Annotated in this window: 53 protein-coding genes and 1 tRNA gene; 33 read left to right on the top strand and 21 right to left on the bottom strand. The window is 69.0% G+C overall.

Annotation, left to right across the window (positions count from 1 at the left end; all coding sequences use genetic code 11):
• Window positions 1-54: 54 nt before the first annotated feature.
• The 5 genes from B2K11_RS20750 to B2K11_RS09375 all read right to left on the bottom strand — a co-directional run bounded on the left by B2K11_RS20750 (window position 55) and on the right by B2K11_RS09375 (window position 4928).
• Entirely contained in the window at window positions 55-180 is a 126-nt protein-coding gene (locus tag B2K11_RS20750) for a hypothetical protein (protein ID WP_275576763.1), read from the bottom strand.
• A 975-nt stretch (window positions 181-1155) separates the two neighbouring features.
• Window positions 1156-1317 carry a hypothetical protein gene (locus B2K11_RS09390; RefSeq protein ID WP_163618017.1) on the bottom strand — a complete coding sequence of 54 codons (162 nt, stop codon included), beginning with the start codon at window positions 1315-1317 and terminating at the stop codon, window positions 1156-1158.
• A gap of 60 nt (window positions 1318-1377) precedes the next feature.
• On the bottom strand, window positions 1378-2142 hold the full coding sequence (locus tag B2K11_RS09385; RefSeq protein ID WP_163618016.1) for a GAF domain-containing protein: 765 nt from the start codon (window positions 2140-2142) through the stop codon (window positions 1378-1380).
• A gap of 843 nt (window positions 2143-2985) precedes the next feature.
• Complete coding sequence (locus tag B2K11_RS09380) at window positions 2986-4149, bottom strand: XRE family transcriptional regulator (protein WP_204260070.1); 1164 nt, start codon at window positions 4147-4149, stop codon at window positions 2986-2988.
• Window positions 4146-4928, bottom strand: coding sequence for a hypothetical protein (locus B2K11_RS09375; RefSeq protein ID WP_163618015.1), 783 nt, complete (start codon window positions 4926-4928; stop codon window positions 4146-4148). Before B2K11_RS09375 ends, B2K11_RS09380 begins: the two co-directional genes overlap by 4 nt.
• A gap of 259 nt (window positions 4929-5187) precedes the next feature.
• Here B2K11_RS09375 and B2K11_RS20745 point away from each other — a divergent pair, with 259 nt between their 5' ends.
• The 4 genes from B2K11_RS20745 to B2K11_RS20610 all read left to right on the top strand — a co-directional run bounded on the left by B2K11_RS20745 (window position 5188) and on the right by B2K11_RS20610 (window position 7582).
• Entirely contained in the window at window positions 5188-5319 is a 132-nt protein-coding gene (locus B2K11_RS20745; RefSeq protein ID WP_268932567.1) for a hypothetical protein, read from the top strand.
• Between the two features lie 347 nt (window positions 5320-5666).
• A complete protein-coding gene (locus tag B2K11_RS09370) occupies window positions 5667-6068 on the top strand; it encodes a hypothetical protein (protein WP_163618014.1) in 402 nt (133 codons plus the stop codon).
• Between the two features lie 477 nt (window positions 6069-6545).
• Window positions 6546-7355 (top strand): site-specific integrase, encoded by an 810-nt coding sequence (locus B2K11_RS09365; protein ID WP_239525889.1) that lies wholly within the window; start codon window positions 6546-6548, stop codon window positions 7353-7355.
• Entirely contained in the window at window positions 7319-7582 is a 264-nt protein-coding gene (locus tag B2K11_RS20610; RefSeq protein ID WP_163618012.1) for a tyrosine-type recombinase/integrase, read from the top strand. The genes B2K11_RS09365 and B2K11_RS20610 overlap by 37 nt, the downstream gene beginning before the upstream one ends.
• A 46-nt stretch (window positions 7583-7628) precedes the next feature.
• Here the strand turns inward: B2K11_RS20610 and B2K11_RS09355 are convergent.
• The 5 genes from B2K11_RS09355 to B2K11_RS09335 all read right to left on the bottom strand — a co-directional run bounded on the left by B2K11_RS09355 (window position 7629) and on the right by B2K11_RS09335 (window position 11451).
• Window positions 7629-7704 (bottom strand) — tRNA-Met (locus tag B2K11_RS09355).
• A gap of 114 nt (window positions 7705-7818) precedes the next feature.
• Complete coding sequence (locus tag B2K11_RS09350; protein WP_163618011.1) at window positions 7819-8754, bottom strand: dihydrodipicolinate synthase family protein; 936 nt, start codon at window positions 8752-8754, stop codon at window positions 7819-7821.
• Entirely contained in the window at window positions 8751-9563 is an 813-nt protein-coding gene (locus tag B2K11_RS09345; RefSeq protein ID WP_163618010.1) for an SDR family NAD(P)-dependent oxidoreductase, read from the bottom strand. The genes B2K11_RS09350 and B2K11_RS09345 overlap by 4 nt, the downstream gene beginning before the upstream one ends.
• Window positions 9560-10723 (bottom strand): enolase C-terminal domain-like protein, encoded by a 1164-nt coding sequence (locus B2K11_RS09340; protein WP_204260069.1) that lies wholly within the window; start codon window positions 10721-10723, stop codon window positions 9560-9562. The genes B2K11_RS09345 and B2K11_RS09340 overlap by 4 nt, the downstream gene beginning before the upstream one ends.
• On the bottom strand, window positions 10723-11451 hold the full coding sequence (locus tag B2K11_RS09335; RefSeq protein WP_163618009.1) for a GntR family transcriptional regulator: 729 nt from the start codon (window positions 11449-11451) through the stop codon (window positions 10723-10725). Before B2K11_RS09335 ends, B2K11_RS09340 begins: the two co-directional genes overlap by 1 nt.
• Before the next feature lie 247 nt (window positions 11452-11698).
• Here B2K11_RS09335 and B2K11_RS09330 point away from each other — a divergent pair, with 247 nt between their 5' ends.
• The 5 genes from B2K11_RS09330 to B2K11_RS09310 all read left to right on the top strand — a co-directional run bounded on the left by B2K11_RS09330 (window position 11699) and on the right by B2K11_RS09310 (window position 18825).
• The gene (locus tag B2K11_RS09330) at window positions 11699-13012 is read left to right on the top strand and encodes an extracellular solute-binding protein (protein ID WP_163618008.1); all 1314 of its coding nucleotides are present in this window, start codon (window positions 11699-11701) and stop codon (window positions 13010-13012) included.
• Window positions 13013-13102: 90 nt separating this feature from the next.
• Window positions 13103-15832 (top strand): hypothetical protein, encoded by a 2730-nt coding sequence (locus B2K11_RS09325; RefSeq protein ID WP_163618007.1) that lies wholly within the window; start codon window positions 13103-13105, stop codon window positions 15830-15832.
• Window positions 15829-16773: a sugar ABC transporter permease gene (locus tag B2K11_RS09320; RefSeq protein ID WP_163618006.1), complete on the top strand. Its 945-nt coding sequence runs from the start codon at window positions 15829-15831 to the stop codon at window positions 16771-16773. Before B2K11_RS09325 ends, B2K11_RS09320 begins: the two co-directional genes overlap by 4 nt.
• A gap of 88 nt (window positions 16774-16861) precedes the next feature.
• Complete coding sequence (locus B2K11_RS09315) at window positions 16862-17686, top strand: carbohydrate ABC transporter permease (RefSeq protein WP_239525925.1); 825 nt, start codon at window positions 16862-16864, stop codon at window positions 17684-17686.
• On the top strand, window positions 17683-18825 hold the full coding sequence (locus B2K11_RS09310; protein WP_239525888.1) for a mandelate racemase/muconate lactonizing enzyme family protein: 1143 nt from the start codon (window positions 17683-17685) through the stop codon (window positions 18823-18825). The genes B2K11_RS09315 and B2K11_RS09310 overlap by 4 nt, the downstream gene beginning before the upstream one ends.
• Before the next feature lie 47 nt (window positions 18826-18872).
• Here the strand turns inward: B2K11_RS09310 and B2K11_RS09305 are convergent, their stop codons facing one another.
• The 3 genes from B2K11_RS09305 to B2K11_RS09295 all read right to left on the bottom strand — a co-directional run bounded on the left by B2K11_RS09305 (window position 18873) and on the right by B2K11_RS09295 (window position 21645).
• Complete coding sequence (locus B2K11_RS09305; protein WP_163618004.1) at window positions 18873-19403, bottom strand: hypothetical protein; 531 nt, start codon at window positions 19401-19403, stop codon at window positions 18873-18875.
• A 2-nt stretch (window positions 19404-19405) separates the two neighbouring features.
• Window positions 19406-19813, bottom strand: coding sequence for a DUF4383 domain-containing protein (locus tag B2K11_RS09300; protein ID WP_163618003.1), 408 nt, complete (start codon window positions 19811-19813; stop codon window positions 19406-19408).
• A 275-nt stretch (window positions 19814-20088) separates the two neighbouring features.
• Window positions 20089-21645 (bottom strand): FAD-dependent oxidoreductase, encoded by a 1557-nt coding sequence (locus B2K11_RS09295; RefSeq protein ID WP_239525887.1) that lies wholly within the window; start codon window positions 21643-21645, stop codon window positions 20089-20091.
• Between the two features lie 355 nt (window positions 21646-22000).
• On the opposite strand from B2K11_RS09295, the gene B2K11_RS09290 reads away from it, so the two are divergent.
• The 6 genes from B2K11_RS09290 to B2K11_RS09265 all read left to right on the top strand — a co-directional run bounded on the left by B2K11_RS09290 (window position 22001) and on the right by B2K11_RS09265 (window position 30563).
• On the top strand, window positions 22001-22639 hold the full coding sequence (locus B2K11_RS09290; protein WP_163618002.1) for a Rid family hydrolase: 639 nt from the start codon (window positions 22001-22003) through the stop codon (window positions 22637-22639).
• A 92-nt stretch (window positions 22640-22731) separates the two neighbouring features.
• Window positions 22732-23478, top strand: a complete 747-nt coding sequence (locus tag B2K11_RS09285; protein WP_163618001.1) for an EAL domain-containing protein — start codon at window positions 22732-22734, stop codon at window positions 23476-23478.
• Window positions 23479-23677: 199 nt separating this feature from the next.
• Window positions 23678-24667, top strand: a complete 990-nt coding sequence (locus B2K11_RS09280) for an NADP-dependent oxidoreductase (protein ID WP_163618000.1) — start codon at window positions 23678-23680, stop codon at window positions 24665-24667.
• Window positions 24668-24760: 93 nt separating this feature from the next.
• Window positions 24761-25654 (top strand): aldo/keto reductase, encoded by an 894-nt coding sequence (locus tag B2K11_RS09275; protein ID WP_163617999.1) that lies wholly within the window; start codon window positions 24761-24763, stop codon window positions 25652-25654.
• A gap of 222 nt (window positions 25655-25876) precedes the next feature.
• Window positions 25877-26221 (top strand): CU044_2847 family protein, encoded by a 345-nt coding sequence (locus B2K11_RS09270; protein WP_163617973.1) that lies wholly within the window; start codon window positions 25877-25879, stop codon window positions 26219-26221.
• A complete protein-coding gene (locus B2K11_RS09265; protein ID WP_163617998.1) occupies window positions 26208-30563 on the top strand; it encodes a trypsin-like peptidase domain-containing protein in 4356 nt (1451 codons plus the stop codon). The genes B2K11_RS09270 and B2K11_RS09265 overlap by 14 nt, the downstream gene beginning before the upstream one ends.
• A gap of 9 nt (window positions 30564-30572) precedes the next feature.
• On the opposite strand, the gene B2K11_RS20605 is transcribed toward B2K11_RS09265, so the two are convergent.
• The gene (locus tag B2K11_RS20605; protein WP_239525886.1) at window positions 30573-30953 is read right to left on the bottom strand and encodes a heme-binding protein; all 381 of its coding nucleotides are present in this window, start codon (window positions 30951-30953) and stop codon (window positions 30573-30575) included.
• Window positions 30954-31019: 66 nt separating this feature from the next.
• On the opposite strand from B2K11_RS20605, the gene B2K11_RS20600 reads away from it, so the two are divergent.
• Both B2K11_RS20600 and B2K11_RS09255 read left to right on the top strand, forming a co-directional pair.
• On the top strand, window positions 31020-31424 hold the full coding sequence (locus B2K11_RS20600) for a hypothetical protein (protein WP_239525885.1): 405 nt from the start codon (window positions 31020-31022) through the stop codon (window positions 31422-31424).
• Complete coding sequence (locus B2K11_RS09255) at window positions 31421-32446, top strand: HNH endonuclease signature motif containing protein (RefSeq protein WP_239525924.1); 1026 nt, start codon at window positions 31421-31423, stop codon at window positions 32444-32446. The genes B2K11_RS20600 and B2K11_RS09255 overlap by 4 nt, the downstream gene beginning before the upstream one ends.
• A 290-nt stretch (window positions 32447-32736) precedes the next feature.
• On the opposite strand, the gene B2K11_RS09250 is transcribed toward B2K11_RS09255, so the two are convergent.
• Window positions 32737-33759, bottom strand: coding sequence for a YafY family protein (locus B2K11_RS09250; RefSeq protein ID WP_163617996.1), 1023 nt, complete (start codon window positions 33757-33759; stop codon window positions 32737-32739).
• 61 nt (window positions 33760-33820) lie between these two features.
• Here B2K11_RS09250 and B2K11_RS09245 point away from each other — a divergent pair, with 61 nt between their 5' ends.
• The 6 genes from B2K11_RS09245 to B2K11_RS09220 all read left to right on the top strand — a co-directional run bounded on the left by B2K11_RS09245 (window position 33821) and on the right by B2K11_RS09220 (window position 40793).
• Entirely contained in the window at window positions 33821-34918 is a 1098-nt protein-coding gene (locus tag B2K11_RS09245) for an ATP-binding cassette domain-containing protein (RefSeq protein ID WP_163617995.1), read from the top strand.
• The gene (locus tag B2K11_RS09240; protein ID WP_163617994.1) at window positions 34915-35709 is read left to right on the top strand and encodes an ABC transporter permease; all 795 of its coding nucleotides are present in this window, start codon (window positions 34915-34917) and stop codon (window positions 35707-35709) included. Before B2K11_RS09245 ends, B2K11_RS09240 begins: the two co-directional genes overlap by 4 nt.
• Before the next feature lie 284 nt (window positions 35710-35993).
• The gene (locus B2K11_RS09235; RefSeq protein WP_163617993.1) at window positions 35994-39038 is read left to right on the top strand and encodes a hypothetical protein; all 3045 of its coding nucleotides are present in this window, start codon (window positions 35994-35996) and stop codon (window positions 39036-39038) included.
• 90 nt (window positions 39039-39128) lie between these two features.
• On the top strand, window positions 39129-39647 hold the full coding sequence (locus B2K11_RS09230; RefSeq protein WP_163617992.1) for a hypothetical protein: 519 nt from the start codon (window positions 39129-39131) through the stop codon (window positions 39645-39647).
• Window positions 39648-39822: 175 nt separating this feature from the next.
• Window positions 39823-40281 (top strand): MarR family transcriptional regulator, encoded by a 459-nt coding sequence (locus B2K11_RS09225; protein WP_163617991.1) that lies wholly within the window; start codon window positions 39823-39825, stop codon window positions 40279-40281.
• A gap of 23 nt (window positions 40282-40304) precedes the next feature.
• Window positions 40305-40793: a glutathione peroxidase gene (locus B2K11_RS09220; RefSeq protein WP_163617990.1), complete on the top strand. Its 489-nt coding sequence runs from the start codon at window positions 40305-40307 to the stop codon at window positions 40791-40793.
• Between the two features lie 9 nt (window positions 40794-40802).
• Here B2K11_RS09220 and B2K11_RS09215 read toward each other — a convergent pair whose 3' ends face one another.
• From B2K11_RS09215 to B2K11_RS09205, 3 genes are all read right to left on the bottom strand, one after another.
• Window positions 40803-41192 (bottom strand): YccF domain-containing protein, encoded by a 390-nt coding sequence (locus B2K11_RS09215; RefSeq protein ID WP_163617989.1) that lies wholly within the window; start codon window positions 41190-41192, stop codon window positions 40803-40805.
• Window positions 41193-41340: 148 nt separating this feature from the next.
• Window positions 41341-41919 carry a hypothetical protein gene (locus B2K11_RS20595; protein ID WP_239525884.1) on the bottom strand — a complete coding sequence of 193 codons (579 nt, stop codon included), beginning with the start codon at window positions 41917-41919 and terminating at the stop codon, window positions 41341-41343.
• Between the two features lie 8 nt (window positions 41920-41927).
• Window positions 41928-43499: a PspC domain-containing protein gene (locus B2K11_RS09205; protein ID WP_163617988.1), complete on the bottom strand. Its 1572-nt coding sequence runs from the start codon at window positions 43497-43499 to the stop codon at window positions 41928-41930.
• Window positions 43500-43613: 114 nt separating this feature from the next.
• Here B2K11_RS09205 and B2K11_RS09200 point away from each other — a divergent pair, with 114 nt between their 5' ends.
• The 4 genes from B2K11_RS09200 (at window position 43614) to B2K11_RS09185 (ending at window position 49310) form a co-directional block, all read left to right on the top strand.
• On the top strand, window positions 43614-45095 hold the full coding sequence (locus tag B2K11_RS09200) for an ATP-binding protein (protein WP_163617987.1): 1482 nt from the start codon (window positions 43614-43616) through the stop codon (window positions 45093-45095).
• A complete protein-coding gene (locus tag B2K11_RS09195; protein ID WP_163617986.1) occupies window positions 45088-45771 on the top strand; it encodes a response regulator transcription factor in 684 nt (227 codons plus the stop codon). Before B2K11_RS09200 ends, B2K11_RS09195 begins: the two co-directional genes overlap by 8 nt.
• A gap of 85 nt (window positions 45772-45856) precedes the next feature.
• Window positions 45857-46738, top strand: a complete 882-nt coding sequence (locus B2K11_RS09190; RefSeq protein ID WP_163617985.1) for a CHAD domain-containing protein — start codon at window positions 45857-45859, stop codon at window positions 46736-46738.
• Window positions 46739-46820: 82 nt separating this feature from the next.
• Entirely contained in the window at window positions 46821-49310 is a 2490-nt protein-coding gene (locus B2K11_RS09185; RefSeq protein WP_163617984.1) for a UvrD-helicase domain-containing protein, read from the top strand.
• Window positions 49311-49501: 191 nt separating this feature from the next.
• Here the strand turns inward: B2K11_RS09185 and B2K11_RS09180 are convergent, their stop codons facing one another.
• Window positions 49502-50122 (bottom strand): MerR family transcriptional regulator, encoded by a 621-nt coding sequence (locus tag B2K11_RS09180; protein ID WP_163617983.1) that lies wholly within the window; start codon window positions 50120-50122, stop codon window positions 49502-49504.
• A 77-nt stretch (window positions 50123-50199) separates the two neighbouring features.
• Here B2K11_RS09180 and B2K11_RS09175 point away from each other — a divergent pair, with 77 nt between their 5' ends.
• The 6 genes from B2K11_RS09175 to ligD all read left to right on the top strand — a co-directional run bounded on the left by B2K11_RS09175 (window position 50200) and on the right by ligD (window position 54839).
• Window positions 50200-50616: a hypothetical protein gene (locus B2K11_RS09175; RefSeq protein WP_163617982.1), complete on the top strand. Its 417-nt coding sequence runs from the start codon at window positions 50200-50202 to the stop codon at window positions 50614-50616.
• Between the two features lie 162 nt (window positions 50617-50778).
• Window positions 50779-51939: an SseB family protein gene (locus B2K11_RS09170; RefSeq protein ID WP_163617981.1), complete on the top strand. Its 1161-nt coding sequence runs from the start codon at window positions 50779-50781 to the stop codon at window positions 51937-51939.
• Between the two features lie 218 nt (window positions 51940-52157).
• On the top strand, window positions 52158-52541 hold the full coding sequence (locus tag B2K11_RS09165) for a metalloregulator ArsR/SmtB family transcription factor (protein WP_204260067.1): 384 nt from the start codon (window positions 52158-52160) through the stop codon (window positions 52539-52541).
• Between the two features lie 37 nt (window positions 52542-52578).
• On the top strand, window positions 52579-53055 hold the full coding sequence (locus B2K11_RS09160) for an SRPBCC family protein (RefSeq protein WP_163617979.1): 477 nt from the start codon (window positions 52579-52581) through the stop codon (window positions 53053-53055).
• Between the two features lie 3 nt (window positions 53056-53058).
• Window positions 53059-53655 carry a dihydrofolate reductase family protein gene (locus B2K11_RS09155; RefSeq protein WP_163617978.1) on the top strand — a complete coding sequence of 199 codons (597 nt, stop codon included), beginning with the start codon at window positions 53059-53061 and terminating at the stop codon, window positions 53653-53655.
• Between the two features lie 140 nt (window positions 53656-53795).
• Complete coding sequence (gene ligD, locus B2K11_RS09150) at window positions 53796-54839, top strand: non-homologous end-joining DNA ligase (RefSeq protein ID WP_163617977.1); 1044 nt, start codon at window positions 53796-53798, stop codon at window positions 54837-54839.
• 11 nt (window positions 54840-54850) lie between these two features.
• On the opposite strand, the gene B2K11_RS09145 is transcribed toward ligD, so the two are convergent.
• Complete coding sequence (locus B2K11_RS09145; RefSeq protein ID WP_163617976.1) at window positions 54851-55990, bottom strand: serine hydrolase; 1140 nt, start codon at window positions 55988-55990, stop codon at window positions 54851-54853.
• 136 nt (window positions 55991-56126) lie between these two features.
• Window positions 56127-57173 (bottom strand): ATP-dependent DNA ligase, encoded by a 1047-nt coding sequence (locus tag B2K11_RS09140; RefSeq protein ID WP_163617975.1) that lies wholly within the window; start codon window positions 57171-57173, stop codon window positions 56127-56129.
• Window positions 57174-57262: the final 89 nt, after the last annotated feature.

Below are 57262 nucleotides of genomic sequence, written 5' to 3'. Positions count from 1 at the left end.
ATTCTCCGGTCCCACGTCGAGCTTCAGCTCGAGATGAGGAGTGCAGGTACCTCGCTACCCGCCGGCGTTCAGTTCGGCCTCGTACTCCGCGGCGGACTCCATGATCTCCCACTGCTCGACGAAGCTGTCCCATTCCCGTAGGTAGGGACGATGCGACTCGGTGCCGTTGCTACAAAGCACATCGTCGTGCCAATCAGCGTTATACGTCGCGGAGTGCGTGCACGACCAGGAGCCGAGGCCGAGCTCTTCACGCACTCGCGCCTCAGACTCTCGCCTACATCTGGACGCAAGAAATGTGGTACCCGCTGCCGATCTGGGCCCCGAAGGTCCCGTCCTTGCTCTTCTACCAGCCCCAACGGGTGCGCTCGCCGTGACTTCGTCCGGGAGTACCTGGACTTGGAACGGCGCTCGCCGCCGATGGACAGAGGTGCAAGACCTGGGTCCACGATCGTCCGACATCTGCGGCGTATGGCACCGCCAAGACAACGCTGGCGTGATCTTTGATGCGCTCACGGGATCGACGTGGAAGTTGACCCCACCAGACTGAGTAGTGGCGCACAACGAAGCTGAAACAGCGCGGCTTCGACTCACTCGCCAGAGGCCGACACCGATCGGGTCAAGACCGGCCTCGCCGTCGCCCAAAGTGCCACCGCCACCGACGCCGTCGCGAGAGCGGACTGACTCTAGACAAGGCGGCGATCCTGCTGGAGTTCGACGGCGACACCGACACCGTGATGGAGCTGACCAAGGTCGCCACCACGGATCCGGGATACCTCGCGGTCGCGGTCGAGCGGGCACGGCAGGACCGGGTCGCGCGAGACGCGAAGGAGACGGTCGAGCAGGACGAAGCCGCCAAAGGACACCGAATCCTCGACGAACGGCCCAGCGACTACACCACGCCCCCGTACCCGGGTACGGACGCTCCGGTTGGCTCGCCTGGAAGCCCTCGGGCTGTGGAACCGCGGAGCGGCCGTAGAGGACTGGGAAGGCCCGACGCAGCGGCACACGCGACGCGACGATAAGCGGTTCGAGCGTTGGACGGACCTCGACGTCGAGACCCATCCCGAAGCCTGAGGAGCGCGTCGCTCGGCGGGAGCACGCAGAGGGCCCGTGGCGATCGCCACGGGCCCTCTGGATGTTGGTGGGGGAGCTGGGTCACTCCGGATTCGGCTGGAACCCGATGCGCTGAGGCTCGGAGGTGCTACCCCAGGTACGCTCCTGTGCGCGCTTCGATTCTTCACGGTGAACCGTGTTGTATTCATTGATCAGTTCGAGGAAGCGTGCTTCATCGTTTTCGTTATAACGGTGAGATTTCATGGCGATACCTCCTTCGTAGTTCCATCATGCACTGTTTTCGGAAACGAGAGGGTGATTGCTTCACGGATTCACGGCGTGGACTGCGGCGATGAGCTTCGCGACCGATTCCAAGAACGTAGCGTGAACCGACGACAGTCCGTTCTTCTCGCTGCTGTTCAGCGAGAGCATCCCGATGACGGTTCCGTTGTTCGAGATCACGGGCACCGAGACGAACGACCGGTACGTTCGGTCGCCTTCTTCCAAGCACAGCAGCCGACGTTGCTTGCGTTTGCGGATGTTGCCACACACGACGCTCTGCCCGGCTTTGATGCGATCGACGACGGCCCTCTCCTCAAGCGCGCGGGGGTTGGTGCGCCGGCTGCTGACGAACTGTTCGCGGGCTGACCCGGCGGCACGGTTCACCCGGGTCAGAGTATTGCCGGACAGGGCGTAGAAGTTCGCGTCGGCCATTGTGCCGGGATCCCGAGGTGCGAACAGCCGGCAGTGCATCGTCAGCTCCGTCATCGCGTCGACGTACTTGTCCTGTTCCAGAGGCCGCGGGAGCATGATGAGCCGAGCGCAGAGGGGCACGAGCGATGCTCTGACGTCGGTGAGCATGTCGGTCTGTATGGCCCGCACGCCACGGTCGTATCGGACGGCGGCGATGACCGCGCCGGCGGCGGACACCAACGCGGCGATGATGATGAGCCCGACGGTGAGTTCGTCGCCGATGACGTCACCGGACTCCTGCCACACGGTGCCGAACAGGGCAAGCGCGACAGTGCCGATCGCAGTGATGAGGTGAGGCCAGAATCGGTCTAGCAATGACCCCAGGACTGCAAACATGCGCCCCACCCTAGCGGGCACGCCGCCCCTGCCCCCGGCGGCCCGCAAGGTTGAAGCCGCCCGGGACCAATCGTGCTTCAGTTCGCCGAGCAGCAGTCGGCCACACGCAGCGTCCAGTGCTCGGATCGCTAATGGCGTAGGCGACCGTTCAGGTCCCACCGACAGGAGCGCAGTGTCCGCGTGGCGCCGGGGGCAGGATGGTGCGAGACCGCGCGCGCCAGCTCGTCGTCGAGCAGGGCGGCGGTGGCAGGACGGCGTCACTAAGACAACCAGCACCCTTGTAACCGGCGACTTCGATGAACACACGTTTCGCCCCGGCGCCGCCTTCTGATCGAAGCTGACGAAGGCGTTCGCGCAGGGGGACGCCGGGGCGAACGCTGGAGATCATCACCGAGGAAGCGTTCATCACCGCCCGACCATCGGTGAGCAGGAACTGCGCACGACTCGGGGCTCGAAACGCACGGACGAAAGTGCCCGACTGGGTGGTCACACAGGCTCGGAACGGACCGGGTTAGGACTTCTGGGGGTGGTACCGCAGGGCACTCGCCCATCCGTGCGGTCGAGCCTCGGGCGGCGAACCGTGCATCTGGTGCGAGGTCCCAGTCCCGGCGAAGACGCACTGGATCCACCGCGACCGACATGTCTGCGGCGCCTACTGCAACGAACGGCTCGAGCGTGGCGCACGGCGTGCGTGGGATCGTGAGGGCATCCCCGTCCGCTCGGTGGACGGGGAGTACTGAGAGGCTCTCTGCCCCTGCTCCGTCACGGGGTTTGCGGTCACCTGGACGCTGGCGATGGAGCCCAGATCACAACGAAGGTGAGCACTCCTGCCGAGGCTCACCTCTAGTCGCTGCTGACCGCGCGGCCCGTGAGAAGTGGAATGACGTTGGACGTTCTGCTCTGGACCTCTACGTCATCGTCACGGCCATCGAAGCGAGGGACCCGTGCAATGGCGATGTCGAAGAGGTCGCGGGGCGCGCGCGCCTGATCCACGAGTGACTCGCGCGAGATGCCCGACGCCTCCAGCAGCTCCGTCGACCGTGGCAACATGGACGGCTGCTCGACCGCTGTCACCAGGCCGGGCTCGTTCCTGCGCCAACCGCGCTGGCTCAGGGTGATGATGGCGTTGCGGTAGGTCACGTCGCTGATGGTGCCCAACCGGCGCGCGCGGAAGAGGAGCGCCTGGATGCTGACGCCCCACTGCTCCTTGAGCGTCCCGAGGGCGTCCCACGCGCGAGCGTTCATCGCCATCGGCAACACGTCCCGAATCTCCGCCGCCGGCATCAGCAACTCCGACGCGAATCGGTTGGCCTGCTCCTCGACGACGCGACCGCCGGGCTCGGCGTCACGATGCATCACGAGATGGCCGAGTTCGTGGGCGACGTCGAACCGCTGTCGGTAGTAGTCGCTCTTGACGGGGTTGAGGACGACCACGGGTCGGCTCGCGGACTCGAAGGAGTACGCGTCCACCGAGGATGTCTGCGTCGGGCTGAACACGACGAGCACACCGTGGTTCTCGAGCAGGCGCACCATGTGCTTCATCGGTCCCGAGTCGATGCCCCATGCACGCCGGAGCTCGCGGGCTGCCTCCTCTGGGCCCTCTCCCACGTCTTCGACTGACACCTCGAAAGAAGGAACGTCGACCTCGGGGAACTCGACATGCTTCTCGATGGCGTCCGCGATGTCGACGGCAAGCAGTCCATACGCGAACGCCTGGTCACGAGCCCGCTGGCTCGTCGACCGCAGGGAGCGGAAGTGAGGGACAGCGTCCTCGGTTGTCGCTGCTGTGCCTCGGGGTGCGAAGAACGCCGGTGTGACTCCCAGACCCAACGCCAACTGGGCCACGTTGGCAGCGGTGGGACGCTTTGTTCCTGCCTCCCACGCAGCGACGGTCGTCGCGCTCTTCTCGATGCGAGCGGCCAGGTCGCTCTTGCGCAGACCCTCGAGCTGACGTGCGAGTGTTAGCCGGTCGCCGGCGAAGAGGGTGGGCACCTGTGGGGTGCTCAACCTGCGTCCTCCGCTTCATCCTTCTTGCGCAGGCGCACGGTGACGTCCGGTTCCTGCTGCGTCGGCGCGGGAGCGTCGGGGACCACACGGCCGGCCTGGTCGGGCTCCGGTCCGCTCAACAGATGCTCATGCCAGTGCCACGGTCCCCCGAGGTCGTCGTTGTAGCGGGCGTGACCGATGGCGAGTTCGCGTTCGGCTGTCTCGCGGTCCAAGGCATGCACCAGGACGAGCGTGGGCATGGGCACCGTCGGAAGGTCATCCTGAGAAGCGAGATCGTTGCGCTGCTCGATGTCGAGCATCACGTCGAGCAGCGTCAGAAGTTCCGTCTCGTCGGGCCTCTGGCGGGCAACCGCCTGAAGCGTCGGGCTAGCCTTCGTCCAGTCGATCCCTGCGATCTGACCTCGCGAGAACGAGTGAGTGATGAATCGGAACCCGCCAACCGTCCAGCCGTTGCTGCCGCGGAAGTTCGAGCGGGTCACCGTTCCGGCGGGCATCACGGGCATCGTGAGACGCGCCCGCTCGCTCAGTCCCTCGTAGAGGACATCGAGGCCGACCGACTCCATGCCTTCGGCGACTTCATACTCTCCACAGGAGAAGACACGGTCGAGGCGGTCGGCGATGAGTTCATACCTACCGACCCCGGCGGTGAGTGCTCCGTACCCGTTGCCGCGGGTGAGGTCGTCGAGCGCCTGCTCACAGGCGGAGTTGAAGGCCCATGCGATGCCGCGTGCGACATCGTTAGCCTGGAGGACATCGAGGGCGCGTTGGCGGGTGATCACGGGATCAGAGTACACCCACAGCCAGTATTCGTGTTCGTGGAATCACCCGCGTGTCTACTTTTTCGTCGCAGGCGCGCTGTAGAGTGTGGATCGCACGAAGGAGCCCCGACCGGCAGTTCAGAGACGGGCTCTAGGCGCAGCAGGTCGGGGCTGAGGTGTCTGGTCGACTCCTTGACTCTAGAGGCTCCGTGGTCTCTGCACGAGTGGGCTCAAGTCCGGTCGGGTGATCTGCTTCTCGGCAACAGAGAAGGAGTGCATCATGGCGAAGTCATCGTCACGGTCGTCCAAGCCCTCGAAGGCCTCGCTGAGCAAGGCGGGACGGACGCTCGCGTCCAACTCGTCGAGCAAGCCGGCCAAGTCGAAGGCGGGCTCGACGCTCGGCAAGGGCTAAGCATCGAGGGGGTCGACGGCGTTGCCGTCGGCCTCCTCCGCTGTGACCACCCCCGTCAACTGCCCCAACCTGGTCGCTCAGCGGTCGGGCACCGAGCGCAATCGGGTCGATCATCGCACGTAGATTGCGAAGCTATTAGCAAGCGTCTCGCTCGCGGGGTGCGCAACGATCGCATGTCCTTCATGTCGGCGCTGGGAGTGAGGATCGTTCGGACGCCCGAGCGCAGCGCGTTGTGCAAGATTGTGGTGCGGCGCTGACTTACGAAGGGTCCCGGTTGCGCTCGCGGGCGATCGTCGTGACGGCGGCAGAGAGCGGTGCGGGCTGGTATTCGCGAGAGGTTGAACGTAGTGGACATCGACGAGATCAGCAGAGCGGCGGAAGCGTGGGTCGCGGCCGGCCGCGATGAGGACGTGCTCCGGTACAAACGGTGTCGAATCGTCTATGAAGCAATTGGTGACGCATCCGGCGAGGTGATGGTTGGACTGGCAACGGAATTCGGCTCACGGGCAGGGATCAGTGTTGTAAGCGTTAGACAGCAACGCGACGCCTGGCTCCTTGCCCTCCGTGGGTCCACGCCGACCGTGGAGACCATCAAGGCCGCGAGTCGACTGACGACGCAGGGAGCGAAAGGTCTCGCCGAAGCACGCGACCGGCTTGCGAGTGTGAAGCGTTCGGAGGTCGACTTCATCGCTGAAGCCGAGCGAATCTGGGCAGTCTTCGAGGCCGCCAAAAAGGCGCGTGACGCGTAGCCGAGAATGCGCGACACCCCTGGCGCCGCCCGGCAGCCGGTCACTCATCGTGCGTGCGTTGGGCGGCAGGCCCGCCTGCGTTGGGCGCCGATTCGAACCCGGACGTCGAGGTCGCCCTTGCTCGAATAGCCCGCCCGGTGGGTGGCGCGGTCATCGCACGCCAATCGAGCGCGGCGACCAGGCCCCGTCTCCGCTTCGGGTCAATGTCATTCCAGAGTTCTCTACTCGACGAGGATCCACCATCGGCGCCACCGATCCGTATATGTTGAATGGCAGAATGGATCTGCAAGTAGTGCGAGAGATCTAGCCTGAAATCAACCATCGGGGTGGACCGTGGGAAGCATAGAGCCGTACGACACAGCGTCCGGTCGTCGCTATCGCGTGCGATATCGGCGGCCTGATCATCGTCAGGCTGCGAAGCGCGGCTTCCGAACGAAACGCGAGGCCGAGCGCTACCTGATCTCTGTCGAATCGCAGATGCTGACGGGCGACTTCATTGATCCGGCGAGCTCTCGTGTGACTGTGGGCGAGCTGGCGCCGGACTGGCTGGAAGTAAAGCGGATGAAGCTGAAGCCGTCGAGCTACAAGCTGCTGGACGACGCGTGGCGTGTCTACGTGGAGCCTCGATGGGGTGCAGTGCAGCTGGGCGCGATCGCGCATTCCGACGTGCAGAAGTGGATCACGGAAGTGAGCAGGGGGACGGCGCACACCGTACGTCGGTACCACGCCAGGACGGCCGAACAGGGCAACCGCCCGAAGAGCGCAACCGTCGTGATTCGTGCCTACGGCGTTCTCGCGGCCGTCCTCGATGTGGCAGTGAAGGACCGGCGCATCCCGCGCAATCCGGCTCGCGGTGTCGACCTTCCGCGGAAGGGCAAGAAGCGCCACGTGTACCTAAGTCACGAAGAGGTCGGCAGGCTCGCCCGCGCAGCCGGCTCGACCTACGCGAGCGTCGTCTACGTCGCTGCCTACACGGGCCTGCGCTGGGGAGAACTCTCCGCGCTCCGCGTTCGTGATCTCGATCTAGAACGTCGCCGCCTCTCAGTCAATGAGAATGCCGTGCGGGTCGGATCCGAGCTGCACGTCGGGTCACCGAAGACCCACGAACTGCGCTCCGTCGGGTTCCCGAACTTCCTGGCGGAGCCCCTCAAGAGCCTTGCCGCGGGCAGGGGCCCGGTGATCTCCTCTTCGGCGACGGACAGGTCTACATCCAACGCCCTCGATCGTCCGGTGCATCACGATCCTGGTTCATGCGCGCACTCACCGACGCCGGTCTACCCCGGATGACGGTGCACGATCTGCGACACACCGCGGCGTCCCTCGCGATCGCGTCGGGAGCGAACGCCAAGGCGGTCCAGCGAATGCTCGGACACGCTTCGGCAGCGATGACGCTCGACGTCTACGCCGACCTCTTCGACGACGATGTGGACGCCGTCTCGGCCGCCCTCGACCAAGCCCGTACGGCGGCCATTGTGTCCAAACCGCGTCCACAACCCCAATTAGACGAAGATTGAAGGGTCCCGATCCCGTGAAAACACTGGGATCAGGACCCTTCAGGAGTGGACGCGACGGCGGGAGTCGAACCCGCAACGCTGCCGGGTATGAACCGGAGCCCGGGACCGCCCGGATCGCCGCGATGACACCACGCTATCCCGACGCGCATTGCTTGCGGATGAGCGTGAACGATGGTTTCGCTATGCGTCGTGATGTGACGCACGCGGCGGCCGCGGCATCCGTCCCATCGAAGTCATCATTGCAGCAGCGCCGCACGGACGGGTGACGTCTCGGGCCAGGACAGGATCGCGGAACGCAGGTCCGCCGCGGCTTCGGCGGAGAGCGGGGAGTGCGGCGGGCGCACCTCTCCCACGTTGGTGCCCTGGGCGCGGAACAGCTCCTTGAGCACAGCGACGTTGAACTTGCCGTTGCCGGCGGCCCGGATCCGCTCGACGGGAGCCACGAGCCGCACCGCATCGTCCAGCGCGGCGCGGTCACCGTCGACCAGCGCGCGATGCACCGCGAGCGCGAGATCCGGCCGGACGTTCGCGATGCCCGAGGTGAAGCCGGTCAGGCCGAGGTCGAAGAAGTCTCCGGCGCGCAGCTCTGCAGCGCCGTTGACCCATGTGCACGCGTCGGCGGACTCCGTGTGCAGGACACGGGCGAGCGTGTCGATGTCAGCGCGGGCGTATTTGACGCCGATGATCGTCGGCTCGGCGGCCACCGCGCGCAGGGACTCGAATTCCAGACGCGGGGAGCGCAGATAGAGGACGACCGGCAGGGCGGCGCGGGACGCGATCGATAGGTAGTAGGTCAGCACTCCCTCACTGTCGCCGAAAGGGTCAGCGGGCTCGTGAAGCATGGCTGCGTCGTAGCCGAGGCTCGCGGCGTAGTCGATCTCGTCGAGCACCGAGCGCGCGGCACCCGCGAAGCCGGCGATGCGAAGGGCCGGCCCGTGCGCGCGGGAGACCGCGCGCAGGTAGGCGCGCTGCTCGTTGCGGGTGAGCTGGAAGACCTCAGCCGTGTTGCCGAGCGCGGCGATGGCGTGCACGCCGGAGCTCGCCACATCGCCCGCGAGTCTCTCGGTGAACTGTTCGTCCACGCGTCCGTCGCGGTAGGGCGTCACCAGCACGGCGGTGACGCCGGTGAGGCGCTCGCGCGCGTGCGCAGTGGGGGCTTCTGGTGAGGTCATTGTTCGGCTCCGCCCGCGTCGATGATGATCTCGGATGACGCCTGTCGCGCCTGGGCGGTGAGGCCGCCGTCGATCGTCAGCACGTGACCGGTGATGTAAGACGCCTGGTCGGAGGCGAGGAACGACACGGCGGCGGCGATCTCGGCGCCGGTGCCGGCGCGCCCGAGGGGGATCGACTTCACCTCCGTCTGCTGGACGTCCTGCGGCAGGTTCTCGTAGCGGTCGTTCGAGATCGCACCCGGTGCGACGGCGTTCACGCGGACGCCATCGGGTGCGCATTCCAGCGCCAGCGCGCGGGTGAACGATTCGATCGCCCCCTTCGTCGCGTCGTAGGGAACGGCTGATCGGTGCGCCTTCGAGGCGCCGATCGACGAGATGTTGACGATCGACCCGCCATGCGCCCGCAGCAGCGGCGCGGCCGCCGCGGAGCAGAGGAAGGTGCCTCGCGCATTCACGGCGAAGATCCGGTCCCAGTCGTCGATGGTCAGCCGTTCGAACGGCACGCGTCCCTGCATCGTGACCGCAGCGTTGTTCACGAGCACGTCGAGGCGGCCGAACCGTTCTGCCACGTCGGCGAACATGGCGTCGACGGCAGCCGGGTCCGACACGTCGGCGTCCCACCCGACGGCGTCGAGTCCGGCATCCACCATCTCCGCGGCCGCCTGCTCGGCCTCACCGGCAACCACGCCGTTGACCACGACGCGGGCGCCGTCCGCGGCGAACCGCCGCGAGATCGCGCGGCCGATGTTGCGGCTTCCTCCTGTCACCAGAACGACGCGCCCGCTCCAGTACTCGCTGCCGGCGGTCATTTCGTGAGGCTCCCTGCTCGGTCGACCACGGAGGTCGTGTCGGCGGCACCCCAGCGGAGCGGATCGGTGGCCGCCTTCAGCAGCTCGGGGGAGACGGCCATACCCAGCCCAGGTCCCGTCGGTGCGATCAGCGCGGAGTCGCGGAACTCGAGCGGTGTCGCGACCACGTCGCGCTGATACAGCAGCGGACCGACCGGGTCGCTCGCCAGCACATCAGCGGCGGTCGACACACCCACGAGCGCACCCGCCGACGTGCCGATGGACAGTTCCTGCGTCGTGCCGATCACCACTGGCAGGCCGGCGGCCTGGGCGATCGCGAGCACGCGGAGTGCCGGCGTGATGCCCCCCAGGACGAACAGCCCGACGTTGAGGACGTCGACGGCGCCGTCCGAGGCGAGCTGCAACGCTGCGCGCGGGCTGGTGGCGTGCTCGCTCACCGGAACGAGCGTGCGCTCACGCACGAAGCGGAGACCGTCATGGTCGCCCGCACGTGCCGGCGCCTCGACGAACTCGTAGGCGACATCGCGCGTGGACTCGATGAACCGCGCCGCCTCGCGGGCGTCGAGCAGATTGGAGAAATCGAGGGATTTGATCGCGATCGCGTCGCCGAACTCCTCCCGGGCGGAACGCAGGAACTCTCGATCGAGGTCGGCGTTGCGCCCGACGTACACGCGGAAGCGGTGGAACCCGCGCTCCAGCATCCGTCGCACTACGGCGAGGTTCGCCGCGACATCTGCGACGGACTGCTGGCGGAAGATCGGATAGGCGATGGGGAGGGAGTCCCGCACACGCCCACCCATCATCTCCGCGAGGTTCACGTCGAGCAGCTTCGCACGCAGATCCCACAGGGCGACATCCACGCCGCACCGGATCACCCCGGCCTTGTCGTACAGCGAGTCGGAGGAGGGGAATGCCTCTTCGAGCCGACGCGTCAGGGTGTTGGCGTCCCGGACGTCGCGCCCGAGGAGCAGCTCCCGCAGCGTGCGCTCGAGCTCCGGCACGTCGACGTGGTACATCGGCAGATGCTGGAAGTCTGACATCTCTCCGACTGCCTCGATGCCGTCGTCGGACGTCAGCTGCACGATCACATGCCCGCAGACGATCCCCGCCCGCGATGCCGACACCGGCGTGAGCCGGACATCGGCGATCCTGCCGCCCACTATGAACCGGCGCCCGGGGCCACCGGCGCCGAGGCCTCGCCATCTTGCTCCAACGAGGAGATCAGAGCACGGGACGCGCCGCGGATGTGCGAGCGCAGGAGCGTCGTCGCGCGCTCGGCGTCGCCCGCCTCGACGGCATCGAGGATCGAGGAGTGCTCCATCGCCTCGCCGGCGAACTTCGGGTCGACCTGCCAGCCCGCCGTCGCGATGAACGTCGCGAGGACCTGGAGCTTGTCGAGGAAGCTGATCAGCCACTCGTTGCCGCAGAGCGCATACAACTCCCGGTGGAAGCGGCGATTGGCGAGGCTGAGCTGCGCCGGCTGACCGCCGTCGAGGAGCGCCTCCGCAGCCTCGAGTGCGCGTCGTGCGGCGGGCTGCTCGCCGGCACCGTGGAGCGCGATCCCGAGTTGCACGGCCTGAGGCTCGACCGCAAACCGCGCTTCGTTGACCGCGCGCACCGTTGCCTCGTCGAGTCGGCGCACGCTCACCCGCTGATACGAGCTGGCCACGACGAGACCGCTCGACTGGAGCTGCTTGAGCGCCTCGCGCACGGGCGTCTTGGACACCCCGAGCATCTCGGCCAGATCCCGCTCCACGAGGGAGGCGCCTTGGGGGAGGATGCCGTCCAGAATCGCCTGCTGCAGGGTGTCGCGTACGCGGTCGCCGCGAGACGCCGGCTCCTGCAAGGTGAGCGTTCGGAACGCGCCGGTGGATGCATCGGTGGACATGATGCCATATTAGTATGCTGGTATACCAACTCGCAAGAGCGAACGTCCTGCTGCTGTCCGCGGCGTCAAGCCGGCGGGATCAAAGATACTGGTGCATTGGTATACCAGTATGCTAGCGTGCTGACCGCCCCGGATTCCGCGCCGACACCTCGCCATAGAGATGAAACGTGTCAACCTCGCACGGGTCCGGGTGAGGCACCCGACGGTGGGTGCCCGGACACAGCGGAACTGTGAAGGGAAACGTTCAATGACGACTTCTTCTCGCCGGACGAGAGCCGCGGTCGGCGCCACGGGCGCCCTCGCGCTGGTGCTCGGACTGACGGCATGCAGCACGAGCTCCGGCGATGCCGGCAGTGAGGATGTGACGCTCCGAGTGGCGTGGTGGGGCTCGCAGGAGCGACACGACAACTTCCTCTCCCTTATCGACGAGTATGAGGCGGAGAATCCCGGCGTCACGATCGAGGCGGAGTACTCGGATTCCGGCGGACACTGGGACCGTCTCGCGACGACCACCGCTGGCGGTGACGCCCCCGACGTCATCGCCTTCGACAAGGAGCACCTGTTCCAATACGGCGGGCGCGGTGCGCTGGCGGACCTGAACACGCTCGATACGATCGACACCTCCGACTTCCCGGAGGCGTCCATCGATCAGGGCAGCCTCGACGGCGAACTGTTCGGACTGCCGTTCTCGCAGAATGCGTACACCGTGGTGGCCAACGAGGACCTCTTCTCCCAGGCGGGCGTAGAGCTGCCCGACGATTCGACATGGACGTGGGACGACTTCTATGAGGTCTCGAACGCGGTCGCCACCAAGCTCGGCGGCGACGTGCGCGGCAGCGACTACGGCGAGGCCGGCAACGCGACGCTGGAGATGTGGCTCGGCCAGCACGGCGAGTCGCTGTTCGCCGCGGACGGCTCGGCCGAGATCGGCTATGACGTCGACACCGCCGCCGCGTGGTTCGAGCACCTCGAGCACATCCGCGACGCGGCGAGCGGGCCGAGCCCGGATGAGTTCATCGAAGAGATGTCGGGGGTGTTCGAAGAGGGACGCTTCCTGACGAACCGCTCTGCTCTCGCGTTCTACTACGCGAGCCAGCTCCCCGCCCTTGAGACGGCGTCGGGAAGCACCATGGCGCTGCTGCGTCCGCCGTCGCAGGACGGCTCGGCCGAGGAGAACGGACTCGCCCACATCCCTTCCTGGTTCTGGGGCATCTCCAGCCGGACGGAGCACCCCGAGGCGGCCGCTGACCTCGTGGACTTCCTGAGCAACGACCCGCGCGTCGCGAAGACGATGCTGGTCAGCCTGGGCGTCCCCGCCAGCACCGCCAACCAGGAGGTCATCCTGCCCGAGCTGGACGCCACCGGACAGGAGGTCGTCGAGTTCATCAGCGAGACCGGCCCCGAGGTGACGTTCGTGCCGCCGTCCTCACCGCCCGGATCGGGATCGGTCGGCGACAGTGTCATCCGCTACATGGAGGAAGTCCTGTTCGACCGTCTCGAGCCCGCCGACGCGGCCGCTCAGTTGACGGCCGAGATCGAAGACCAGCTCGCTCGAGGCTGAGTCGGCCTGGCGGCCGAGCGCTCCCCGCGCTCGGCCGCTGTCACCTCGCCCCGGCCCCTCTCGACACCTACGCATGCAAGGACGCGAACCATGCCCGACGCTCTCGTCATCCACCCGGCCGAACCCTCCGCCCGCGTGCAGTTCGGAATCGACACGCTCGCCCGAGCACTGGCGGATGCCGGATACTCGGTCGCACGATCGACCGACCCGCTCGCGGCGCGGCCTGAGGGGGTTCGCATCCTCTTGGGGATCCACGGCGCCTCAGCCGACTTAGTCGCTCTCGAGCACCGCGACATCCTGCTGTACAACACGAGCACCCCGGAGGGTGAGGGATTCGTCCTGTCGTCGCTCCCGGGAACGCTGACTGTCGTCGCGGGCGGAAGCGATTCGGGCCTGCTGTACGGGTGCCAGGAACTCGCGCTCCAGATCGACGGCTACGGCGACATCCCGCGTGACCTGGATCTGGGCGAGACCCCGGACCTCGTCCTGCGCGGCCCTGCGATCGGTCTGCAGAAGACGACGGTCGAGGCGCCCCGGCAGGTGTACGAGTATCCGATCAACGAGGAACGGTTCCCGTGGTTCTACGACCGCGAAACCTGGATCGACCTGCTCGACCTGCTGTTCTCGGAGCGGGCGAACGTGGTGTACCTGTGGAGCGGGCATCCCTTCGCGTCCTTCGTACGCCTCGACGACTATCCCGAAGCGCAGGAGGTCACCGACGAAGAGCTGGAGCAGAACCGGGCGCTGCTCACGTGGCTGGCTGCCGAGGCCGATCGGCGCGGGATCTGGATCGTCGTCAAGTTCTACAACATCCACATTCCCCTGCCGTTCGCCGAGCACCATGGCATCCCGCTCCACCAACCCGCGCCTACCCCGCTCACGAGCGACTACACGCGCAAGTCGATCGCGGCGTTCGTGGGTGACTTCCCGAACGTGGGCCTCTACGTCTGCCTCGGCGAAGTGCTTCAGGGTGACATCTACGGCACGGAGTGGTTCGTCGACACGATCCTCGCTGGCGTCCAGGACGGGATCGCCGCATCCGGGCGGGAGGAGATCCCGCCGGTCATCGTGCGCGCCCACGCCATCGACCTGCAGCCGGTGCTCGCCAAGGCGCTGGAGGTATACCCGCGACTGTTCACCGAGGCGAAGTTCAACGGCGAATCGCTCACGACGTGGAACCCCCGCGGCAAGTGGCAGGGCATCCACCGCGACATCGCAGCGCAGGGAAGCCTTCACATCGTCAACATCCACATCCTCGCGAATCTCGAGCCCTTCCGGTTCGGCGCGGTCTCATTCATCCAGAAGAGCGTGCGGGCGATCCGTCACCGTCTGGAGTCGCATGGCCTGCACCTCTATCCGCTCTTCTACTGGGAATGGCCGCTCTCGCCCGACAACGTGAGCCCGCGCCTGCGCCAGATCGATCGCGACTGGATCTGGTACGCGGCGTGGCTGCGCTACGCGTGGCGTGCCGACCGCGATCCCGCGACCGAGCGGGAGTACTGGATCGGCGTGCTCGCTGCCCGCTTCGGCGACCGGGATGCTGCGACCGCCGCTCTCGACGCCTACGAGGCGATGGGGCAAATCGCGCCGCGCCTGGTGCGGCGTCTCGGAATCACCGAGGGCAATCGGCAGACGCTCAGCCTGGGCATGACGATGAGCCAGCTGACCAACGCCGCGCGTCATCGCCCCTGGGCGGACCTGTGGGATTCGCACGCTCCCGCAGGGGAGCGCCTCGAGGAGTACGCCCGGCGAGAGCTGCTCGGCCAGCCGCATGAGGGCGAGACCCCGGTGTCCGTCGTCGACGACACGCAGTTCTTCGCCGACCGCGCCCTCGCGGCGATCGACCGCGGGCGCGGCGCGGTGAAGGCCGCTCACGCCGAATATGACCGGCTGGCTCAGGATGCCGAGGCGATCGCCCTGCTCGAGGAGTTCTATCGCCTCCGGGTCAGGGCGGCCGTCGACATCGTCGCCTACCGCGAGGATCGCCTCGTCGACGATGCCGCGCCGACCGCTCGCCTGCACCGCGCCGCGGAGCTGATCGACCGGAGCGTCGTCACGTACACGCGGCTCACCGAACTCGCCGCGCGCACGTACCTTCATGCGAACAGCATGCAGACGCCGCAGCGCAAGGTTCCGTTCCCCGACGGCGCGGCATTCTCGCACTGGCGCGACTGCCTGCCGTTGTATGCCGAAGAGGCACGCAACTTCCGCGCCAATCTGGCGCGGCTCGAGTCGGGGGCGTCGTCCGCGATGTCGACCGACTCGACGCCGTCGCCGTTCGAATCGGTCCCGTATGCGCTGTTGTCGGACAACGGCGAGACGTTCACCGTGCGGCCGGGTGCGTCGGTGTTCGCGGATGCCGACAGCAACCTGCGTGAACTCGCGCCGGAGCTCGACGGGCTCACCGGGGTGCGGGTCGGTCGCGGGGAGGCCTTCGAAGGACAGGTCGCGCTGCGGCTGCGCCTCGACGAGCCCGGGCACATCCTGGTCGGATACTTTCAGAGCACTGACCCCGTCTGGCTGCGTGTGCCCGACCTCGAAGTCGACACACACGCCGACGCGCGGGGCGGCCTCGAGCCGATTCTGCGGTCGGCGGCAGCCGTCGACTTCCTGCCGCCGGTGAATGTGCACGCGTTCGCGTTCGAGGCAGGCGAACACACGCTCGCGCTGGGCACCGGGGCGTATGTCGTCCTAGGCGCGGTGCGCGCGGGGCAGGAGTTCACCGGTCGGACCGCTCTCGGCGAGTCCGACGATGCCCTCACACTCGACTGGCTCTACGAGAGCCCGTCCGTCGAAGCGCGAGAGGCGGTGCGGACGTGAGCGCGATGACCGAACTCGTCAGCATCCGCAAGACGAGGGTGCGGCGCGTAGGCAAGCCGAGCAAGGCCGAGCGCCGCGAGGGACGTGCGGCGTACCTGTTCCTGCTTCCCTGGATGATCGGGATGCTGGCGCTCACGGTCGGACCGATGCTCGTCTCGCTGTACCTGTCGTTCACGGACTACAACCTGCTGCAGACGCCGGAATGGATCGGGCTGGACAACTTCACCCGCATGCTGGACGACGCGCGACTTCACAATTCGTTCGGCGTCACGTTCCGCTTCGTGTTCATCTCGGTGCCGCTGCAGCTGATCGCGGCCCTGCTCCTCGCGGTCGTCCTGGACCGGGGACTCCGAGGACTCGTGATCTACCGGTCGATCTTCTACTTGCCGTCGCTGCTCGGCGGATCGGTCGCCATCGCGGTGCTGTGGCGTCAGATCTTCGGCATCGAAGGACTGGTCAATCAGATCCTGGCGCTCGTCGGCATCGAAGGACAGGGATGGGTGTCATCGCCCGACACCGCCCTCGACACGCTGGTCATCCTGAGCGTCTGGACCTTCGGGGCGCCGATGATCATCTTCCTGGCCGGCCTGCGTCAGATCCCGACGATGTACTACGAAGCGGCATCCGTCGACGGAGCCGGCCGCGTCCGGCAGTTCTTCCGGATCACGCTGCCGCTGCTCACGCCGATCATCTTCTTCAACTTCGTGCTTCAGATCATCGGCGCGTTCCAGTCGTTCACGCAGGCGTTCGTCGTCTCGAACGGCTCCGGCGGGCCCGCCGACTCGACCATGTTCTACACGCTGTACCTCTACCAGATGGGCTTCACCAACTTCGACATGGGCTACGCATCGGCGATGGCGTGGGTCCTGCTCGTGATCATCGCGATGTTCACGGTCGTCAATTTCATCGCCTCGAAGTTCTGGGTGTTCTATGACGACTGAGCTCGCGCCCCCGAAGGCATCCGCTCCGATGACGGCACCGAGCGCGCCGGAGCCGGATTCGACCGCCCGCAGGCGGCTGCTGCGGTCCATGGCGACCCGGCGGTTCGTCAAGCACGCGATCCTGATCGCGTGCGGCCTGGTGATGATGTATCCGCTGCTCTGGATGATCGTCAGCTCACTGCGACCCAACGAGGAGATCTTCCGCACTCCGGGTCTCTGGCTCGACACGTTCGAGGTCGGGAACTATATCGACGGCTGGAATGCGCTCTCGGAGCCGTTCGGGCACTACCTGGTCAACTCGTCGATCATCGTCCTCGGATCGATCGTCGGAAACCTGCTGTCGTGCTCGATGGCCGCCTACGCATTCGCGCGGCTGCGGTTCCGCGGTCGGGGCATCATGTTCGCCGCGATGCTCGCGACGATCATGCTTCCGGTGCACGTCGTCATCGTGCCGCAGTACATCATCTTCTCCCAGCTGGGATGGGTGAACACGTTCCTGCCGCTCATCGTCCCGAAGTTCCTGGCGACCGAGGCATTCTTCATCTTCCTGATGGTGCAGTTCATCCGGGGCATACCGCGTGAGCTCGACGAGGCCGCCCGCATCGACGGCTGCGGGCACTTCCGGATCTACTTCCGGATCATCCTGCCGCTGATGGTGCCCGCCCTCGCCACCACCGCGATCTTCACCTTCATCTGGACATGGAACGACTTCTTCGGCCAGCTGATCTATCTCACCCGCCCCGACATGTACACCGTGCCCGTGGCGCTGCGCGCGTTCGTGGACGCGAGCTCGGACTCGTCGTGGGGTTCGCTGTTCGCGATGTCGATCGTCTCGCTCCTCCCCGTGTTCGTTATCTTCCTGTTCGGTCAGCGCTACCTCCTCAAGGGCATCGCGACCACGGGGGGCAAGTGACGAGCGCGTCGGGCAGGCAGGGAGCGGATGCCGTCGAGTCGATCGAGTTGGCAATCCTGTCGGTGCCGCTCGCCCGGCCCATGAGTGACGCGAAGGTCCTGACCGGGCGCCAGCGACCCATGGCCGAGATCAGCGTGCTCCTCGCGGAGGTGCGCACCGCACACGGCCTCTACGGACTCGGGTTCAGCTACTCCACAAGAGCCGGCGGCCCGGCGCAGTACGCGCATGCGGTCGAGATCGCTCACGCGGCGCTCGGCCTGGATCCCAGCGACATCGGACGCATCGGCGACAGGCTGCGGTGGGCAGGTGCGGCGGCCGGGCGTGCGGGAATCGCGCTGCAGGCGATCGCCGCGATCGACATCGCACTGTTCGACGTGAAGGCGCGTCGCGCCGGCCTCCCGCTCGCGAAGCTGCTCGGAGCGCATCGGGATTCCGTGCGGGTGTACAACACGTCGGGCGGCTATCTGAACACGCCGCTGGGGGAGGTGCTCGACAACGTCGACCGTTCCATCGAGGCGGGACTGGGCGGCATCAAGCTCAAGGTCGGGCAGCCCGACGTGCGCGCCGATCTCGATCGGGTGCATGCCGTCCACGAACGGATCGCCGGTCGCGTGCCCCTCATGGTCGACGCGAACCAGCAGTGGGATCGCTCGACGGCCCTGACGTGCGGCCGTCTGCTCGAGGAGTTCGGCCTGGCGTGGATAGAGGAGCCGATCGACGCGCACGACTTCGTGGGGTTGTCCGATCTCGCGGCACGACTGGACACGCCCATCGCCTCCGGCGAGATGCTGTCGGGCGTCGCCGATGTCGCGCGTCTCATCGAGCAGCGTGGAGCCGACATCGTGCAGGCGGACGCGCCTCGTCTCGGCGGCGTCTCACCGTATCTGCGGGTCGCCGAACTCGCCGATCAGGCGCATCTCGACATGGCTCCGCACTTCGTGATGGAGTTGCACGTGCACCTCGCGGCGGCGTATTCGCGCGAGCCGTGGGTCGAGCACTTCGATTGGCTGAAACCGCTGTTCGACGAACGCTGCGAGATCCGAGACGGGCGGATGCTGCTGCCCACAGCCGCCGGCATTGGGCTCACCGTGAGCCTGGCGGCGCGGCGGTGGGTCACCGAGAGGGTCGTCGTGCGCTGATCTTCCACGACGCATGACGGATGCCGCAGCCTCGGCTGCGGCATCCGTCAATGTCCGTCGTGGGTGACGACCGGGAGCACGGTGCCGTCGGCGTCGAGGAGTGCGGCCCCCTGGCACGCGCCGAGCGCGGGAACGACGAGCACTGTCACGACAGCGGCCGCAGCGATCATGCCCCAGAGGCTCGTTCGCCTCGAAGGACGCCGGCGGCCGCGCAGGATCCCGCAGGCCACGACAACTCCGAGCGCGATCACCAAAGCGATCGCGAGGACGCTCGCTCGGCCCGGCGCGGTTGCGAGCAACGCCAGCGCCACGAGCGCCCCCACGGACACGCCGGCAACCGCCCCCCGCGGTGCCGGCGTGCGCTCGAGGGCGAGGCTCGCAGCCCCCCACGCCAGGGCGCCGAGGCCCAGGACGACGGAGAGCACGCCGAGCACTCGCGAGAAGGTGTCGGCCTGGATCGCCACGATGGCGGTGGCGCCGAGCGCCGCACTGACCAGGCCGAAACCCCACGCGGCAACGGGCACCCACGACGGCGCGCGGTCGATGCCGCGCTCCGTCGTGGGTGCCTCGCGCCGCACGATCACGCGGTCGCGACCCGCGACGACCGCTCGGCGCCCAGGCCGACACCGAGCAGGACGAGAGCGCTGGCGAGGTGCAGGAAGTGGTCGGGGGTGTTCAGCGCGAGGATGTTCGCCGCGGTTCCGACGAGGAAGAAGCCCACCACGCCGAGGAGCAGGTACGCCGCGCCGACGGTGATGTTCACGATCTTCGCGGGGCGGACTCCGCGCAGACCGGCGATGAGCAGCGCTCCACCGATCAGGAGGTGCGCGATGTTGTGCAGCGGGTTCACCTCGAAGATGCCCAGCAGCAGTCCGCCCTCGGTGGCGATGAAGCTGACACCACCCGTGAACGCGAACCCGAGCAGGCCGACGAGCAGATAGACGGCGCCGAAGACCGTGGCGACGATGCGGTTCGGTGACGAGCCCATGGGAGACCTCTCTTTCTCAGCGGCGATCTGCCGCGCTGTGAAAGGTCTTCGGTGTGGGTGGCAAATCGGATGGGATGCTGCGGCTGAGGGTTGTGGGCTCGGGGCGTTTCGTCTCGCTCGCTGGCGCTCGCTCGCTCAACGACCGCGGCAGAAGCGCCTCAGCATCGGAACCCCGTTGCGCGGGTTGCTACCGCCGCTCAGTCCTCCGGCTGAGGACGCTCAGCGGGGACTCGGATGATCGAACGTCGAGTCCCCACTGGCGCACTCGGGTGCTCTCAGCCCGCCATAACCCGGGCGTGGAGGGCCTGCACGGCGTAACGCGCCGACCAGAACGCTCCGTGCTGCCACGCGGAGATCTCCGACATCCAGTCGCCGGCGAAGTACACGTTGCCGGAGCCGGTCTGGAGCTTCTTGAACCCCGCTGAGGCGGTGTTCGGGAACGCCCACGCGCCCTCGATGTAGGGCACCCGGTGCCACGCGATGGAGAACGACTGCTCGAGCTCAGTGCGGTACTTCTCGCCGTGGATCTTCACACCCTGTGCCACTGCGCGGGCCTCGCGGTCGCGCGGGCTCAGCGCTGCGTAGGTGCGAGCGGCGTTGCCGGTGTTGTAGTAGCCGACGACGAGGCCCTTCTTCTCGCCGTACCCGGACGACGGGTACCAGATGTGCTGCAGGTCCATGTCGGTCTCGGTGATCCCGCCGTAGATGCGGTGATCGTTCTCCCACCACCGCGAGCGGTACTGCAGGCCGATCTTGCCCGCCGGCGACGCCGCCGAGAACTCGCCGAGCGCAGCGTCGATCTCGGTTCCCCAGTTCGTGCTCCACTTGCGCATGAGATGCGCCGGCGCGGTGACGATCGCGAAGTCGGCATCGATGACGCGTGCAGGCCCGTTGGGCGGGCTGTACGTCACGGACACGCCCGACGGCGTGTTCTCGATGCCGGTGACCGGAGACTGCAGGTGCACGTTCTGCCGGCCTATCGCCTTCACGAAGTAGTCGTAGATCGTGTCCATGCCTCCCTTGGGCTGGAACATCAGCATCGCCTGCTCCCAGTTGATCTCGAACGGGAAGTAGTTGCCCATCCTCGTTCCGAGAACCTCGGATATCGTGCCGGGGCCGGGAAGTGGAGTCCCGTGCTCGTTCCAGGCGGACGGGTAGACGGAATAGCCGCGGTTGGAGCCGCCCTTGTACGTGCCGTCGGCCTGCAGCGAGCCCCACCGGCTGAGGAAGTCGCGCAGCCGCTCTTTGTCGGTCGCCGTGAGCTTCTGGTCGAGCGCACCCTGATCCGTGGCATGCCTGAGGAGCTCGGAGGTATAGCCGAACCAGTCGGCTTTGGCGGTGCGGTAGCGGGTCGGATTTCCCGGCGTCGAACCGGAGTTCTCGTTGTAGAGGTAGGCGTCGGCGTTCGCGTTGGTGAAGACCTCGTACGGCACACCGAGCTCGCGGAGGTAGTCCATGGTGACCATCCACTGCGCGATGCGTCCGGCGCCGGCATTCATGTAGACGCCGTTGTCCCACTTCGCGGTCTGGGTGTGGCCGTCGAGGTCGGTCTCCTTGTCACCCGGCCGGATGGTGAGGGTTCGGCCGCCGGCACGGTGGCGCGCCTCGAGAACCGTGACGTGGTAGCCCGCCTTCTGCAGTTCGTACGCGGATGCAAGGCCTGCGGGGCCGCCGCCGACGATGACGACCTTCTTCGAAGAGCGTCCCGTGAGGGAGAAATCGCTGCCGCTGGGCGGCGTCCACGACAGTGAGGCGGCGTCCGCCTCGGTCGGCGCGAGGCCGAGTGCTCCCATCGTCGCGAAGAGCACGCCGGCGGTGGAGCCTGCGCCCACAGCATGAAGGAAGCTGCGGCGCGAAACGCTCGCGGGTGTTTGAGTTGCCACGTATTAACCCTCTCGATCTCAACGCATCACCCTGCGAGACGACCGCCGCCCGCGAGGCATGATCAGTGCGTCACGCGCACATATGGGCAATATGCCAGTGCGGGAAATCGACCATATTTCCTCCGCTTTGCGGGGATGTAAACCCGTTTGAGTCCGGAATGTCACCACGCAGCCCGGAGAGCTCAGTTCGCGTCACAGCCGGGACTCAGCGATGACCTCAACGGGAAACATTCGAATGGGAGGCTTCATGCGCCATGACGCATGCACCAGCACGGCTGGTGTCTCGCCCGGAACGAGGAGACCCATGAAGACCCGCTACAAGATCGCGCTCGCCGTCGCCATCACCGCTGGAATCGCCGTCCCGAGCACCGCGGTTGCCGCTGACGCGCTGTTCCGCCCGAAGCCCACGGAGGCCGTCCCCTTCGTCACCGGTGACACCCCGTCGATCGCCGATGGGGTGGCCCTCGGCAAGAACGTCGCCTGGTACAAGTCCTCGGGCCTCGGGCCCTCCGCTCTCAACACCACGCCGGGTATCTCGGCCGAGGCTCGCTACATTCCTACCGACGTTTTCCCCGGCGGCGCACTGCCTGCGGGTGTCACGATCACCGAGGCGCAGTCGATCAACGCTCTGATGAGGATCGGTGAGAACCTGAAGAAGGCGGGCCTGTCCTACGAGGACGTGACCTCGATGCGAGTGTTCCTGCAGAACCCCGCCGGCGACCAGGCGGCGGATTTCGCCGGCTGGAACCGCGGCTACCGGCAGTTCTTCGCGAACACGAACCTGGCCACCGGCGAGACCATGCAGGTGCAGCTGGGATCCGTGGCCGGCGCGCCGGAGGTTGTGAACCCCGCGCGTCCGTCCCGGTTCACGATCGAGGTCGAGAACCTGCCCGTGAACGGATGGCTGGTCGAGGTGGAGGTCGACGCCGTCTACCCCGAGTAGGCAGACGGCGCTGCGGGGGCGGACTGCAGCCGATAGCCGACCCTCGCATCGCCGGTTTGCAACGGCATGGCCGGACGGGGTGAACTTGACCAATGCCCACGACCGACGACCTCGCCGACGAGCTGGCGATCGCCGTCGGCGGGGCCGACATCTTCGCCGTCTATCAACCGCAGGTGTCTCTGGAGAGCGGGTCGATCGTCGCCGCCGAGGCACTATGCCGCTGGCGGCATCCACGGCTCGGCGACATCGATCCCTCGACGATGATCGGTGTCGCGGAACGCAGCGGCGTGATCCACGCGCTCGGCCGAAGGATGCTCGATGAGTGCCTCGACGCGCTCGCCGGGTGGCGCGAGACAGGCCGCGACTGGGCCGTCGCCGTCAACGTCTCGCCGCTGCAGTTCGAGGACGAATCCTTCGCCCATGATGTCGCCACCGAGTTCGAGCAACGCGCGTTCCCGCCTGGGTCGCTCGTTCTCGAACTGACGCAGGACGTCGAGTCGGTCGGTGAGCCCGTCGTGCTGCCGCAACTGCACATGCTCCGCGAGGTCGGAGTGGAGGTCTCGCTGGCGGGATATGGCGTCAACGCGTCCTCGCTGGATGGACTTGAGGGTGTGCCGCTCGCCGAAGTGAAGCTTCCAGGGGACCTGGTGCGGTCGACAGGGGGACCCGCGTTGGTCTCACTGCGCGACAAAGTGGAGATCGCGCACGCACACGGGCTGCGAGTGGTCGCCGAAGGGGTCGAGACTCTCACCCATCTCGACATCGCGGTGCAGCTGGGCTGCGATCGTGCGCAGGGCTTTCTCATCCGGCATCCGGATTCGGACATCGTGTTCCCGTAGACCGTCGCGAGCTCGAGCGCGACGAGTGCAGCAACCGGAATCGGATGGGATGCCGCGGGTCGGCGTTGCGCTTCGGCTCGGCGCGTTTCGTCTCGCTTCGCTCGCTCAGCGACCGGGGGTGCATCCGTGCCGGCTGTTCCGACGGAATAGTTCTTCGAGGCCAGCGCCGGCTTCGAGGGGAACTGGAGGAGGAATCGCCATGCGAGCACCGATTGAGGCATTCGCCTACCGCTACGCCGATTACGGCGACGCCGACGTCCTCCACCGCCATCAATACCCGCTGCCTGCTCCAGGGCCGGGCGAGGTGCTGGTCGAAGTGATCTCGACGGCGATCAACCACATGGACGCCTTCCTGCGCAACGGCAAAGAAAACACCTGGCACGACGACCCGTGGCCGCGGTTCTCCGGCAGCGACTTCGCGGGCATCGTCCGGGGCTGTGGCCCGGGCGTGACCAGGCTGCGGGTCGGCGCGAGCGTCGTCGGGCACACCAGGACCGGCGCCCACGCGAGCCACATCATCGTGCCGGCCGACCAGCTCGTGGGCAAGCACCGGAGCATCGAATGGGAGGTCGCCGGCGGTCTCTTCCTGGCCGGAGCCACCGCGTTGGAGACCCTCGATGACCTTCGCATCGGCTCCTCCGACACGGTGGTCGTCTCCGCGGCGGCGGGCGGCGTCGGCAGCATCGAGGCGCAGGTGGCGAAGCACCGCGGCGCCCGCGTAATCGGCACGTGCGGCGAGCGCAACTTCGACTACCTGCGGCAGTTGCACATCACCCCCGTGAAGTACGGCGAGGGGATGGCGGAGCGGATCCAGCGGGTCGCGGGCGGACCGGTCACCGCCTACATCGACAACTACGGCAAGGACGGCCGCGAGGTCGCGGAAGCCCTCGAGGTTCCTCCCGAGCGCTATCGCTCCAGCGCGGACAGGCGGGAGGTCGAGCTGCGGCTGCTCCGCGACGACGCCGAGTCCGTCTCGCATGCGACGCAGGTGCTGCAACGCGTGGTCGACCTGGCCGGCGTGGGAGCGTTCCGCCTACTTGTGTCGGGCCTGTACCCCATCGAGGACATCGCGGATGCCTTCGAAGACCTGGCCAAGCTGCACTCGCGCGGCAAGATCGTCCTGGCCACTCATCCGGTCACCCGCACGCGCTCGCTGCGCGCCCGGGAGATCTTCGAACGGATGCCGTAGCCCGGGCTTTACGGCAATCGGCACAGGGTTGTCCAGTCCCTGCTTCGTGTCGCACAGCCCTGGCAGGCTGGGCGCATGCGAGAAGGAGATGCGATGACGCAGCGCACGCTGGCGGGACGACAGGTTTCGGCGATCGGGCTCGGAGCCATGCCGCTGTCGATGAACAACGACAAGGAATATCCGTCGTTCGAGGATGCCGTGGCCACCGTGCACGCCGCGCTCGACGCCGGCGTCACCCTCATCGACACCGCCGACATCTACGCCCCGGACGGCGAGGAGATGGGGCACAACGAGCGCATCGTCGCGGAGGCGCTGCGCACCTGGGACGGCGACGCGTCGAGCATCTTTGTCGCGACGAAGGGCGGCATCAAGCTGGGCGAAGGTGGCGCCAAGGTGCGCGACGGGTCGGAGGCGTACCTGCGCTCGGCGGTCGAGGAGTCGCTCGGCATCCTCGGCGTCGACCAGATCGAGCTGTACCAGTACCACCGCCCCGACCGCTCGCTCGTGTACGGCGACATCATCGCGGGTTTGAAGGCACTGCAGGACGACGGCCTCGTGCGCGCGGTCGGCATCTCGAACGCGAGCGTCGAAGAGATCCAGATCGCGATCGACGTGCTCGGCGAGGGCAACCTCGCCAGCGTGCAGAACGAGTTCTCGCCGAAGCATCCGGGAAGCATCGACGAGCTGCGCTTCTGCGGAGAGCGCGACATCGCGTTCCTGCCGTGGAGTCCGCTGGGCGGCACCGGCGGGGGAGCACGCCGGGTCGGCGATCGGTTCTCAATGTTCCGCGAGGTGGGCGAGGCGCACGGCGTCAGCCCGCAGCAGGCGGTGCTCGCGTGGGAGCTGGCGCTGGGATCGCACGTCATCCCGATTCCGGGTGCGCGGCGCGCGGCATCCATCATCGACTCGGCTCAGGCGTCGGAGCTCGAGCTCAGCGCGGACGAGGTCACACGGTTGTCGGAGTCGGTGGGGATCTTCGACGACTGAGTCAGAAGATCGATGCTACGAGTCACCGACGCCGCGACGGTGAGCCGTGCGGAGGTGCGCGCGGGAGGGCCCGTCGGGGCGCGTGGATGTATCTCCAGATGCCGCGCGACCTCTTGGCCAGCAGGGCGATAGGACCGCAGCGGGGTGCCCGATGTCCATGGCGCAAATGCGCGGAACGCGGGACGATGAGTGCCTAGCTTCGTGGAGCGCGAAGGAGACGGCATGGCCGAGGTTGTGGGATTCGCCATGGTCGGTGGCGAAGGCGAGGTCTACGTCGAGGTCAAGGACGACGACGTCGGGGTCGCGCGGGCATCCCGCGGCGGCGAGCTCTTACACAGCGCCGTCGACGTCGGGGCCGCGCTCGGCAAGGTGGAGGAGTTCACGACCGGCGTGCTGGAGAGGTTCCGGAGCCTGCCGCGGCCACCGGACTCGGTCGACCTGGAGTTCGGCATCAAGCTCAGCGCCGCAGCGGGAGTCGTCATCGCCCAGACCGGCGCGGAGGGGCATCTGACCGTGAAGCTGAGCTGGACCAAGCCGGCCAAGGGACAGGACGATGCCGACACCTGAGGCCCGGCCGTGGCAGGTCCGGCTGCTCGATTCGACCGGCTCGCCGATGGGTGGTGGCGTCCTCGTCGACGAGCGCCACGTGGTCACATGCGCTCACGTGGTCCGAGAGGCGCTCGGCGTGGATGACCCCGCCGTGCAGGCGCCGGCCGACGTCGTGCGGGTCGACTTCGTGCGCTCCGAATCCGCGCCCGTCGAAGCGACGGTCGAGGCCTGGGCGGATGTCGCCGAAGACGGCCGAGCCGACGTTGCGGTGCTTGCGCTGTCAGAGCCGGCACCTGCGGGTTCACAGCCGGCACCCGTCCGCCGCTCCGAAGGCGTGCTCGGCCATGACTTCGACGTGCTCGGCTTCCCGCGCGGGTACGACGAGGGCCTGAGCGCATCGGGGACGATCCGCAGACCAGCGGGGGGTGGCGGGGACTGGGTCGAGCTCTCTGTCCGGACGGGCACACTCGTTGCCCGTGGCTTCAGCGGTTCCCCGGTCTTCGACGAGGAGCTGGGTGCCGTGGTGGGCATCATCGTGGGCGCCGACAAGGATCGGGAGAACCGCGCCGCCTGGATGATCCCGGTGAGCAGGCTCAGTCGTTACTGGCCGGCTCTGGACGATGTCGTACGCCACTGGTCGATGTATTCGCCCAACGAGTTCGTCAGTCACTGGTCGCCGCGGTCCCGCGGCGTCGAGCGGCACAGCAGCCGCGGCTCGTTCTTCACCGGTCGGCGACAGGCGATGAAGGAGCTGTCCGACTGGCTCGCGAACGGCCCAGCCGACGGTCGGGTGCGCGCAGTGACCGGCGGACCTGGTTCAGGCAAGTCGGCGGTTCTCGCCCGGCTCGCGGTGTTGGCCGACCCGCTGGTCCGTCCGCTGCTGCCCAATCGTCCAGACGAACCGGCGCCGTTCATCGATGTTGCGGTCCACGCCCGCGGAAAGAGCGCCGCCGACATCGTTACCGCGATCGCATCGGCTATCGGGATGCCGCCGTCGTCGTCCGAGACCTGGGTCGACGATCTCGTTTCGCGGGGACGCCCGTTGACCGTGTTGGTCGATGCGCTCGATGAGTCCGCAGAACCTATGGAGGCGGCGACCCTGCTCCGGCGGACCGCGGCCGTGGGAGCGGAATGCCAGGTCAAGGTACTCGTGGGCACCCGCCTCGGGTACGAGGAGGAGCTCCGTCACCAGTTGGGTGCCCGTACCGTCGTGCTCGACTTGGACGTCGAACCCTATCTGAACCGCGCCGACCTGGTCGACTACGTCCACAGTCGGCTCACCAGCGGCGGGGCCGCGTATGAAGGAGCTGGGGAGCCCGCCAGGCAGGTCGCAGAGGTCATCGCCGCGCGCTCCTACCCCTCGTTCCTGCTCGCCCAACTGTCGACGAGTGCCTTGGCGGTCGAGGGCCGCGTCGACCTCCATGTCGACGGATGGGAGTCACGCTTCGCGGAGAGCGTCGCCGATGGCTGGCACGACTATCTGGACCGGTTCGGCGACCGGCGTCGTCAGGTGCAGGACTTGCTGATGCCGCTGGCGTACGCGCAGGGCACGGGTCTGGCGACCGACGATGACCTCTGGCCGAGCCTGGCTTCGGCGCTCAGCGGGCGGCGCTACGAGGCGCGGGACGTCGAGTGGCTGCTCGAGCATGCCGCCGCCTACCTGGTCCAGGAACTCATCCAGCACGACAGGGCGGTCTACCGGCTGTACCACCAGACCCTGGTCGAGCATCTGCGGCGGGTATCCAGAGAGCCCGAGATATGGCGGCGGTTCGCGCGCCATCTCATCGACGAGGTGCCGCGTCGGCTGGATGGACTCCATGACTGGACCCGCGCGCGACCGTACGCCCTCGCCCACCTGCCGACCCACGCCGCGGAGGCAGGGTTGCTGGGTGAGCTCGTGTCCGATCCGTTGTTCCTCGCCAGCGCGGACTCCGATCAGCTCGCCCGCGTGCTGCGCGCAGCGTCAGACGAGGAGTCCCTGTCCATCGTGCCGGCCTACCTCGCCGCACTGCCCGAATTGGGGCCTTCGGTCGACGACAACCTCAACCACTTGGCACTGGCCGCCCACCTGATCGGTCCCCGGGAGCTTGTAGAGCGCATCGATCGTCTCGGGCCGAAGGTTCCACTGCGGGTTCTGTGGGCCACCCCCACCTCGACCGTCCGCAGCCACTACCTCGCCGGAGCGGCGGGTGGTGTGGCCGCGGTCGCGCCGGTTGTTATAGATCGTCGTTCATGCCTCGCGGTCTGCGCGCTCGACGGCACGATCCGGATCTGGGATGCCGACGGCTATGCCCCGCGCGGTCCTGAGCTGGCGATGCCCGGGCACTACGGCTCTCCATTCCTGGCTGCCGCGACGATAGGAGGGCGGTCGGTGGTCGTGACCGGGCGTCAGGACACGATCTACGTGGTCGACCTGCTCGTCGCGGGTCGCGACACCATTACGCCTGAGGTGGTCGCCTCGCTATCGTTCGAAGGGGTGAGCGTCACCGCCGCCGCTGTCTCTCTCTTCGAGGGCGTCGCCACGGTGGCTGTCGGCTTCCACGACGGCGTTGTGCAGTTGCGCCACCTCGACCACCTCGAAGAGGAGCTCGCGACCTGGCAGGTTCACGAGGGGCCCGTGCTCTCGGTCCAGCTCGCCGGGGACGAGGTCGTGACCGCCGGGGCCGACGGCGGTGTCTCCTGGCTGACGGTCAACCCGGACTTCGAGATCTCTCAGTCCTCCTCCAGCGGGATGGACGATGCGACGTGGGTCAACGAAGCTCGCCGCATCGCCACATCCGAGGGTGGCGCCGTGCTGACGGTCGGGTTCGCCGACGGGACCCTGGGCTGGTGGCGTGACGGCGCAGCGAACCCGTCCAGCCGCGTGGTGGCTTCACCGCCGGAGTCCGGAACATACGTGGAGGCGTTCGACGGCGGGCTGATCACCACCACCACGACCGGTTCCGACATGAGGACGCTCAAAGCTGCACAGGAGATGGAGCGGCGACGTCGACGCGAGGCGAGGGAGCGAGAATCGATCGGGATCGGCGACCAGGACGAGGACGTCGTGTCGGAACCCGCGGCCGACCCGCCGCTCGTCGACGAGGACGACGACGACTTCAGGATCCTGGCCCTGCGGGCGGGGGTGACCACGGTCGACGCCACGACGATTCAGTCCCGGCTGTGGCTGGCAGCCGGGGGTTACGACGGCAGAGTCGTACTGGTCGATGATGGCGGGGAGCTGCACGAGCTGCAGTCCAGCGGCCCGCCGGTCTCCACGGTGCGCTTCGTCGACAGTGGCGGCCGGCATCTGGTCGTCGCGTCCGATCGTGGTGCCGGAGGCGGAGTGCACGGGTGGCAACTGACCCCGGAAGGCGTGCCGGTGTCGGGCGACGTCGGCGCGCTCGGCGCCCTTCCGGAGGTGATGTGGACAGTCGAGAGCCCCTCCGGGGACCACGGCGTACTGACCTGGGGTGTGGGACAAGACGTTGCCGTGAGGAACGTGCGCACCGGAGCCGCGCGGATGCTGGGCACGGATCTCGCTGAGCGCGCGGTCGTCGACGTCGTCGTCGGACGCTCCGACGAGGAGGTTGTGGCAGTAGCGCTGATCGAGGAGGGCGAAACCATCGGGCTGGTCCGCGCCTGGTCGGTGGAAACCGGCAGGCTGGTGGCTGACCAACGCCTTTCCGGCCTCGCCGGGGTGACGAGCCCGTACTTGGGCGACGGCCGATTGGTCGCACAGACATACGAGGACGAGTCGCAGGTCGTGACCTGGGGCTTGGGGGAAGAGCACCCGACGCCCGAGGTCCTCACCCTCCGTCGAGAAGGCGCTTCCGTCTGGGGATCGGATGAGGTGCCAGAGCTCCAAGGCGGATTCCGTCGCGTTCCGGGTGGCCCTCCGCAGCTCGTATTCGTTGTCGGCGACACGTGGAAGGCAGCTGTGCTGGTCGACCTCGACCAGGGCACCGCGCGATGCCTGAACGACGAGTTCAGTTCCTCCGAAGCCGCGACCGCCACCATGCTCGGCGGACGGACGGTGGTGCTGGATGCGTCGGGTGATGTCATCGAGGTGTCTGCGCCGACCGACGATCCTTTCGCCCCCGAGCGGATCGCGACGCTCAGCGGAGTCCAGAGCGAGGCCGTGACCGTGCTTCGCGCCCTCCCCGAGGCGACGCTCGTCGTGTCCGGCGGTGTCGACGGCTCGGTGCGCGTGTGGCACGACCTCTCACCGGAGCCAGACGTTCTCGCTCTGCACTCCCCGGTTCGCGACCTCGAGATCGCCGAAGACCACACCATCATCGTGCTCTGCAACCGAGGGCTTGTCGCCCTCCACCCGACACCCTCGAGAGACGTGGAAGTCTCGCAGCAAGGCGCCGCCTGAACTCGCTCGCTACGAGTCCGAAGGCGAGATGTCTGCGATCCACGCGCGCAGCTGTTCGACGACGAACGCATGGTCGTCGGCCTGCGGCAGGCCTGAGACCCCGACCGTACCTACGACCCCGACGCCCGCGATCGTGAGCGGGAAGACGCCGCCGTGCGCTGCATACTCGGTGGTGTCGAGGCGCGCATCGGTGTCGAAGTCCCCGCCGGCGGCGCGGAAGGACAGGCGCTCCGTCGCGCGACGCCGCGCTCGCAGGATCGTGCAGCGCTCGGGCGGAAGACCGAGCAGGCGGTGGTCGAGCGGAAGGTCTCGGGTGATCGCGGCATAGCGGCGCTGGGCCGCGATTCCTCCCGAGGTGGGGGTTTCGTCGGCTGATTCGAGGTTATCCACAGAATCGGTGCTGATCGGGTCTTTTGAGGTGGTTCCGATGTCGGAACCCCTCGCCAGACTGGGGGTATGAACTTCCCGCTCGCCGACCTCAGGGGCATCGCCGATCTGCTCGGCGACACCCTCAGCTCGGCGCTCGGTGGCGAGGCGCAACGGGCCATGTCGCACCGCGAGCTGGTCGATGCGCTGGGTGTCGTCGAACGGCTCGGACGGATCACGGATGTTGCGCGCCTCGCGCTCGCCGGTGAGGTCGGGCGACGCGCCGACTCCGAGTTCGGAGGCGATGTCATCACTGCGCAGTTCGGGTGCGGGTCGGCGCAGGAACTCGTGGAGCGGACGACGCTCGTGTCAGCAGCGACGGTGCGGGCACGGCTGCGGGATGCGAAGGCGATCACCGGCCGCGTGACGCTGACCGGGCAGACGCGCCGGCACCGCTCGAGCATGCGCGTGCGGCGCTCGCGGCGGGGCGACTGAGTGCCGATGCGCTGACCACGATCGTCGACGCACTGCGGCCGCTGCAGGGGCGGTGCTCGGTCGACGAGCTCGAGGCTGCCGAGTTCGAGCTCGTGTTGGCAGCAGTGGGCGATGCCGGGGCGCCGGCGTGCGGCATCCATGAATTGAAGGTCATGGCGACCACGTGGGCGCTGTTCCTCGACCCGGATGGCGCGCTCCCCGATGAGGAGTACTCGGAGCGGCTGCGTGGGATGCGCGTCAGCCGACGATCGCGTCGCGGACTGCGCCGGATCTACGGCGACGTCACGGAAGACGTCGCGGCGCAGTTCGACCGGCTCGTGGACGCGCACCTCAACCCGCGCGTGCAGGACCGTGGGCCGCGGTTCGTTGATGCTGAGGCTGACGCTGAGGCTGAAGGCGCGCCGGACGACTGCGTGCCGGATCCGCGCACCATCGACCAGAAGCGGCACGATGCGTTCGCGTCCATCCTGTCTGCTGCAGCCGGCGCGGCCGAGACTCCCACGTTGGGCGGTGCCGCTCCAACCCTGATCGTCACGACGACCGAGGAAGACCTGGCCGCGGCGAATGGTGTGGCGTTCGTCGAGAGCGCTGCCGGGCCGGTCCCGGTTCCGGCGTCGTTCGCCCGGCACGTCGGCTGCCACGGCACGATCCACCGGCTCACTCTTGCGGCGAACGGCGCGATCAAGGCGCTCCGTGTCGAAGACCGCGGTTTCAACCACTGGCAGCGCAAGGCGATCGGCGCCCGCGACGGTGGCTGCGTCATCCCGGGCTGCACCGTACCCGCCGCCTGGTGCGAGGTGCACCATGTCAACGACTGGGCGAAGGGCGGGCCGACCTCCGTCGACAACGGCGTCCTGCTCTGCTGGCACCACCATCACGGCATCGAGACCAGCGGGTGGGAGATCCGCATGGTCGACGGCATGCCTCACGTGCGACCACCTGGCTGGGTCCACCCGCAACGACGATGGCGAGAGCCCAACCGGCTCCTGCTCAACGAATTGAGACGCGCGAGGTCCGCGTAGACCGCTCCGCTCGTTCGCGACCCCTGTGCCCGACTCGCAGGAGCTTAGATGCGGGGGATGGATGCCGCGGCACGAGTCGCCTGCCGGGTTGAGGCGTTTCGTTTCGACCGGGGGCCCAGCCTGTCGCTGGTCGTTGAGCGGAGGGCGCTCTGGCGCACGAAGACGAAACGCCTCGACTTCTGCGGAACGCCGCGGGTGTTGCGCCTCGGTCGCAGGCCCTCCCTCGCCCGACGACCGGCGAACTCAGGCGGGCAGCGCCCGCGTGCGCTCGCGCGACCACTCCGGCGAACTCAGGCGGGCAGCTGCCGCTCGCGCTCCTTCGCGCGCTGCGGCGGCAGCGGCGGCGCGGGCGCGTCGAGGGCGCGCAGCATCCGCTCCAGCGTCTCGCGCAGCTGCTCGCGGGCGGGCGAGGCGAGGTCGGTCGTGTACTCGACGCCCTCCGGGATCCACGACAGGCCGTACATCGTCTCGCGGAAGTCCCCGCCGCCGACCGGCCACCGGGTCCGGCCATCGCCCTCATCCGAAGCGCCCTGACCCCACTGGCCGAAGTATTCGCGCATCGTCTCGATGGGCAGCTCCATCACCGCGTCGGCCTCGACCGCCTGGCGCACCCACGACCGCGCGACGAAGATGAACTCCTCGATCTGCTCGGGCGTGAGCGGCTTCGGCTCGAACAGCACCCGGGTGTGCTCGACATCGGCGAGCCGGTCGACGCGGAAAGTGCGCCAGTCCGCTTTCTCGAGATCCCAGCAGAGCAGGTACCAATGCCGGTCGGCGGGTGCGAGCGCGTGCGGCTCGACACGGCGATGAGTGACTTCGCCGGATGCCGCGGTGTACGTGAACCGCACCCGCTCGTGGTCGCGCGTGGCCAGGGCGAGTTCGCCGAGCACCTCGCCCGAGACCGCCGCACCGGCGTTGAGGCCCGCCGGCTGCACCGCCTCGGCCAGCGCGGCGACCCGGCGGCGCAGGGGAGCGGGGAGCACCTGCTCGAGCTTCGCGAGCGCGGTGATGGTCGTCTCGGGACCACTGACGAGCCGCTGGGATGCCGCGACCCGCAGTCCGATCGCCATGGCCACGGCCTCTTCGTCGGTGAGCAGCAGCGGGGGCACCGCGCTGCCGGCCTCGAGGCGGTAGCCGCCTGCGGCGCCCGGCGACGACTCGATGCGATAGCCGAGGTCGCGCAGCCGCTCCACGTCGCGCCGGACGGTGCGCTCGGTGACACCCAGGCGATCCGCCAGCTCGGAGCCGGGCCAGTGACGGTGCGTCTGCAGCAGGTTCAGGAGCGAGAGCGCTCGCGTCGTCGTATCGGACATGACTCAATATTGCCCTACATTGCGGACCATAACTGTCCGCATTGGTTCCTAACCTGAGGTCATGGCGAACGAATCGATCATCCAAGCGCAGGGACTCACCAAGCGCTTCACCGTGAAAGGCAAGACCGTCGAGGCCGTCACCGACCTCACGTTCGAGGTGGCGCGCGGCGAGCTCGTCGCGTTCCTCGGACCCAACGGCGCCGGCAAGTCGACGAGCCTGCGCATGCTCACCACCCTGATTCCGCCGACCGCAGGCACGGCGAAGGTCGTCGGCTTCGACATCCTGAAGCAGCCCGCCGACGTCCGTGCCCGCATCGGGTACGTCGGCCAGCTCACGAGCGGCAGCTTCTCGCAGCGCGCCCGCGACGAGCTGCTGAGCCAGGGCGCGTTCTACGGCATGTCGAAGGCCGCGGCGCGCACGCGGGCCGACGAGCTCATCGAGTCGCTGGACCTCGCCGGGTTCGCGACGCGGGCGGTGCAGCAGCTTTCGGGCGGGCAGAAGCGCCGGCTCGACATCGCGCTGGGCCTCATGCACGCGCCGCCGCTGCTCTTCCTCGACGAGCCGTCGACCGGACTCGACCCGCAGAGCCGCGCCAACCTGTGGCAGCACATCATCGACCTGCGCGCCCAGCACGGCACGACGGTCTTCCTCACCACGCACTACCTCGAGGAGGCCGACCGCTACGCAGAGCGCGTCATGGTCATGGACCGCGGCCGCGTGATCGCCGACGACACCGCGGCGCGACTCAAGGCCGAGCTCGCGGGTGACCTGCTCACGTTCGGCTTCACGACCGAGACGGATGCCGCAGCCGCCGTCGCGGTCGTGCAGAGGCTGACCGACCGGGAGGTCCGCCGGACCGGGGGAGAGGCAGCCGCCGGCGGCGCGGCGCAGACCTTCGTGACCGTCACGGCGCCCGAGGGAGACGCGCTGCTCCCCGCGGCCGTGCGCGCGCTCGACGCCGCGGGTCTCGCCGTCCGCACCGCGACCGGCGTTCCGCCGACGCTGGACGACGTGTTCCTGGCGCTCACCGGCCGCACCTTGCGCGAGGCGGGCGAGAGAGAGAGCGAGCCCGAAGAAGCAGATGACAAGACGGATGCCTCGGCCGAGGCATCCGGAACCGCCGACCTGGCGGCCGAGAAGACAGGAGCGAACCGATGACCGCCCAGATCCAGACCCGGCCCGACACCGCGGTGCGGGCGAACCCGGCGCGCGACACCTGGAACGTGCTGACGCGCGAGCTGAAGCCGGCGATGCGCGACCCGTTCACGTTGATCTTCAGCCTCGTGCAGCCGCTGGTGTTCCTCGGGCTGTTCGCGCCGCTGCTCGTCGGCTCGTCGGGCCAGCCGGTCGGCGAGACGCTGCAGTGGTTCGTGCCCGGCGTGCTCGTGATGATCGTGCTGTTCGGCACCGGCGCGACCGGGTCGAACCTGCAGTACGAGATGATGACGGGCTCGCACGAGCGCACTCTTGTGGCGCCGCTCGCGCGGTCGTCGCTGCTGGTCGGCCGGGCGCTCAAGGAGATCGTGCCGATCATCGTGCAGGCGCTCATCATCGTGCTCATCGCCTGGCCGTTCGGCTTCACGATCAACGTGCCGGGGCTGGTGATCGGCCTCGCGCTGCTGGCGGTGTTCGGGATCGGGCTCGGCGCGCTCTCGTACACGCTGGCGCTCAAGACCAAGGACCGCGAGTGGCTCTTCTGGGGCGTGCAGCAGACGCTGATCTTCCCGCTGCTGATCCTGTCGGGCATGCTGCTGCCGCTCGACGAGGCACCGGCGTGGATGCGCGCGATCTCCACTGTGAACCCCATCAACTGGGTCGTGCAGGCCGAGCGCGCGCTGTTCGCCGGCGACCTCGGGAACATCACCGTGCTGTGGGGCTGGGTGGCGGCGGTCGTGCTCGCGGTGGTCGGCCTGGCGGTCGGCATCCGCGCGATGCGCAAGAGCAGCTAGGACGGCGGGGACGGATGCCTCGGACCGATGTGGGGTGTCGGTCCGGGGCGTTTCGTCTCTGAGTTTCGACTCGCAAGCTCGCTCGACGACCACGTTCCTCGCTCGCTCAACGACCGGGGGTGGCGTGCGGTCGTTGAGCGAAGGGCGCCCGACGACGAAACGCCTCGCTTCACTCACTCAACGATCGGCCTGGAGCGGGTCATTGAGGCAAAGGGCCCACAACAGGTGTACAACGTCCCAGGGCGACGGTCAGGGGCGCGGCGAGGCACACCTAGGATCAGAGGATGACGACGGCGCGACGGCGAGGCATCCTCGCTGCCGTCACGGCTATCGTGCTGCTGGCGATGGGTGCAGGCGTCGCGTTCGTGGTCGGGGATGCGCTCGGCATCCGCACCGAGCCGGCTGCGCAGATGCAGTCGGCTGCCCCCGCGGTCGCAGAGGCGACGGATGCCGCAGCCCCGCCCGAGATCGCGACGCTCACCGTGCCTGACACTGAGCGTGTCGGGGTCGCGATGGACGAGCTGCTCGACGCGGTCGCGGACGCACCCGCACGCGCGGGGACGGCATCCCTCACCGTCGAGATGCTCGACGCGGACGCCGGTGACGAGGCTGACGGCTACACGCTGGACGGCGACGCCACGGCGCTGCGCATCCGGGCCGACACCGAGGCGGGCGCTACGCGGGCGATCTACGACCTCGCCGGCCAGGTGCGGGCCGCACAGCCTCTCACCGACCTGATCGGCGCGCATGCGGCATCCCGTCTGCCGCTGCGGATGAGCGACCTCGGCGCGGTCGGCGTCACGCCCGACCCGGCCGAATGGGAGTCGGGCGACGACTACTCACACGCGTCCAAGGCGTTCGCCGCCGTCATGCAGCCCGAGGCGCCGTACATCGACGACACCGCGCTCGCCGCGGCGTATGAGGACTTCGACGGGTTCCTGCGCCACTCGCTCGCGAACGGCATCAACGCCGTGGCCTTCCCCGGGTTCGTCGAGTTCGTCACGTTCGACGGTGCGCCGGACGGCGCGGTCTACCCCGACGGCGATGACCACCGCGACAAGGCCCTCGCCCTCCGCGAGGCGTTCGCGCCGTTCTGGGAGCGCGCCGACGAGCTCGGCGTGAAGGTCTTCCTGCGCACCGACATGCTCGCCCTCACCGGACCGCTCGAGGACTACTTGATCGACCGGTTCGGGTCGCTCGACACCGAGAACCCCGAGTTCTGGGACGTCTACGCCGCCGGCCTGGATGAGCTGTACGAGGCGGTTCCCGCGCTCGACGGCGTGCTGATCCGCATCGGCGAGGCGGGGCCCGTCTACGACGTGGGCGGCTGGGACTACTACTCCGCGCTCGAAGTGACCACCGTCGACGCGGTGCGGACGATGCTCGGGGCGTTCACTGCGCAGGCCGAGGCATCCGATCGCGAGGTCATCTTCCGCACGTGGAGCGTCGGCGTCGGCGCCGTCGGCGACATGCATACGAACGACGCGTCGTACGAGGCGGTGCTCGACGGCATCGACTCGCCCGCGCTCATCGTGTCGACGAAGTACACCCTCGGCGACTCCTACACCTGGCTGCCCCTGAACCACACCCTCGAGGGGGGCGATCAGCGACGCATCGTGGAGTTCCAGAGCCGCCGCGAGTTCGAGAACTTCGGCGCGTTCCCCAACGACCTCGGCCCGCAGTACCAGGCGGCGCTGCAGCAGCTGCTCGCCGCGAACGACCGCGTCGAGGGCGTCTGGGTGTGGACGCAGGACGGCGGTCCCTGGCGTGCCGGACCCATGTCGCTCTACCTCAAGTCGGGCTTCTGGCAGCTCTACGAGCTGAACACCCAGGTCGCCGCCGCGCTCGCGCAGGACCCCGACACCGACGTCGCCGAGGTGACAGCCGACTGGGCGCGGGAGTGGTTCTCGGACGACCCCGCCACGGTGCAGGCGATCACCGAGGCGATGGCCCTCTCGCGCGACGCCATCGCGCAGGGGATGTACATCGAGCAGTTCGCCGACAAGCGGGTGTTCGCCATCGGGCTCGAGCCTCCGCCCATGATGTGGATCTTCGAGTGGGACATCCTCACCGGCGACTCCGCCGTTCTCGATGTGCTCTACGCGATCGTGCGCGACAGTGCCGAAGGTGCCGGCGGAGTCGACGCGGCGATCGACGGTGGTGCTCAGGCGGTCGCGGACGTCGAGGAGATGCGCGATCTCGTGACGGGGACGGATGCCGCGACCTGGCGCTCGCCCGACATGCGCGACGCCTTCGTTGACACCCTGGACTACGAGCTCGACACCCTGAGGCTGCTCCAGGCGTATCGGGCGATGATCCTCCACCAGGGGGAGTGGCACGACACCCTCTCGCCTGACGCCTACGCCCAGTGGGATGCCGACCGCGCCGGGTACGAGGCGCTCGCCGCCACGCACCTCGAGCGGTACGAAGGCGACCTCGACTACCCCGCGTTCAACCTGACCGCCGCACAGCTGGGCGTGGACCGCGCGGAGCGCGACCTGACGATGGCGTGGCTCGCACGAGCTCTCCTGGTGCTCGCGATCGCGTGGGTGGTGATCGGCATGCTCGCCGCGCGCACGCGACTGGTCGCCCGGCCGGGCGCCGCCGCCGCGCGCGCGACCTGGATCGCCTCGACCCGCCCGTGGCGGGCGCGCGAGTCGACGCTCGGCCTGCTCGAGCTCGACCGCTGGCTGCTGCTGATCGTGCCGGCCGGGCTGCTGGTCGCCACACGGGCGGTGCAGACGTCGTTCCTGTCATGGACCCATGTGGCCGTCACGATCGGCGCGTGGGCCGTGTTCGCCCTCGTCGTGCGGCTGTTCGTCTGGCGCCGGTCGCCCTGGCCGGTCATCGCCGCGGTCGGCGGTGTGGTGACACTTCGGTGCATCGTCACGCTGTTCGCGCTGTCGTTCACGGGACCGGGCGGCTACTGGTTTGCGTTCTGGACCGATCCGGTGCTGCGCACCGCCTATATCGCGGTCGCCTTCGCGCTGTTCGTCTGGGTGTTCGTCGCGGCCGGGTGGGCGCTGGCGGCGCAGGTGCGCGCCCGCCGCGCCACCGGGTACGTGCTGGCCGCGGTCGGTGCGGGTCTGCTGGTGCCGTCGATCGTCGTGGGGCTGGTCGGGCTCGAGGCGGCGCTCACGCTGTGGAACGACGAGATGGGGCTCCTGCCGTGGGGACTCGCCCGCATCCTCGGCATCACGACCTACCTCGAAATCCCGGATGCGACGCCCTGGGCCGCGGCCGCCTTCGCCGCGGTGCTGCTCGTCGTGGGCACCGCGCTGGCGTTGCCATGGCGGCGCCGCAAGGCGGCGGCGAAAGCCTCTTCCTGAAGGAGGGGAGTCGAGCGGAGTGGTCGGACCACACGGGTCGAAGGGGTATTTTAGAAGCATCCCCCGAATCGATTCGAAGAGGTAATCAGCATGCGCTCAAGAAGCACATCACTCCTGTCCATCGCTGCCGTCTCCGCCCTGCTTCTCGCGGGCTGCGCATCGACCGCCGCGTCTGAGCCCACCGAGACGGCGCCCGCCGCCGAGATCGTGGAGTCGTCGGTCAGCGAGCCGGCCGCGGTCGGCGAGCGGGTCGGCGCCGACGGTGCCCAGCTCGAGGTGTGGAGCGGAATCGTGCCCGACGAGACCGCAGCCGGCGCCCTCGGCGACGCTGAGGCCGGTACCCAGTGGGTCACCGCCAACGTCGCCCAGTGGGTGACCGACGAGGATCTCACCGGAGCCGACGTTGCTCCCGTGCTCCGCTCGACGGCTGACGACTCGTTCTCTGCCGAAGCCGTGGCCCAGCAGTCGGTCGACGTCGTCATGGCGCCCGGCAAGTCGTACAGCTACGTGTGGAGCTTCCAGGTTCCCGACGCGCTCGTCGACGCCGCGACCCTCGTGGTCTGCGTCGGCGAGGGTGACGAAGGCTGCAGCAGCCTCGTCGCCGAGTGATCCCACCCCGGCGCTGCCGCTGCGCGGCGGTGCCGGATCCACCGCGTTCGCGCCGTGTGCCCTCGGGTGCACGGCGCGAACGCGTGTGCGGCGCGGTTCTCCGCGATCGGCGCGGACGGCGGCGGCGGTATCCGTTTCTCTTGTATGCCAATAGTTTGTATGCAAAGCTTTGCCCATGACGACGACCGGGACCCCGCTCGAATCGTCGGTGTGCTTCGCGCTGTACACATCGATGCAGGCGACCCTGCAGCTCTACCGCGACCTGCTCGAGCCGTGGGGGCTGACCTATCAGCAGCTCATGCTGCTCGCGGTCGTGTGGGAGCGTGACGAGGTATCGCCGGGCGAGTTGGCCGAGGCGCTGTCGCTCGACGCAAGCAGTGTCTCGGGACTCGTCGGGCGGCTCGAGCGCATGGGTTATCTGCACCGCGAGCACCGGTCCACCGACCGCCGCTCGGTGCGGATCACCGCCACCGCGCACGCCCTGGCAGTGCGCGGCGAACTCGGCCATATCGAGCGCTGCGTCGCGGAGGCCATGCAGGTCACGCCCGCCGACGCCGAGTCGGTCATCGGAACGCTCCGGTCGCTGCGCAGCTCGATGCGCGGCTACGACGCACGCGCGGCATCCGTCGCCTGATGAACGGCAAGGAAGGGAAACGCATGACCCTCGAAGAGATCCCCGTCACCACGATCCACGGAGACAGCACCACCTTCGGCGAGCTCGCCGACGGACGGCTCGCCCTCGTCGTCAACGTCGCGTCGCGATGCGGACTGTCGCCGCAGTACGAACAGCTCGAGGCGCTGCAGAAGGCGTATGCCGACCGCGGCTTCACGGTGATCGGCTTTCCGAGCAATCAGTTCCTGCAGGAGCTCTCGACCGAAGAAGCGGTCGCGGAGTACTGCTCGACCACGTGGGGCGTCACCTTCCCGATGGCCGAGAAGGTGCGGGTCAACGGTCGCCACGCTCACCCGCTCTACCAGGAGCTGACCGGAACGCCCGACGTCGACGGCAAGAAGGGCCGCATCACGTGGAACTTCGAGAAGTTCCTGGTGAGCCCCTCGGGCGAGGTCAAGCGGTTCGCGCCGCAGACCAAGCCCGATGCTCCCGAGGTCGTCGAGGCGATCGAGGCCTGGCTGCCGGGGGAGTAGACCCGCCGCTCAGGCGGCGCGGACCAGGTCGGCGGGGACGATGTTCTTGCCGAGCGGCATGAGCGAGATCGGCACGAGCTTGAAGCTCGCGATGCCCAGCGGGATGCCGATGATCGTGATGCACAGCGCGACACCCGTCAGGATGTGGCCGATCGCGAGCCACCAGCCGGCGAGGATCACCCACACCACGTTGCCGAGGAACGATCCGACGCCGACGCCCGGCTTGTCGACGACGGTGCGGCCGAACGGCCACAGTGCGTAGAGGCCGATGCGGAACGAGGCGATGCCCCACGGGATCGTGAAGATCAGGATGCACAGCAGCACCCCCGCCAGCAGGTAGCCGAGGAACATCCAGAAGCCCGACAGCACGAGCCAGATGATGTTGAGGAGGGTGCGCACGGGTCGATTCTCTCGATCGGATGCCGCGAACCCGCTGTGAGGCGGGGGTGCCGGGCTGGTTGTCGCTCCGTTCAACAGGTCAACCGGCCTTCCACAGGAGGTTGGTTCGTTTCAACCTCCTGTGGAAGCGCGGTTGACCTGTTCGGGGTCAGGTCCGGGCGGGAGCGGATGCCGCGCGCCGGCGCTCGAGGCCGCGCTGGGCGCGGCGGGCGATGCCGACGACGCCCGTGATGAGCGCGAACATGCCGAGGAGGAGGACGGCGATGGCGATCGCCGTCGCCGGGTTCAGCCCCACCAGCCACGAGGTGAGCACGGCCTGTCTGGCCGGGTCGAGGAGGACCCACAGCGCAACTGCAGCGATCGCGGCGAGGACGAGCCCCCACACGATTCCCGCCCAGCGGATGCGCGGGCCGGTGAGATCCACGGATGCCGCGGGCACGGGCCGCTCGGGCGCCGCGGTCTGCGTCGGCGCGTCCCAGGCGGGCGGCCGGGTGTCGACGTACGGCGGGGGGAGGACGGCGGTGGTCGCCGGCGCAGGCGGGACGAAGTCGTCCTCGGCGACCGATGCCGAGGCGGCCGCGTCCGAGGCGGCCACCGTCGGCAGGGGCGGTGTCAGGCCGACGTGGGTCGCCGTCTCGGTGGCCGTTGTGTCCATGGCGTCGGCCGGGCCGGGCTGGGCGAGGGCGTCAGCGCCGGGTGCGGCATCCGGAGTCTCGGGAGTGCTCATGGCGGGGCTCATTTCTCGAAGATCGCGACGTGGACCGAGCCGGTGCGCTGGTCGAGGGTGATGTGCTGCGTCGTGACGGCATCTGTGGAGGGGTCTTCGTTGCTGACGCGCCAGTCGACGGCGCCGTCGCTGCCGGGCTCCACCGTGCCCGACTCGACATCGCCGCCGTCGGTTCCGGGCAGTCGTTCGAAGACCACGGAGCCGTCGCCGAGAATCGCGTCGAGTTCGAGCACGGTGCCCGGGTAGACGACGATGTCGGTGCCCCCGACGCCCTTCGTGAGGACGACGCCTCCGGCGCGGACGTCCTCGGATCGTGACAGCTGGTCGACCGAGATGTTCGTGCTGCCGAATGGCTGCACGAGCGCCTGCTCGTAGCTGGCCGTGCCGAGATTGACGTTGCCGACCACGAAGCGATCGGGACCGGATGCCGCAGCCACCGATCCGCCGATCACCAGCAGCACGATCGTGACGGCGGTCAGGAAGCCGCTGCGACGGCGCGCGATTCCGGCGACGACCATCGCGAGAGCAGTGACCAGGGCGGCGGTGAACACGCCGATGGCCCCCGCGAACGGCGTGCTCGCCGTGGTGAGCACCGCGAGAGCCCCCGCCACGACCGCCGCGCCCAGGGCGGTGAGGACGAACACGAAGCTGGTGCGCGGCCGTGTGGCGTGACGGATCTGGCGACGCTCCTCGGCTTCGCGGGCGAAGGCGGTGCCGGCGGCTTCGCGTTCGCGGCGGGCCTGCTCGCGAGCCGCGCGACCGGCGTCCTGCTGGCTGCGCTGCCACGCCTGGTTCTGCGTGCGCCACGCCTCCTGTCGCGAGCGCCAGTCGGCGACCTGAGCGCCGTTCGCCGGTGCGCTCGCGGCACCCGTCGCCCCGTCTCCCGTCACGGACCCGGCCGGCGCCCGACCGGCCGAGTCCGCGGCTCCCGCGGCCGTTGCCGCGTAGGGAGAGGTCGCACCGTCACCCGAATGAGGTGCGACCGGGGGGACGGGCGGCGCGGAAGCCTTCTGCGCCGCCGCCCAGGGGGACCGATCGGCGCGTGCCGACCGGACGATGAGGAACACCAGTCCGCCGATGAGGGCGATACCCAGCAGGAAGCCGAGCACGTCGAGCGCAGAGACGCCTGCGGCGCCGCCGTCCCATGCCCACGGCGCGAAGCCGGTGAGGGCCCACACGGGCCAGAGCAGCACGTTGCGCAGCCACGGCACCACCGGCACGAACCCGATGGCCGCGATGATGAAGACGCCGGTCATCGCCTGGTCGTAGCGGCCGTGGAACAGCTCGCGAAGGTGGATGCGGCCATCCGTGTCGGGCAGCAGCGCCCAGGCGATCGCGTAGACGAGCAGGGCGGGGAAGCCGAGCAGCGCGACCACGACGAAGATGCCGCGCACGATGATCGGGTCGATCCGCAGGCGCGCCGCGAGTCCGCCGCACACGCCGCCGAGCCAGGCGTCGCCCCGGGCGATGCCCAACCCGCGCACCCAGTCGAAGAACCGGTCCGATGCGTGCGGCGCCTCGGGTGGTGCGGGCGGCGGCGGTCCCGGGTCGGTGGGGGGAGCGGAGGTGGTGTCGGTCATGGTTCCACCCTGGCCGCCGCCGGCAGGCGCCCGCTATGGGGTGATCCCCTGACCCTTCCCTGATCCTGGCGCCCGGGTGTGGTCGGGGACGGAGGGCGGTGATTGGATGGCGGCATGCCTTCGAACCCGCCCGCTGCGGTCCCCGCGACCTCGCCGCCTGGTGCGGGCGCCGTGGGCGGAGCGGTGGGCGGCGAGGCGAGCGGCGGGCCGGAGGCGGCGCTCCCGCGGCCGCCGCTTCGGCGGCCGCGGGATTGCGTGGTATCGGGGGTCTCGTCCGGCCTCGCCGGCCACCTCGGGTGGCCCGTCTGGCTCGTGCGCACGAGCTTCGTCGCGCTGACGCTCGTCTCGGGGGCGGGAGTGCTGCTGTACGCGTGGCTCTGGCTTTTCATGCCCTGGGACGACGTCGAGCCCGGCACCGCGCCGGACGCCGTGCCGGCGGGTGGGGCAGCGGCCCCGAGCCGTGCGGATCACCCGGCGCACGACCCCGCACTTGACCCTGCGCACGACGCCTCGCTCGGTGGATCCCCGGTGCAGGTGCCGACGCGCCGTGCACCGGTGGCGTGGATCCTCACCGGCGCGGCGATCGCCGCGACGGCCGCGACGGTGGCGGCCATCGCACTGTTCTCGGGCAACGGCATGGTGCAGACGTCGATGCCCGGGTGGACGGGCGGCGTGTTCGCCGCGACCACGCTCGCAGTCGCGGCGGGCGCGTGGGCGACGCTGGTCGATCGTCGCGATCCCGCGCGGGGTCCGCGGCACGAGGCGGTCGTGCGCATCGTCGTCACCGTGGTGCTCATCGTGCTGCTGCTCGCACAGCTGACGACACTGCAGCAGGTCGGAGTGGCCGGCTTCGTCTATGCGCTGATGCCGCTCGTCGGGATCGCACTGGTGTACTCGTCGATGCTGATCGACAAGTGGCGCGAACTGTCGGGGGAGCGCGTGCGGCGCATCCGGGAGGAGCAGCGCGCTGAGATGGCGGCGCACCTGCACGACTCGGTGCTGCAGACACTCGCGCTCATCCAGAATCGCGCCGGCGCCTCGAGTGAGGTGGCGCGCCTCGCCCGCGCCCAGGAGCGCGAGCTGCGGGCGTGGCTCTACGACGGCGATGCCGCCGCCGACAGCGACCTCTCGACCGACCTGCGCGACTACGCGGCCGCCCTCGAGCTCGACTACCCGGTGCGCATCGACGTCGTCTCGGCGGGGCTTCCCGCCGAGCGGGCCAGCGGCGAGGTGGCGGCCGCGTCCCGCGAGGCGATGCTGAACGCCGCGCGCCACGCGGGCGGAGATGTGTCGGTGTACATCGAGGGCAACGCGAACGCCGTCGACGTGTACGTGCGCGACCGCGGCCCCGGGTTCGACCTGCAGGATGTGCCGGACGACAGGCTCGGCATCCGTCAATCGATCCTGGGCCGTATGCGACGCGCCGGAGGATCCGCCACTGTGCGTCGAGGGGCCGGCGGCGGCACCGAGGTGCACCTGCGGTTCGGGGCCCCCGCCCCGGCATCCGCCGGTGGATCGGGCGCTGTTTCCGGTCGCCTGAACTCCACCGCTTCCGGCTCTGCGCCGAGCGCCGCATCGGAGGTGCGCCGTGGCTGATGCCCGGGTTCGCGTCGTGATCGTCGACGACCACTCCATCTTCCGGTCGGGTCTGCGGGCCGACCTCGACGCGTCGATCGACGTCGTCGGCGAGGCCGCCGACGCCGCTGCCGCCGTCGCCGTCATCGAGGCGACGCGTCCCGACGTCGTGCTGCTCGACGTGCACCTGCCCTCGGGGCAGGGTGCAGCCGCATCCGGCCCCGAGGCCGCCGGCGGCGAAACGGTGATCCGTGCGGCCGGGCCCATGGTGCCGACGACGCGATTCCTGGCGCTGAGCGTGTCGGATGCCGCGGAGGACGTCGTGCGCGTCATCCGTGCCGGTGCCAGGGGCTACATCACGAAGGGCTCGTCAGGCGCCGAGGTGAGCCAGGCGGTGCACGCCGTCGCGGAGGGGGACGCGGTGTTCTCGCCGCGTCTCGCCGGCTTCGTGCTCGATGCCTTCGGCGCGGCCGTCGGCGAGACGGCGGCGACCAGCGACGAGCTCGACCGGCTTTCGGCGCGCGAGCAGGAGGTGATGCGACTCATCGCCCGCGGCTACGCCTACAAGGAGGTCGCCGCCGAGCTGTTCATCTCGATGAAGACGGTCGAGTCGCACGTGTCGGCGGTGCTGCGCAAGCTGCAGCTGTCATCGCGGTACGAGCTGACGGCCTGGGCTTCGGCGCGCCGCCTGCTCTGAACCGCTGCCGCGGCTTTCGGAGCGTGCTCTCCTCTGGGAGAAGGTGAGGATCGCGTGACGTGGCCGGTATCTCTAAGCTCGGGACGTGCGAAGACCGCAGGAGAGCCCGACGCTCGGCGAGGTGCTCGGCGAGATCGTGCGCCGCGCCGCGGACGAGGTCGAGGCGACCCTCCCGGCCGCGGTCGCCGACGAGCCAGATGGTGTGCATCAGCACCGGGTGCGGGTGAGGCGCCTGCGCAGCGTGCTCCGAGGCTTCCGAGACGCGCTGGACGCCCGCGCAGCCGAGCGCGTGCGCGTGGCCTACGTGGAGTGGGGGCGGCAACTCGGCGTCGTGCGTGACATCGAGGTGCGCGCCGAGGTCGCGGCCGAGATGCTGGAACGGGCGGAGATCGACGACCCGGACGTGCAACGGCGGCTCGTCGGCAGCGAGCAGGAGGCCTACTCGGTGGCTCATCAGCGGCTGGTGGAGCTCGCGAGCTCGCCGCGCGCCGAGGAGCGGGCGCGGCTGCTGCGCGAGTTCGTCGATGCGGCGATTCCCGTCGAGCCCGATCGCGAGGCCGAGGAGGTGCTGGTCGCGGCGGTGGCGAGACAGGCGCGTCGCGTGGAGAAGGCAGAATCCCGGCTCGACGGCACGGATGCGCGCTACCACGCCCTCCGCAAGGCCGCACGTCGCATGCGGTATGTGGCGGAATCCGTCACGGATGCCGCTCCCGGGCTGCGCACGAAGGAGATGGAGGCGCTCGTGGAGGCCGGCGACGACATCCACGATGCGCTCGGCGCGCACCGTGACGCCATGCTGCTCGCGCAACGGGTGGATCATGAGGCAGCCGTCGCCGGGCGCGCGGGGGAGCTGTCGCACGCGTACGACAGGATCGCCGAGGTGGCCAGGGACGAGGCGGCGGAACGCCTCGATGAGGTCCCGCAGGCGATGCGGCGACTGGAGGCCGCAGCATCCCGTCTTTCGTGAGAGGCGGCGTGCCCGCGTCCGCGGATGCGAGGGCGGCATGCGCCCGGCCGGTGTCGGCGCGGCGACCTAGACTTGGTGGGACATGACCGACGCCATTCCGACCGCGCCGGGCGCGGGTACCGTTCGTCCGATCGTCCTCGACGCCGCCCACCCGATGGGCGCTGCGCCGCACGTGGGCGCGCGTTCCGACGAAGACCTTCTCGAAGGGTTGAACCCGCAGCAGCGCGAGGCCGTGACGTACCGCGGACAGGCGCTGCTGATCGTCGCCGGCGCCGGCTCGGGAAAGACCAGCGTGCTCACGCGCCGCATCGCGTCGCTGCTGCGCAACCGCGAGGCGTGGCCGAGCCAGATCCTCGCGATCACCTTCACCAACAAGGCCGCGGGCGAGATGCGCGAGCGCGTCGAGCATCTGGTGGGCGATTCGGCGCGCGGCATGTGGATCTCGACGTTCCACTCAGCATGTGTGCGCATCCTCCGCCGCGAGGCCGAGCAGTTCGGGTTCACAAAGTCGTTCACGATCTACGACTCGGGCGACTCGCGTGCGCTCATCAAGCGGCTCGTCAAAGAGCACGAGGCCGATGCGTTCGGGCTCACCCCCGCGGCCACGCAGTCGAAGATCTCGAAGCTGAAGAACGAGCTGGCGGATGCCGAGTCCTACGCGCGCTCGGCCAACATGAGCGATCCCGCCGAACGTGTCTTCGTCGAGCTGTTCGGCGCGTACCAGCGCGAGCTGCAGCGGGCGAACGCCTTCGACTTCGACGACCTCATCGGCCAGACGGTGTTCCTGTTCCGCGCGTTCCCGCAGGTGGCGGACGTGTACCGCCGGCGTTTCCGTCACGTGCTCGTCGACGAGTACCAGGACACCAACCACGCGCAGTACGCGCTGATCCATGAGCTGACGCGTCCGCCCGGATCGGATGCCGCGCCCCTGGCCGGATCCGGCGGCATGATGATCTTCGAGGCCTCACCGGCCGCCGAGGACGGCGCATCGCTCACCGTCGTCGGCGACTCGGATCAGTCGATCTACGCCTTCCGCGGCGCCGACATCCGCAACATCAGCGAGTTCGAGAAGGACTACCCGGGCGCCAAAGTCGTGCTGCTCGAGCAGAACTACCGGTCGACCCAGAACATCCTGTCGGCCGCGAACGCCGTCATCGGCCACAACTTCGACCGCAAAGACAAGCGCCTGTGGACCGACGTCGGCGAGGGCGAGAAGATCATCGGCTTCACCGGCTACTCGCAGCACGACGAGGCGCAGTTCGTCGCCGACGAGATCGAGGCGCTGCGGCGGGCGGGCGTCGACTACTCGCAGGTGGCCGTGTTCTACCGCACCAACTCGCAGTCCCGTGCGCTGGAAGAGATCTTCATCCGCTCCGCCCTGCCCTACAAGATCATGGGCGGCACGAAGTTCTACGAGCGCGCCGAGATCAAGGATGCCCTGGCGTACCTCGTGGCGGTGGCGAACCCCGCCGACGAGATGGCGATGCGCCGCATCATCAACCGGCCGCGTCGCGGCATCGGCGACGTGACGATCGAGACGATCTCCCGCTACGCGGTGGACCAGCAGATCACGTTCCGCGACGCGCTCGCGAACTCGTCGGCGCTGGGTGTCGGGCCCAAGATCCAGGCGGCCATCGCGCATCTGGACGCGGTGCTGGCCGAGGCATCCGAGATCATGCTTCCCGCCTCGGGAGAGCTCGCGCCCCCGACCGCGGTCGCCGACGGTCTGCAGCTGCTGCTCAACAAGAGCGGCTACTACGACGCGCTGCGGGCCAGCAAGGACGCGCAGGACGAGGCGCGCATCGAGAACCTCGATGAGATGGTGGCCGTCGCCCGCGAGTTCGCGCGCAACAACCCCGAGGGGACCCTCCTCGACTTCCTCACCGAGGTGGCGCTGGTGTCCGACGCCGACGACCTCGAGGACGCCTCGGGTTCGGTCTCGCTCATGACCTTGCACACCGCGAAGGGCCTGGAGTACGACGCCGTGTTCGTCACCGGCGTCGAGGAGGACCTCATCCCGCACCGCATCTCGGCGGGCGAGCCGGGCGGTCCGCAAGAGGAGCGGCGCCTCTTCTACGTCGGCATCACGCGTGCCCGCAAGCGCCTGTACCTCTCACTGGCGATGACACGCGCGCAGTTCGGCGAGGTGACGGTGGCGATGCCCAGCCGCTTCCTGCAGGAGATCCCGAATGAGCTGCTGCACTGGCGGCAGTCGCCCGGCGACGTCAACTCCCGCGGCGGCACCCAGTCGCGGGCGCTCAACGCGCGGCGCGGCTCGGGCTCCGGATTCGGCGGCTCGGGAGGGCGCCGCTACGGCGACGACCTGGTGCCGCTCGCGCGTCGCGAGCCGGCCGGCAACCTCGAGCGCTTCGCGAACAAGATCCCCTCCAAGGTGCGCGACAACGGCGACATGGAGCTGGCGCCGGGCGACCGCATCCGTCACGACGACTTCGGTGAGGGACGAGTGGATGCCGTCACCGGCGAAGGCGCGAAGCGCGTGGCGCACGTGCGGTTCGACGCGGCGGGTCCGAAGAAGCTGCTGATCAAGATCGCGCCGATCTCGAAACTCTGACGCAGCGGCTCGCGCCGACGGGGCAGCCGTCGATCTGGAGCGGGGTGAGTTGCCGGCGTTTCGTCTCGCTTCGCTCGCTCAACGACCGGTACTCCTCGGTCCGTCGTTGAGCGAGCGAGGAACGAGCGAGACGAAACGCGCGCACCTGGCGCACACGAGTGGCTCGACGCGTCGCGACGCGCTTCACTCGCTCAACGAACCGGGTCGTGCGCGGTTCGCTCCGCGAGCAGGTGGTGGTGGGCGAGGCGGCGCAGGGCGAGCATGACCGGCTCGTACATCGCCGTCCCGAGCACCGCGTACGCCACGGCCTCGGGGGGTGACATGGCACCCATCGGGGCGACCTCGTCCGCCGCGACCTGCCGCATCGCGGCGCCGTAGCGGGCGAGTGCGGCGGGGGAGGCATCCAACCCCGCCGCGTCGAGCGCGCGCAGCGCCTCGTCGAGCTGAGCCACCGCGGTGAAGTCGGCGTCGTAGGTCAGACCGAGTTCGGCGATCGCCTCCCGTGCGCGCGGGTAGTCGTCTCTTCCGCCGTCGACGTAAGGGGGCAGGGCGCCGACGGCGCGCCCGAGGGTCTCCATCGGATCGTCGAGCGGAGCGTCGATCAGGGCGAGCACCTCACGGACGCGCGCCAGCGGCAGGCCACGCACATCGGCCAGCGCCGCGATCAACCGCAGCCGGCTGAGGTGCTCCTCGCCGTACTCGGCCCGCGTGGCCGAGAGGGCCTCGCCGCGGGCCAGCATGCCTTCGCGGATGTAGAACTTCACGGTGGCGACCGGGACGCCGCTGAGCTCTGACAGTTCCGAGATCTTCACGGCGGCCCTCCGGGGTCTTGTGCTGGATAGTATATCTATCCAATACTGGAGAGCGTAACTATCCAATGGAGGTCATCATGGACCCGGTCCTCACGATCGTCGCCGGTGCGACGATCCTCACCGTCATCGGCGTGATGTCGGGCGGCACCTTCCTGCTGCGTATCGCGTCGCACGGTCTGCCGTTCAACGATCTGCAGAAGACCTTCTTCCGCGCCGGCCACGCCCACGCCGGGGTGCTCGTGCTGCTGGGACTGGTGAGTCTGCTCCTGACCTCGGCGGCGGGGGCGGCGCTCCCGTGGCAATGGGCGTCGGTCGGCGTGCTCGCGAGCGCGATCCTGATCCCGGGCGGGTTCTTCCTCTCGGTGCTGGGCCGCGACCCGCAGCGGCCGGGTCGGGCGATCGCACTGCTGTGGGCGGGAGTCGTCGTGCTTGCGGCATCCCTTCTCGCCGTCGGCATCGGCGTGATCGCTGCGGGGGTTGCGGCGCTGGGGTGACGGCCCTGTTCGCAACTCAGGCTGGCGGAGTCGTCGCGGAGCACCCGACCGCGGGATTCCGGGGTCCCGCCGCCCGACCACACGCGGCCCTCCTGGGTTGTGAACGGGAGAGCGCTGACGCGACCGGATCGGCAGATCAGGGCGGCGGGTTAGGCTCGCACAATGGCCTTGTTCTCGCGCCGTCCGAAGAAGCCCGCCGAGCAGTCGACGCCCTCGCCCGAGTCGTCGCCGGCTGAGGCGCCGACGCCGGACGCCGACCCCGCCCCCGCGGCTCCGGCAGCGAGCGAGGCGGCGCCCGCGGGTGCGGCCGAGGGCGAGGGTGTGGTCGACGCCGATGCCGGCGCGCCTGCAGGGGATTCCGACGCGGATGCCGCGGCCGGCGTGTCGATCTCGGTCTCGTCTTTCGGGGGGCTCGGTGTGGCACCCGCACCCGCGCCGGCTGCGGGGGCCGAGGGCGCGGCGCAGGGCGACGAGCCGATGCCTCCGGGGCCTCGACCGCGGATGGGAACGCGCGAGTGGATGCGCACAGCGCCCGAGCAGACCGAAACGGTGCCCGGGCTGCGCGACAACGCTCTGCTGCGGGCGGCGCTCGGCCGCGTCGGCGACGCGCCGCAATCGCAGGCGCTGCTGGACGTCGCGCGACAGCTGATGCAGGGCCACGTCTTCCTGCGCGTGAAGGGCGACGCCCGCACCCTGCTCGCCGAGGGCAAGGGTCTGCCGCTCGCCGTCGCCAACGCGGGCGACCGCACGTTCGCGCTCGTGTTCTCGAGCGGAGCGGCGCTGCAGGCGAGCCTCAAGGCCGACGGCGACACCGACACGTCCGCGATGGGCCAGCCGGTGCTCACCGTGCTGCGGCACGTGCTGGGAAGTTCGTACGACGGGATCATCATCGACCCGGCGTCGACGCCGTCGCGCGCCGTCCTGCCGAAGGAGCTCCTGGAGCGCGCCGTCGAGAAAGCCGACCCGCAGCTCACCGTCAAGACGCTGCTCGCCGCGGAGCGCACCCCCGACATCGGCGCCAAGGTCGCCGAGGCGCTCACCCGCGTGCCGCTCTGGGTCGCCGTCGGCACAGCGGACAATGGGGCGCCGGGTCTCGCCGAGGGCCGCGACGGAAGCGGTGCGCGCTACCTCGAGATCTACTCGCACCCGCTCGAGGTCGCCGTGATGGGCCGCGGCGACAACGCCGCGCCGATCACCGCCGCCCAGCTGTCGCGCGCGCTGACCAGCGACGAGGGGATCACCGGCGTCGTGGTGGATCCCGCGGGCCCGTGGATCCGCCTCACGCGCGACGACCTCGGCCCGGTGCTGTCGCTCACAGGCTGAACGCGTCACCAGGTCGCGCCGGGTGCGGGCGTTTCGTCTCGCTCGTTCCTCGCTTGCTCAACGACCGGGGGTGAGGTCGCGCGCCGGGTGTGGGCGTTTCGTCTCGCTCGTTCCTCGCTCGCTCAACGACCGGGGGCTCCGCAGTGATCGAGTGTTGACATTCGCCGACGTGCGCGTACCCTATTCAACATAGGTGTTGATAAAGGATGCTGTTGAGTATGAACGATCAGGAGCTGGACCGGGCGTTCGTCGCGCTGGGCGACCCGGTGCGCCGCGCGATCATCGCGCGCCTGAGCCGCGGCCCGGCGGCAGTGGGTGAGCTCGCCGAGCCCTTCGAGATCACGATGCAGGCCGTGTCGCGCCACATCAAGGTGCTCGAAGACGCCGGCCTCGTCACCCGGTCTCGAGACGCGCAGCGTCGGCCGGTCCATCTCGACGCCGCGGCGCTGGAGCAGCTCACGGCATGGATCGACCGCTATCGACTGGATGCCGAGCGCGCGTACCGCCGACTGGACACACTGCTCGCGACCTCGACCTCGACCGCGACCGAGGCCGCGGGCACGCCGGGGGTCTCGCCCGCCGCCACCGCTCACCAGCCTTGAGGACCCCTCGCACGACCGACACGAAGGAGAAGGAATCATGAGCAACCCCCTCATCATCGAAGCCGTTCCGGGTACGTCGTACGCCGACATCACGCGCGAATTCGACGCGCCCGTCGAGGCGCTGTTCCGCGCTCACGCCGACCCCGAGCTGTTCGGGCAATGGATCGGCCCCGGCGAGGAGCGCACCGAGATCACCCACTGGGACTTCCGGACCGGCGGTGGCTACCGCTTCGTCCAGCGCGACGCCAACGGCGAGTACGCGTTCCGCGGGGTGTTCCACACCGTGCGCGAGAACGAACTGATCATCCAGACGTTCGAGTACGAAGGCTGGCCCGACGAGGTCAGCATCGACGTCATCCGCTTCGAGACGCTCGAGGGCGGCCGGTCGCGGATCGCCGACCGCAGCGTGTTCTCGAGCATCGAGGTGCTCGAGAACATGCAGTCCGAGGGCATGGAGCGCGGTATGCGCGAGGGCTACGACAAGCTCGAGAAGATGCTCGCCGGGGAGAGCTGAGCCATGGGCAAGGTCGTGGCCTCAGCATCCATGTCACTCGACGGTTTCGTCGCTCACGAGAACAACGACCCGGGACGGCTGTTCGACTGGTACGAGGCCGGCGACGTCGAGGTCGTCACCGCGAGCGAGCCCGCGTCGTTCCACCTGACGCCCGCGAGCGCCGACTACTGGCGGGAGTGGGTCGGCGAGATCGGCTGTCTCGTCGTCGGACGGCTGCTGTTCGACATCACCGACGGCTGGAAGGGCGAGCACCCGCTGGGTGTGCCCTTCGTCGTGCTGACGCACGACGCGCCGACGGCCTGGGCACATGCCCACACCGGCAACGCCCACTTCGTGACCGAAGGCATCGAGGCCGCCGTCGCGCGTGCGCAGGAGATCGCCGGGGATCGGACGGTCGCGCTCGCCGCCGGCACGGTCACGGGTCAGGCGCTCGCCGCCGGGCTCGTCGACGAGGTTGCAGTGGACCTGGTGCCGGTGGTGCTCGGCAGCGGCCACCGCTACTTCGCCGACGTCGACCCGGCAGCGGTGCGGCTGGGCGACCCGACCACGATCATCCCGAGCACGCGGGTGACGCACATGGTGTTCCCCGTCGAACGGTGAGGGCGATCGCCGGGGCCGTCGAGAGTTCAGGAGACACGCCGGCGCCACCGGTGAGCACGGATGCCGCGGCGGCGCGTCTCCTGAATCTCGCGCACCGCGGGCGGGTGGCCTCTGTCGGGGCTGCCCGCTAGCGTCGGACCATGGCGTCGGAGCGCATCACCCTCACCGTGCCCGGTCCGGACGGCGATCGCGAGGTCGGGATCTCGAATCCCCGCCGCGAGATCTGGCCCGAACTGGGAATCACGAAACAAGAACTCGCCGAGTACCTCATCGCGGTGGAGGGGCCCTTCCTCGCCGCCAACGGCGACCGGCCGGTGTCGCTCGAGCGCTTCCCCGAGGGCGTGGGGGGCGAGCGGTTCTACTCCAAGAACCCGCCGAAGGGGGCGCCGGCGTTCGTCGAAGCCCAGACCGTCACGTACAACAGCGGGCGACGGCATCCGCAGATCATCCTCACGGAGATCGCCGCGGCGGTGTGGGCCGTGCAGATGAACACCATCGTCTTCCACCCCTGGGCGTCGCTGACGGCGAACACCGACAACCCCGTCGAGCTGCGCATCGACCTCGATCCGCAGCCGGGAACCGATTTCGCGGATGCCGCAGCCGTCGCCCCCGCGTTGCGCGACGTGCTCGCCGAGGCGGGTCTGACGGCGTTCGTCAAGACGAGCGGCAACCGCGGCATCCACGTGTTCTGCCCCATTGAGCCGGAGTGGGAGTTCCTCGATGTGCGCCACGCGGTCATCGCGGCCGGGCGCGAGCTCGAGCGGCGCCTGCCCGACAAGGTCACGATGAACTGGTGGAAGGAAGAGCGCGGCGAGCGCATCTTCATCGATTTCAACCAGGCGAATCGGGATCGCACGATGGCAGGCGCCTACAGCCCGCGGGCTCTGCCGACGGCGACCGTCTCCACACCGCTCACCTGGGACGAGCTCGAGGCGGGTGTCGATCCCGCCACGTTCACGGTGCGGACCGTGCCGAAGCGGCTCGCCGAGATCGGCGACCCGTGGGCCGACCTGCTCGCGAAGCCCGGGCGCATCGACACGCTGCTCGAGTGGTGGCAGCGCGACCTCGACGACGGCCTCGGTGAGCTGCCCTTCCCGCCGGACTTCCCGAAGATGCCCGGAGAGCCGCCGCGCGTGCAGCCGAGTCGCATCAACCCCGAGAACTGGCCGAAGGACGAGGGGTGACCCAGGTTCGATCACTCCGAGGGGTCGGGCAGGTTCCGGATCAGCGCGATCGCGAGACCGGCCGCCGTCGCCGGTGTGAGCCCCATCGTGCCGCGGGGGTCGTCGGCGGTGACTTCCGATACGACGACGGCCACGGCATCCCTCGACCGATCGACGACGAGTGCCGTGCCGCCGTCGCCCTGCGCGTAGTAGACCTCGCGTGGCCGGTCGACCCACCACTGATAGCCGTAGCTCGTCGTGCCGATGTCTCTCGTGGCGACCAGGGCGGAGGTGGCCTCGACGGCCCAGGTCGGCGACACCACCTGCGTGTCATCCCAGGCGCCTTCGTCGAGGTACAGCTCACCGATCCGGAGCAGATCCGAGGGGCGTAGTCGCAGATGCGACCAGCCCAGGGTGACGCCTTGGGGGTCGGCCGGCCACGCGATCTCGGCGTCGTCGTACGAGGGAACCAGCGCCGGGAGATCGGCCACGGACGCCAGGCGCTGTTCCCACAGCGGATCGGTGTCGATGCCCAGCGGATCGAAGAGCGCCTGCTGCGCGAACTGCAGCAGCGACATCCCGGTCGCCTGGGTGATCACCGCGGAGAGGATGTGGGCGCCCGCGTCCGACGGCAGCACCCGGCCGCCCACGGGGTCGCGGGCCGTTCGCTCGGCGAGGATCGCGGCGATCCAGTCCGGCGCGGCCGCGGCGGACGCGCCGACTCTGAGCGGAAGACCCGCGGTGTGCGTGAGCACCGACTTCAGCGGGATGGCAGCCGTCTCGGGCGTGAGAATCCCGGCATACGCGGGGAGCAGCTCGCCGAGCGTCGCGTCGACCCCGCGGATGAGGCCGCGATCGATCGCGATGCCGACGAGGGTCGATGTCACGATCCTGGTGACGCCGCGCACGTCCCACGTGTCGTCGGGAGCGGAGTCGACGTACCACTCGTACACGGGCTCGCCGTGCTGCTGGATGATAACGGCGCGCACCGTCTCCTCGCCGTAGACGACGTCGAACACCGACGCCAGCTCCTCACCCATGACCTCGGTGAGCGAGCGCGAGGGAGCCACGGCGCAACCCGTCGCAATCAGCAGCGCGCCGAGCGCCGCGCCGGCGAGAGCGCGCCGCACTCCGGCCCGGCGTCGCGGTGCCCGGTGGTGGGACTCGGCCATGGAAGCCTCCGTCAGCGGTGACTCTGGCCGCACGGTACACCCGCGCTGATCGACCGAACAGGGGGTTCCGCCGCGCAGCACCGGCGCCCGCTGCCGAGGCGCGGGTGGGCTGCGAGAGGGCGCGTGGGGGCTGAGTTCAGACCAGGACGTCCGCGAGGTCGTAGGCAGCGACGACCTCGAGCTGCTCGTATGTGCAGGATGACGGGTCGCGATCGGGGCGCCAGCGCTCGAACTGCACCGTGTGCCGGAACCGCCAGCCCTCCAGCTGGTCGTATCGCACCTCGAGCACGCGCTCCGGGCGCAGCCTCACGAACGAGGAGTCGGCCCGGCCGGCCTGGAAGCGCGACTTCTCGCCCTCGCCCTTCAGCGCCTCGCCGTCGGCGTCGCGCTGAACGAGCGGCGCGAGCTCGTCGATGAGCTCGAGACGGCGCGCGTTGCTCCACGCGGCGACACCGCCGACGGGATAGAGCGTGCCGTCTTCGCCGTACAGCCCCACCAGCAGGGAGCCGACCCCCTCGCCGGACTTGTGGATGCGGTAGCCGAGTGCGACGACGTCGGCCGTGCGGGCGTGCTTGATCTTGAACATCGTGCGCTTGCCGGGCGCATACGGCTGGTCGAGCGGCTTCGCGACGACGCCGTCGAGCCCGGCGCCCTCGAACTCGGCGAGCCAGCGGCGCGCGAGGTCGGGATCGTCTGTCGTGCGTGTGACGTGCACCGGGTCGGGCACGTCGCGGAGCAGGTCGACGAGCGTCTCGCGTCGCGTGGCGAACGGCTCGCCCTGCAGATCGCGGTCGCCGACGGCGAGCAGGTCGAACGCGATGAACATCGCCGGCGTCTGCTCGGCGAGCATGTTCACGCGGGATGCCGCGGGGTGGATGCGCTGCGACAGCGACTCCCAGTCGAGCCGGCGACGGCCGTCACGATCGACCGGCACGACGATCTCGCCGTCGAGCAGACAGGGTTCGGGAAGCACCCGCGCGAATGCCTCGACGAGCTCCGGGAAGTAGCGCGTCAGCGGCTTCGCGCCGCGCGACCCGATCTCGACGTTCTCGCCGTCCCACGAGATCAGGGCGCGGAAGCCGTCCCATTTGGGCTCGTAGCTCAGGCCGCCGGGCACTTTCGCCGCGTCGGGGACGTCGGGCACGGACTTCGCGAGCATCGGCGCGGGGATCTCGTACGGCATGCGTCTCATCCTGCCGCGGTCCGCCGACACCCGACACCCCGTGTCCGCAGGCGGGTGCGGTCCGGACATCGCAGGTCTGCGGCATCCGG

The sequence above is a fragment of the Microbacterium sp. B35-30 genome, from assembly GCF_010634855.1.
Taxonomy (GTDB): domain Bacteria; phylum Actinomycetota; class Actinomycetes; order Actinomycetales; family Microbacteriaceae; genus Microbacterium.
This window is presented reverse-complemented; position numbering and strand designations above follow the sequence as displayed.

Bases quoted from the DNA above. Each gene is read 5' to 3' on its own strand.
- B2K11_RS09200 (WP_163617987.1), top strand. From the start codon at position 43,614: ATGCCTTCGAACCCGCCCGCTGCGGTCCCCGCGACCTCGCCGCCTGGT.
- B2K11_RS09330 (WP_163618008.1), top strand. From the start codon at position 11,699: ATGACGACTTCTTCTCGCCGGACGAGAGCCGCGGTCGGCGCCACGGGC.
- B2K11_RS09170 (WP_163617981.1), top strand. From the start codon at position 50,779: ATGGCCTTGTTCTCGCGCCGTCCGAAGAAGCCCGCCGAGCAGTCGACG.
- B2K11_RS09240 (WP_163617994.1), top strand. From the start codon at position 34,915: ATGACCGCCCAGATCCAGACCCGGCCCGACACCGCGGTGCGGGCGAAC.
- B2K11_RS09235 (WP_163617993.1), top strand. From the start codon at position 35,994: ATGACGACGGCGCGACGGCGAGGCATCCTCGCTGCCGTCACGGCTATC.
- B2K11_RS09245 (WP_163617995.1), top strand. From the start codon at position 33,821: ATGGCGAACGAATCGATCATCCAAGCGCAGGGACTCACCAAGCGCTTC.
- B2K11_RS09270 (WP_163617973.1), top strand. From the start codon at position 25,877: ATGGCCGAGGTTGTGGGATTCGCCATGGTCGGTGGCGAAGGCGAGGTC.
- B2K11_RS20610 (WP_163618012.1), top strand. From the start codon at position 7,319: ATGCGCGCACTCACCGACGCCGGTCTACCCCGGATGACGGTGCACGAT.
- B2K11_RS09160 (WP_163617979.1), top strand. From the start codon at position 52,579: ATGAGCAACCCCCTCATCATCGAAGCCGTTCCGGGTACGTCGTACGCC.
- B2K11_RS09285 (WP_163618001.1), top strand. From the start codon at position 22,732: ATGCCCACGACCGACGACCTCGCCGACGAGCTGGCGATCGCCGTCGGC.
- B2K11_RS20595 (WP_239525884.1), bottom strand. From the start codon at position 41,919: ATGAGCACTCCCGAGACTCCGGATGCCGCACCCGGCGCTGACGCCCTC.
- B2K11_RS09205 (WP_163617988.1), bottom strand. From the start codon at position 43,499: ATGACCGACACCACCTCCGCTCCCCCCACCGACCCGGGACCGCCGCCG.
- B2K11_RS09335 (WP_163618009.1), bottom strand. From the start codon at position 11,451: ATGTCCACCGATGCATCCACCGGCGCGTTCCGAACGCTCACCTTGCAG.
- B2K11_RS09145 (WP_163617976.1), bottom strand. From the start codon at position 55,990: ATGGCCGAGTCCCACCACCGGGCACCGCGACGCCGGGCCGGAGTGCGG.
- B2K11_RS09325 (WP_163618007.1), top strand. From the start codon at position 13,103: ATGCCCGACGCTCTCGTCATCCACCCGGCCGAACCCTCCGCCCGCGTG.
- B2K11_RS09265 (WP_163617998.1), top strand. From the start codon at position 26,208: ATGCCGACACCTGAGGCCCGGCCGTGGCAGGTCCGGCTGCTCGATTCG.
- B2K11_RS09315 (WP_239525925.1), top strand. From the start codon at position 16,862: ATGGCGACCCGGCGGTTCGTCAAGCACGCGATCCTGATCGCGTGCGGC.
- B2K11_RS09275 (WP_163617999.1), top strand. From the start codon at position 24,761: ATGACGCAGCGCACGCTGGCGGGACGACAGGTTTCGGCGATCGGGCTC.
- B2K11_RS09345 (WP_163618010.1), bottom strand. From the start codon at position 9,563: ATGACCGCCGGCAGCGAGTACTGGAGCGGGCGCGTCGTTCTGGTGACA.
- B2K11_RS09220 (WP_163617990.1), top strand. From the start codon at position 40,305: ATGACCCTCGAAGAGATCCCCGTCACCACGATCCACGGAGACAGCACC.
- B2K11_RS09280 (WP_163618000.1), top strand. From the start codon at position 23,678: ATGCGAGCACCGATTGAGGCATTCGCCTACCGCTACGCCGATTACGGC.
- B2K11_RS09155 (WP_163617978.1), top strand. From the start codon at position 53,059: ATGGGCAAGGTCGTGGCCTCAGCATCCATGTCACTCGACGGTTTCGTC.
- B2K11_RS09175 (WP_163617982.1), top strand. From the start codon at position 50,200: ATGGACCCGGTCCTCACGATCGTCGCCGGTGCGACGATCCTCACCGTC.
- B2K11_RS09225 (WP_163617991.1), top strand. From the start codon at position 39,823: ATGACGACGACCGGGACCCCGCTCGAATCGTCGGTGTGCTTCGCGCTG.
- B2K11_RS20745 (WP_268932567.1), top strand. From the start codon at position 5,188: ATGGCGAAGTCATCGTCACGGTCGTCCAAGCCCTCGAAGGCCTCGCTG.
- B2K11_RS09390 (WP_163618017.1), bottom strand. From the start codon at position 1,317: ATGAAATCTCACCGTTATAACGAAAACGATGAAGCACGCTTCCTCGAA.
- B2K11_RS09230 (WP_163617992.1), top strand. From the start codon at position 39,129: ATGCGCTCAAGAAGCACATCACTCCTGTCCATCGCTGCCGTCTCCGCC.
- B2K11_RS09140 (WP_163617975.1), bottom strand. From the start codon at position 57,173: ATGCCGTACGAGATCCCCGCGCCGATGCTCGCGAAGTCCGTGCCCGAC.
- B2K11_RS09365 (WP_239525889.1), top strand. From the start codon at position 6,546: ATGCTGACGGGCGACTTCATTGATCCGGCGAGCTCTCGTGTGACTGTG.
- B2K11_RS09165 (WP_204260067.1), top strand. From the start codon at position 52,158: ATGAACGATCAGGAGCTGGACCGGGCGTTCGTCGCGCTGGGCGACCCG.
- B2K11_RS09300 (WP_163618003.1), bottom strand. From the start codon at position 19,813: ATGGGCTCGTCACCGAACCGCATCGTCGCCACGGTCTTCGGCGCCGTC.
- B2K11_RS09185 (WP_163617984.1), top strand. From the start codon at position 46,821: ATGACCGACGCCATTCCGACCGCGCCGGGCGCGGGTACCGTTCGTCCG.
- B2K11_RS09250 (WP_163617996.1), bottom strand. From the start codon at position 33,759: ATGTCCGATACGACGACGCGAGCGCTCTCGCTCCTGAACCTGCTGCAG.
- B2K11_RS09290 (WP_163618002.1), top strand. From the start codon at position 22,001: ATGAAGACCCGCTACAAGATCGCGCTCGCCGTCGCCATCACCGCTGGA.
- B2K11_RS09350 (WP_163618011.1), bottom strand. From the start codon at position 8,754: ATGACCTCACCAGAAGCCCCCACTGCGCACGCGCGCGAGCGCCTCACC.
- ligD (WP_163617977.1), top strand. From the start codon at position 53,796: ATGGCGTCGGAGCGCATCACCCTCACCGTGCCCGGTCCGGACGGCGAT.
- B2K11_RS09385 (WP_163618016.1), bottom strand. From the start codon at position 2,142: ATGTTTGCAGTCCTGGGGTCATTGCTAGACCGATTCTGGCCTCACCTC.
- B2K11_RS20600 (WP_239525885.1), top strand. From the start codon at position 31,020: ATGAACTTCCCGCTCGCCGACCTCAGGGGCATCGCCGATCTGCTCGGC.